At 58.2% G+C, this 51,321-nt stretch carries 51 protein-coding genes and 1 pseudogene; 26 read left to right on the top strand and 26 right to left on the bottom strand.

Annotated features, from left to right (window positions below; all coding sequences use genetic code 11):
• Positions 1-258: 258 nt before the first annotated feature.
• A complete protein-coding gene (locus DW49_RS1000000134000; RefSeq protein WP_080271671.1) occupies positions 259-420 on the top strand; it encodes a DUF2986 domain-containing protein in 162 nt (53 codons plus the stop codon).
• Positions 421-487: 67 nt separating this feature from the next.
• Here DW49_RS1000000134000 and DW49_RS0102635 read toward each other — a convergent pair whose 3' ends face one another.
• From DW49_RS0102635 to DW49_RS0102625, 3 genes are all read right to left on the bottom strand, one after another.
• Positions 488-997 (bottom strand): DUF4274 domain-containing protein, encoded by a 510-nt coding sequence (locus tag DW49_RS0102635; protein WP_005615679.1) that lies wholly within the window; start codon positions 995-997, stop codon positions 488-490.
• A 170-nt stretch (positions 998-1,167) separates the two neighbouring features.
• The gene (locus DW49_RS0102630; RefSeq protein ID WP_005615677.1) at positions 1,168-1,794 is read right to left on the bottom strand and encodes a glutathione S-transferase family protein; all 627 of its coding nucleotides are present in this window, start codon (positions 1,792-1,794) and stop codon (positions 1,168-1,170) included.
• An 89-nt stretch (positions 1,795-1,883) separates the two neighbouring features.
• The gene (locus tag DW49_RS0102625; protein WP_005615675.1) at positions 1,884-2,300 is read right to left on the bottom strand and encodes an ester cyclase; all 417 of its coding nucleotides are present in this window, start codon (positions 2,298-2,300) and stop codon (positions 1,884-1,886) included.
• Between the two features lie 161 nt (positions 2,301-2,461).
• Here DW49_RS0102625 and DW49_RS0102620 point away from each other — a divergent pair, with 161 nt between their 5' ends.
• The 12 genes from DW49_RS0102620 (at position 2,462) to DW49_RS0102565 (ending at position 14,532) form a co-directional block, all read left to right on the top strand.
• Positions 2,462-3,883, top strand: coding sequence for a sugar porter family MFS transporter (locus DW49_RS0102620; RefSeq protein WP_005615672.1), 1,422 nt, complete (start codon positions 2,462-2,464; stop codon positions 3,881-3,883).
• A 41-nt stretch (positions 3,884-3,924) separates the two neighbouring features.
• Positions 3,925-4,320: a glyoxalase superfamily protein gene (locus DW49_RS0102615; RefSeq protein WP_005615668.1), complete on the top strand. Its 396-nt coding sequence runs from the start codon at positions 3,925-3,927 to the stop codon at positions 4,318-4,320.
• A gap of 224 nt (positions 4,321-4,544) precedes the next feature.
• On the top strand, positions 4,545-6,350 hold the full coding sequence (gene atzF, locus DW49_RS0102610) for an allophanate hydrolase (RefSeq protein WP_005615665.1): 1,806 nt from the start codon (positions 4,545-4,547) through the stop codon (positions 6,348-6,350).
• A gap of 14 nt (positions 6,351-6,364) precedes the next feature.
• On the top strand, positions 6,365-7,474 hold the full coding sequence (locus DW49_RS0102605; protein WP_005615661.1) for a BMP family ABC transporter substrate-binding protein: 1,110 nt from the start codon (positions 6,365-6,367) through the stop codon (positions 7,472-7,474).
• A 9-nt stretch (positions 7,475-7,483) separates the two neighbouring features.
• Entirely contained in the window at positions 7,484-8,596 is a 1,113-nt protein-coding gene (locus DW49_RS0102600; protein WP_005615659.1) for an ABC transporter permease, read from the top strand.
• Entirely contained in the window at positions 8,589-9,509 is a 921-nt protein-coding gene (locus tag DW49_RS0102595; RefSeq protein ID WP_005615656.1) for an ABC transporter permease, read from the top strand. Before DW49_RS0102600 ends, DW49_RS0102595 begins: the two co-directional genes overlap by 8 nt.
• Positions 9,510-9,533: 24 nt before the next feature.
• Positions 9,534-10,550: a formamidase gene (locus DW49_RS0102590; protein WP_005615653.1), complete on the top strand. Its 1,017-nt coding sequence runs from the start codon at positions 9,534-9,536 to the stop codon at positions 10,548-10,550.
• 5 nt (positions 10,551-10,555) lie between these two features.
• Positions 10,556-11,242, top strand: coding sequence for a biuret amidohydrolase (gene biuH, locus DW49_RS0102585; RefSeq protein WP_005615650.1), 687 nt, complete (start codon positions 10,556-10,558; stop codon positions 11,240-11,242).
• A gap of 2 nt (positions 11,243-11,244) precedes the next feature.
• Positions 11,245-12,780, top strand: a complete 1,536-nt coding sequence (locus DW49_RS0102580) for an ABC transporter ATP-binding protein (RefSeq protein ID WP_005615647.1) — start codon at positions 11,245-11,247, stop codon at positions 12,778-12,780.
• Positions 12,777-13,454: a cysteine hydrolase family protein gene (locus DW49_RS0102575; protein ID WP_005615644.1), complete on the top strand. Its 678-nt coding sequence runs from the start codon at positions 12,777-12,779 to the stop codon at positions 13,452-13,454. Before DW49_RS0102580 ends, DW49_RS0102575 begins: the two co-directional genes overlap by 4 nt.
• On the top strand, positions 13,454-13,849 hold the full coding sequence (gene hpxZ / locus DW49_RS0102570; RefSeq protein WP_005615642.1) for an oxalurate catabolism protein HpxZ: 396 nt from the start codon (positions 13,454-13,456) through the stop codon (positions 13,847-13,849). Before DW49_RS0102575 ends, hpxZ begins: the two co-directional genes overlap by 1 nt.
• Positions 13,846-14,532: a GntR family transcriptional regulator gene (locus DW49_RS0102565; RefSeq protein ID WP_005615639.1), complete on the top strand. Its 687-nt coding sequence runs from the start codon at positions 13,846-13,848 to the stop codon at positions 14,530-14,532. Before hpxZ ends, DW49_RS0102565 begins: the two co-directional genes overlap by 4 nt.
• A 15-nt stretch (positions 14,533-14,547) precedes the next feature.
• On the opposite strand, the gene DW49_RS0102560 is transcribed toward DW49_RS0102565, so the two are convergent.
• Positions 14,548-15,666, bottom strand: a complete 1,119-nt coding sequence (locus tag DW49_RS0102560; RefSeq protein ID WP_005615636.1) for an HWE histidine kinase domain-containing protein — start codon at positions 15,664-15,666, stop codon at positions 14,548-14,550.
• A gap of 165 nt (positions 15,667-15,831) precedes the next feature.
• Here DW49_RS0102560 and DW49_RS0102555 point away from each other — a divergent pair, with 165 nt between their 5' ends.
• Positions 15,832-16,128, top strand: a complete 297-nt coding sequence (locus DW49_RS0102555) for a hypothetical protein (protein ID WP_003375803.1) — start codon at positions 15,832-15,834, stop codon at positions 16,126-16,128.
• 127 nt (positions 16,129-16,255) lie between these two features.
• Here the strand turns inward: DW49_RS0102555 and DW49_RS0102550 are convergent, their stop codons facing one another.
• Together DW49_RS0102550 and DW49_RS0102545 are read right to left on the bottom strand one after the other, a co-directional pair.
• Positions 16,256-16,519, bottom strand: a complete 264-nt coding sequence (locus tag DW49_RS0102550; RefSeq protein ID WP_003375805.1) for a hypothetical protein — start codon at positions 16,517-16,519, stop codon at positions 16,256-16,258.
• 176 nt (positions 16,520-16,695) lie between these two features.
• On the bottom strand, positions 16,696-18,066 hold the full coding sequence (locus DW49_RS0102545) for a GntT/GntP/DsdX family permease (protein WP_005615633.1): 1,371 nt from the start codon (positions 18,064-18,066) through the stop codon (positions 16,696-16,698).
• Between the two features lie 363 nt (positions 18,067-18,429).
• On the opposite strand from DW49_RS0102545, the gene DW49_RS0102540 reads away from it, so the two are divergent.
• Positions 18,430-19,710: a sensor domain-containing diguanylate cyclase gene (locus DW49_RS0102540; protein ID WP_005615630.1), complete on the top strand. Its 1,281-nt coding sequence runs from the start codon at positions 18,430-18,432 to the stop codon at positions 19,708-19,710.
• 22 nt (positions 19,711-19,732) lie between these two features.
• On the opposite strand, the gene DW49_RS0102535 is transcribed toward DW49_RS0102540, so the two are convergent.
• From DW49_RS0102535 to DW49_RS0102525, 3 genes are all read right to left on the bottom strand, one after another.
• Entirely contained in the window at positions 19,733-20,710 is a 978-nt protein-coding gene (locus tag DW49_RS0102535) for an SMP-30/gluconolactonase/LRE family protein (RefSeq protein ID WP_005615627.1), read from the bottom strand.
• A 56-nt stretch (positions 20,711-20,766) separates the two neighbouring features.
• Entirely contained in the window at positions 20,767-21,339 is a 573-nt protein-coding gene (locus DW49_RS0102530) for a cupin domain-containing protein (RefSeq protein ID WP_024420250.1), read from the bottom strand.
• 104 nt (positions 21,340-21,443) lie between these two features.
• Entirely contained in the window at positions 21,444-23,183 is a 1,740-nt protein-coding gene (locus tag DW49_RS0102525) for a dipeptidase (protein WP_024420249.1), read from the bottom strand.
• A 297-nt stretch (positions 23,184-23,480) separates the two neighbouring features.
• Here DW49_RS0102525 and DW49_RS0102520 point away from each other — a divergent pair, with 297 nt between their 5' ends.
• A complete protein-coding gene (locus tag DW49_RS0102520; RefSeq protein WP_005615619.1) occupies positions 23,481-24,461 on the top strand; it encodes a YiiG family protein in 981 nt (326 codons plus the stop codon).
• A 67-nt stretch (positions 24,462-24,528) separates the two neighbouring features.
• A complete protein-coding gene (locus tag DW49_RS0102515) occupies positions 24,529-25,500 on the top strand; it encodes a DUF6508 domain-containing protein (protein WP_005615616.1) in 972 nt (323 codons plus the stop codon).
• Positions 25,501-25,849: 349 nt separating this feature from the next.
• Here the strand turns inward: DW49_RS0102515 and DW49_RS0102510 are convergent, their stop codons facing one another.
• A complete protein-coding gene (locus tag DW49_RS0102510) occupies positions 25,850-26,287 on the bottom strand; it encodes a GNAT family N-acetyltransferase (RefSeq protein WP_005615613.1) in 438 nt (145 codons plus the stop codon).
• Positions 26,288-26,439: 152 nt separating this feature from the next.
• On the opposite strand from DW49_RS0102510, the gene DW49_RS0102505 reads away from it, so the two are divergent.
• The 3 genes from DW49_RS0102505 (at position 26,440) to DW49_RS0102495 (ending at position 29,076) form a co-directional block, all read left to right on the top strand.
• Positions 26,440-26,649, top strand: a complete 210-nt coding sequence (locus DW49_RS0102505) for a hypervirulence associated TUDOR domain-containing protein (protein WP_005615610.1) — start codon at positions 26,440-26,442, stop codon at positions 26,647-26,649.
• Between the two features lie 321 nt (positions 26,650-26,970).
• Positions 26,971-27,690, top strand: a complete 720-nt coding sequence (locus DW49_RS0102500) for a carbonic anhydrase (RefSeq protein WP_005615606.1) — start codon at positions 26,971-26,973, stop codon at positions 27,688-27,690.
• A gap of 198 nt (positions 27,691-27,888) precedes the next feature.
• Entirely contained in the window at positions 27,889-29,076 is a 1,188-nt protein-coding gene (locus DW49_RS0102495) for an MFS transporter (RefSeq protein ID WP_005615603.1), read from the top strand.
• Between the two features lie 68 nt (positions 29,077-29,144).
• Here DW49_RS0102495 and sodC read toward each other — a convergent pair whose 3' ends face one another.
• The 3 genes from sodC to DW49_RS0102480 all read right to left on the bottom strand — a co-directional run bounded on the left by sodC (position 29,145) and on the right by DW49_RS0102480 (position 31,279).
• Positions 29,145-29,663 (bottom strand): superoxide dismutase family protein, encoded by a 519-nt coding sequence (gene sodC / locus DW49_RS0102490; RefSeq protein WP_017699713.1) that lies wholly within the window; start codon positions 29,661-29,663, stop codon positions 29,145-29,147.
• Positions 29,664-29,903: 240 nt separating this feature from the next.
• Positions 29,904-30,914, bottom strand: a complete 1,011-nt coding sequence (locus tag DW49_RS0102485; protein ID WP_005615599.1) for a zinc-dependent alcohol dehydrogenase family protein — start codon at positions 30,912-30,914, stop codon at positions 29,904-29,906.
• Between the two features lie 56 nt (positions 30,915-30,970).
• Positions 30,971-31,279, bottom strand: a complete 309-nt coding sequence (locus tag DW49_RS0102480) for an ArsR/SmtB family transcription factor (protein ID WP_005736391.1) — start codon at positions 31,277-31,279, stop codon at positions 30,971-30,973.
• A gap of 143 nt (positions 31,280-31,422) precedes the next feature.
• Between DW49_RS0102480 and DW49_RS0102475 the strand changes: the two genes are divergently transcribed.
• The 3 genes from DW49_RS0102475 to DW49_RS0102465 all read left to right on the top strand — a co-directional run bounded on the left by DW49_RS0102475 (position 31,423) and on the right by DW49_RS0102465 (position 35,133).
• Positions 31,423-32,214 carry a transporter substrate-binding domain-containing protein gene (locus DW49_RS0102475; protein WP_005615593.1) on the top strand — a complete coding sequence of 264 codons (792 nt, stop codon included), beginning with the start codon at positions 31,423-31,425 and terminating at the stop codon, positions 32,212-32,214.
• Between the two features lie 121 nt (positions 32,215-32,335).
• Positions 32,336-33,988 (top strand): methyl-accepting chemotaxis protein, encoded by a 1,653-nt coding sequence (locus tag DW49_RS0102470; protein ID WP_005615590.1) that lies wholly within the window; start codon positions 32,336-32,338, stop codon positions 33,986-33,988.
• 149 nt (positions 33,989-34,137) lie between these two features.
• The gene (locus tag DW49_RS0102465; RefSeq protein WP_005615587.1) at positions 34,138-35,133 is read left to right on the top strand and encodes a hypothetical protein; all 996 of its coding nucleotides are present in this window, start codon (positions 34,138-34,140) and stop codon (positions 35,131-35,133) included.
• 63 nt (positions 35,134-35,196) lie between these two features.
• Here DW49_RS0102465 and DW49_RS0102460 read toward each other — a convergent pair whose 3' ends face one another.
• The 9 genes from DW49_RS0102460 to DW49_RS0102420 form a co-directional block, all read right to left on the bottom strand.
• The gene (locus DW49_RS0102460) at positions 35,197-36,216 is read right to left on the bottom strand and encodes a branched-chain amino acid aminotransferase (protein ID WP_003375839.1); all 1,020 of its coding nucleotides are present in this window, start codon (positions 36,214-36,216) and stop codon (positions 35,197-35,199) included.
• Between the two features lie 139 nt (positions 36,217-36,355).
• Positions 36,356-36,997 carry a CatB-related O-acetyltransferase gene (locus DW49_RS0102455; protein ID WP_005615580.1) on the bottom strand — a complete coding sequence of 214 codons (642 nt, stop codon included), beginning with the start codon at positions 36,995-36,997 and terminating at the stop codon, positions 36,356-36,358.
• 43 nt (positions 36,998-37,040) lie between these two features.
• Positions 37,041-37,925, bottom strand: a complete 885-nt coding sequence (locus tag DW49_RS0102450) for a glycosyltransferase family 2 protein (protein WP_005615577.1) — start codon at positions 37,923-37,925, stop codon at positions 37,041-37,043.
• 256 nt (positions 37,926-38,181) lie between these two features.
• Positions 38,182-39,069 (bottom strand): heme o synthase, encoded by an 888-nt coding sequence (gene cyoE / locus DW49_RS0102445; protein ID WP_005615575.1) that lies wholly within the window; start codon positions 39,067-39,069, stop codon positions 38,182-38,184.
• Between the two features lie 10 nt (positions 39,070-39,079).
• The gene (gene cyoD, locus DW49_RS0102440) at positions 39,080-39,412 is read right to left on the bottom strand and encodes a cytochrome o ubiquinol oxidase subunit IV (protein WP_003375849.1); all 333 of its coding nucleotides are present in this window, start codon (positions 39,410-39,412) and stop codon (positions 39,080-39,082) included.
• Entirely contained in the window at positions 39,412-40,044 is a 633-nt protein-coding gene (locus DW49_RS0102435; protein ID WP_005615570.1) for a cytochrome o ubiquinol oxidase subunit III, read from the bottom strand. The genes cyoD and DW49_RS0102435 overlap by 1 nt, the downstream gene beginning before the upstream one ends.
• A gap of 3 nt (positions 40,045-40,047) precedes the next feature.
• Positions 40,048-42,060 (bottom strand): cytochrome o ubiquinol oxidase subunit I, encoded by a 2,013-nt coding sequence (gene cyoB, locus DW49_RS0102430; RefSeq protein WP_005615567.1) that lies wholly within the window; start codon positions 42,058-42,060, stop codon positions 40,048-40,050.
• A gap of 3 nt (positions 42,061-42,063) precedes the next feature.
• Complete coding sequence (gene cyoA / locus DW49_RS0102425; RefSeq protein WP_017682546.1) at positions 42,064-43,005, bottom strand: ubiquinol oxidase subunit II; 942 nt, start codon at positions 43,003-43,005, stop codon at positions 42,064-42,066.
• A gap of 436 nt (positions 43,006-43,441) precedes the next feature.
• Complete coding sequence (locus tag DW49_RS0102420) at positions 43,442-43,951, bottom strand: disulfide bond formation protein B (RefSeq protein WP_005615562.1); 510 nt, start codon at positions 43,949-43,951, stop codon at positions 43,442-43,444.
• A 642-nt stretch (positions 43,952-44,593) separates the two neighbouring features.
• Between DW49_RS0102420 and DW49_RS0102415 the strand changes: the two genes are divergently transcribed.
• From DW49_RS0102415 to DW49_RS0102405, 3 genes are all read left to right on the top strand, one after another.
• On the top strand, positions 44,594-45,490 hold the full coding sequence (locus tag DW49_RS0102415; RefSeq protein ID WP_024421089.1) for a chemotaxis protein: 897 nt from the start codon (positions 44,594-44,596) through the stop codon (positions 45,488-45,490).
• 74 nt (positions 45,491-45,564) lie between these two features.
• Complete coding sequence (locus tag DW49_RS0102410; protein WP_005615558.1) at positions 45,565-46,038, top strand: GNAT family N-acetyltransferase; 474 nt, start codon at positions 45,565-45,567, stop codon at positions 46,036-46,038.
• A 113-nt stretch (positions 46,039-46,151) separates the two neighbouring features.
• Entirely contained in the window at positions 46,152-46,904 is a 753-nt protein-coding gene (locus tag DW49_RS0102405) for a YkgJ family cysteine cluster protein (RefSeq protein WP_024420167.1), read from the top strand.
• A gap of 17 nt (positions 46,905-46,921) precedes the next feature.
• On the opposite strand, the gene DW49_RS0102400 is transcribed toward DW49_RS0102405, so the two are convergent.
• From DW49_RS0102400 to DW49_RS0102385, 4 genes and pseudogenes are all read right to left on the bottom strand, one after another.
• Positions 46,922-47,146, bottom strand: a complete 225-nt coding sequence (locus DW49_RS0102400; RefSeq protein WP_003375863.1) for a hypothetical protein — start codon at positions 47,144-47,146, stop codon at positions 46,922-46,924.
• A gap of 104 nt (positions 47,147-47,250) precedes the next feature.
• Entirely contained in the window at positions 47,251-48,249 is a 999-nt protein-coding gene (locus DW49_RS0102395) for a fimbrial protein (RefSeq protein WP_005615553.1), read from the bottom strand.
• A gap of 1 nt (position 48,250) precedes the next feature.
• Positions 48,251-49,033: a fimbrial biogenesis chaperone gene (locus DW49_RS0102390; RefSeq protein WP_024420166.1), complete on the bottom strand. Its 783-nt coding sequence runs from the start codon at positions 49,031-49,033 to the stop codon at positions 48,251-48,253.
• Positions 49,030-51,249 (bottom strand): annotated as a pseudogene (locus DW49_RS0102385) (fimbria/pilus outer membrane usher protein); the annotation flags it as partial. The gene DW49_RS0102390 and the pseudogene DW49_RS0102385, both read right to left, overlap by 4 nt.
• Between the last annotated feature and the right edge of the window lie 72 nt (positions 51,250-51,321).

Raw genomic sequence — 51,321 nt, 5'->3', positions numbered from 1 at the left:
GTTAACAGTGCAAAACGTCTGATTATCTGATCGGGCGAGGTTTTTTAACCTCAGGCCATGAAGGCATCAAAAATCGATGCTTACTTCAGACCCTCCCTAATGACCTCATCCACAGTGGTCCTGCGCTGGCGAAAACACGAGCAGGTCTGGACAGAATGCATATGCAACAGCAAAGGCTACAACCAGTGCACACCACCAGAACCGGGTTCGACAGTTAAGCTGATATCATTCACGCACCTGCAAGCCGAGTCGAAGCACATGAACCGTCGCAAGAAAATACAACAACTGTTAAAGGCTCATGCCAAGAAAGCCAGCGCCAAACTGGCACCGGCAAACAAGTCCAGCTACGTGAGCAAGGCTGATCGGTTGAAGCTGGCGGCAGAGTCCGATCAGGATCAAACGACTTCTAGCGAGGGCTGATCTCTATAAGGTTAAGGCTATCGGAGTCTTCAGGCCGATCTGAGCTGTTCATTGCAATCCGATGTAATTACAGCGAGTCGAACAGGTCGTGAATTCGCTGGGAAACGTGCAATGGCAAGCCGTCGTCGTATTCTGACTGGACCAGTTCCTGGTCGTAGTATTCCGTGCCGTTGACGACCTGCAGCATTGCCGGGGGCACCGGTCGGTTTACGGGCTGGTCAGGGTAGTCGTCAGGCCTGGCGCTCTCCGATTGCATTGGATCAAACCAGATACTGCGGCCCTGATAGAACCCATTCTGAACGCGTGTCTCGATGAGTCGCAGCATCTCGAAAGTTTCTGCATCGTCTACTTGCTCTACATGTTCGAAAGCTACGTACCAGGCAGCACCGAGGTTCCAGTAAATAGTGAGGGCAGTTGCCACTTCCAGCGACGGTTGATCAAGCAGCCACTTCAGGCCTGGTTGATTGTCCGAGTAGTTCGACCCATCGGCGTAGGCATGCCAATCGGCCGGCGTTGCTGATTCAAGATGTTCGCGGATGACGTCCAGGATCAGCGGAGTGAGGTCCGGTTCTTCCATGTTTGGCAGGTTTCCTCGATTGAAACGCTTAACGTGCTCGCACGTTGGCAATGTCGATATGCAGAAGCTGGCAATGGGAGCAAAGTTATCACTCCCATAGCTGAACTGGCACACATTTCTTGTTTGCCAGCCTGAACGTATAGCTTCAGAAATGGAGGCTTCGACGGGCTTTACTTCGCAAACGAATACTTACCGCCCTGCTCCAGCGCTTGGCGATACGCAGGTCTTTCCTGGCATCGTTGTACCCAGGCCGCAAGGTTCGGATAGGGCGGCAGCATTCCCTGCATTTTGGCGAATTCACCAATGAAGCTCATCTGAATATCCGCGCCACTCAATTCGTCGCCCAGCAGATAGGGCGTCAGCCCCAGGGCTTGGTTCAGATAGCCCAGGTAGTTGGCCAGTTCCGAGTGAATACGTGGATGCAACGGTGCGCCAGCGTCACCCAGGCGACCGACGTACAGGTTAAGCATCAGCGGCAGAATGGCCGAACCTTCGGCGAAGTGCAGCCATTGCACGTACTCATCGTAGGTGGCGCTGGCAGGATCCGGTTGCAGGCGGCCGTCGCCATGACGGCGGATCAGGTAATCGACGATGGCGCCAGACTCGATAACCACGTGGGGACCGTCTTCGATCACCGGGGATTTGCCCAACGGATGAATGGCCTTGAGTTCAGGCGGCGCAAGGTTGGTTTGCGGGTCACGCTGGTAGCGTTTTATCTCGTACGGCAGGCCAAGTTCTTCAAGTAACCACAGAATGCGCTGCGAACGTGAGTTGTTCAGGTGGTGGACAATAATCATGTGGGTCTCCGCTGGATGAGAGAGGGATGTCTAGAAAAAGACTGCTGCGCCGCCGTAGAGTGCCGTGAATCGAATGTCCTCTGGCGACCTCAGACGCTTCTGTCGGCGCAGACCGTTGCCGACTCACCGCGAAGCTGACGCTCCACCGCCGCTTTATCGATTACCGACCAAACGCCGATTATCTTGCCATCGCTGAATGTGTAGAACACATTTTCGGAAAAGCTGATGCGCCGTCCTTGTGTGTCCTGCCCCAGAAATCGACCGTGTGGCGAGCAGTTGAAGACCAGCCGGGCAGCGACCTGTGGTGCTTCAACGACCAGCAAATCGATGTTGAAACGCAGGTCGGGGATGATCCTGACGTCGTTTTCCAGCATCGTTTTATAGCCGGACAGGCTGATCAGCTCACCGTTGTAATGCACATTATCGTCGACGAAGTTGCCCAACTGGTGCCAACTACGGTCATTCAGACAGGCGATGTAAGCCCGATAGTGATCGGTCAGGTTCATGGCGCGCCCTCCTTCAGGTATTAAAAGCAGTCACTGTCAATAACCCAGATGACCCGTACAGTTTTAACAGAGTCATAGGGAACTAGCGCGGCCGACATCGCCCTAAGCCTCACATCCATGTACTGGCGCGACGCTGGTTTCAAGCGAAGGACTACAGATTCATGTCTTCAAGTAGCACTGCAGCAGCGGCTGACACGCAAGGTCGGCAAAACGCCTCGCCGAACCGACTGATTTTCATCTCCGTACTTGTGGCAACCATGGGCGCGCTCGCATTTGGTTATGACACCGGCATTATCGCCGGTGCACTGCCCTTCATGACCCTGCCTGCCGACCAGGGCGGGCTGGGTTTGAATGCCTACAACGAAGGGATGATCACCGCCTCGCTGATCGTCGGCGCAGCGTTCGGCTCACTGGCCAGTGGTTATATTTCCGACCGTTTCGGACGTCGCCTGACCCTGCGCCTCCTGTCGGTGCTGTTCATCGCGGGTGCGCTGGGTACGGCTATTGCGCCGTCTATCCCGTTCATGGTCGCTGCGCGCTTCGTGCTGGGTATCGCGGTGGGTGGCGGCTCGGCGACGGTGCCGGTGTTCATTGCCGAAATCGCCGGCCCCTCGCGTCGTGCGCGGCTGGTCAGCCGCAACGAACTGATGATCGTCAGCGGCCAGTTGCTCGCCTATGTGCTCAGCGCGGTCATGGCCGCGCTGCTGCACACACCGGGTATCTGGCGCTATATGCTGGCGATCGCGATGGTGCCGGGGGTTTTGCTGCTGATCGGCACCTTCTTCGTACCACCTTCGCCACGCTGGCTGGCGTCCAAAGGCCGTTTTGACGAAGCTCAGGATGTGCTGGAGCAATTGCGCAGCAACAAGGACGATGCGCAGCGTGAAGTGGACGAAATGAAAGCTCAGGATGAGCAGGCGCGCAATCGTCCCAAGGCAAAGGAGTTGCTGCGTCAGCGCTGGGTCATCAAGCTGCTGCTGATCGGCATCGGCCTGGGCTTTACCGCCCAGCTCACCGGTGTAAATGCCTTCATGTATTACACACCGATCATTCTCAAGAATACCGGGATGGGCACCAACGCTGCACTGACGGCCACCATCGGCAACGGCGTGGTGTCGGTCATCGCGACCCTGCTGGGCATCTGGGCAATCGGTCGTTATGGTCGTCGCCACTTGCTGATGACCGGCCTGGTGATGGTCATCCTGATGCAGGCAGCACTTGGCTGTGTACTGCAATTCATGCCGCAGAACCTGACCCAAAGCTACACGGCCCTCGCCTGCATTCTAGTGTTTTTGCTGTTCATGCAAATGTGCATTTCGCCGGTGTACTGGCTGTTGATGTCGGAGTTGTTCCCCATGCAGGTGCGGGGTTTGCTGACCGGCACAGCGGTGTCGATGCAATGGCTGTTCAACGCCTCGGTGGCGTTTACCTTCCCCATTGCAGTGGATACCATCGGCAACCCGACGTTCTTCATCTTTGCGGCCATCAACGTTGGCTCGCTGATCTTCGTGTTCCTGTGCCTTCCCGAGACCAAGGGCAAGTCGCTTGAACAGATCGAGAAACACCTGAAGAAAGAGCTGTAACCAGCGCCTTAGCGGCTCGTATCTCAACTAAAGGAATAGCGATGTCCACCACCGAGCAAGCCACTGCCACCGTAGAAAGTGTCACCTTCGACAGTGCCATCCCGATACTGCGCATGTTCGACGAGCACAAGGCGCGCGAGTTCTACCTCGACTTTCTTGGTTTCAGTGTCGAATTCGAACATCGGTTCGAAGCCGATCTGCCGCTGTATCTGGGCATCAGCCGCAACGGACTGCACCTGCACCTTTCCGAACACCACGGCGATGCATGCCCTGGAGCGACCGTGTTCATACCGACCCGCAACATCGAGCAATTACGCGATGAGCTGATTGGCAAGCAGTATGGGTATGCGCGCCCGGACATCGTGCAGCAGGGCTGGGGGAAAGTATTGGAAGTCTGCGACCCGTTCGGCAACCGGATCAGGTTTTGCGAGAGCTGAGATAACATCTGGCGCGATCAACATCCTGATCGCGCCACAACACCCGCCAAACGTGTGACCCATCGTCGGGCAACGGGATGTTTTCGGGCACAACCCTGATGCATGAAAGTACCGTTCACTCTTGCCCGAACGCCTCACACCCCTCTCGATTCAACGCTTTGCCAACCTTGGCCCATTAAGTGCATAGGTGCCTGTTCATCTTGTATACATGAATGAACACCACCATGATCGCACTCGACATTAATGAACTTCAGTCGGCGTTACGCTCGGGTACAACCACCCTGGCGACTCTTGTGCACTCCCTGACGGCGCACATTGATGCCGATGATCGACCCGAAGTCTGGATTTATCGTGTGCCTGCTGCGGACCTGCTTGAAAGAGCGGCCGCGCTGGAAGGTATCGCCGCAGAGCTGGGCGATTCGGTGTATGAGCAACTGCCGCTGTTCGGTGTGCCGTTTGCGGTCAAGGACAATTTCGACGTAGCGGGAATGCTCACCACGGCTGCATGCCCGGCTTTCGCTTATACCGCCAGAGAAAACGCTCATGTGGTGCAGCTATTGCTCGACAGTGGCGCGTTGTTGATCGGCAAAACCAATCTCGATCAGTTCGCCACCGGCCTGGTGGGCGTTCGCTCGCCTTACGGCGCGGTACGCAACGCTCACGACCCGGCCTATGTGAGCGGCGGTTCCAGTTCAGGGTCCGCCGTGGCGGTAGCGCGCGGCTACGTGAGTTTTGCACTGGGCACCGATACGGCAGGCTCGGGGCGAGTGCCCGCAGGGTTCAATGGCATCGTCGGGCTCAAGCCCAGCCTTGGTTTGTTCAGCAGTCGCGGCGTTGTGCCCGCTTGCCGCACGCTGGACTGCCCGTCGATCTTTGCCACCGACGTGATGCAGGCCTGGCAGGTGGCGCAGGTCATCGCCGCCTACGATCCGCTGGATCCGGGCAGTGTGGCCGTGCAGGCCTTGCCGGTGCAGCGCCGGGCCAAGCGTGTGGCGGTTGCCCGCCAGTGCGAGTTCTTCGGAGACACTCAGGCGCAGGCGGCGTATTCAAAGGCGCTGGCGGCGCTGCGTAACGATCCACTGGTGACCCTCAAAGAGATCGAGTTTGACGTGTTCGTCGAAGCGGCGGCGCTGCTCTATCAAGGCCCGTGGGTGGCCGAACGTCGGGCAGCCGTCGGCAGGGTTTTTACCGAAAACGCTGCCGATGTTCACCCGGTGGTGCGGGGGATTCTGCAGAGCGCTGCGTCCTTCGATGCCGTCGACGCGTTCAACGCCCGTTATCGCCTGGCGGACCTGACCCGGGCAGCCGAAAACCTATTGGCTGACGTGGATGTGCTCGTGGTGCCGACCGCGCCGTGCATGCCGACCATCAATGCGGTGCTGGAAAACCCCATCGAGCTCAATTCACGGCTCGGCTACTACACCAACTTCGTCAACCTGATGAACATGTGCGCCATCGCCATCCCGGCAATCGCTCGTGCTGACGGCTTGCCGGCGGGCATCACGCTGATAGGGCCAGCGGGTGCCGATCAGCGGCTCGCAGAGTTCGCCGCTGCCTGGCAACCGCTGTTCGGCAAGGCCGACCAGCGCGAGGCCGTCGCGATGGCCCCCCTGCCCTGTAATGCCCCGACCGTGCAAGTGGCGGTGGTGGGCGCACACTTGCACGGCCAGCCGCTCAACTGGCAGTTGCTGGAAAGCAGCGCGCGCCTGCTGCAACTCACCACCACCAGCGCTGATTATCGGCTGTATGCGCTGGCAAAGACGTCGCCACCCAAACCTGGGCTGGTGCGTGTGCCCCATCAGGGCGCCCGCATCGAGGTCGAGGTCTGGGAAATGCCGCTGAGCCGGTTCGGGGCCTTTGTCGCCGCAATTCCTGCACCGCTGGGCATCGGCTCCCTGCAACTGGCCGACGGGGCGTGGGTCAAGGGTTTCATCTGTGAACCGGGCGGCCTCGACGGGGCGCTGGACATCACCGATTTCAAAGGCTGGCGCGCCTACCGCGCCGCACACACATCTTCCATCGCTCATTGATCAGGGGTAGCACCATGTCAAACGTTGATCGTCGCAGTTTCATCAAGTTGGCGGGCATTATCGGTCTGAGCGCGGCGCTGCCGTTTGGTCGCGCCTACTCCGCCGATGCGCCGCTGGTGGTGGGTTTTATCTACGTCGGGGCGCGCGACGACTTTGGTTACAACCAGGCTCATGCCCAGGCAGCAGCGATTATCAAGACGCTGCCCAACGTCAAAGTGATCGAAGAGGAAAACGTCCCGGAAACCGTGGCCGTGCAGAAGACCATGGAAGCCATGATCCGTCAGGACGGCGCAACGCTGATTTTCCCGACCTCGTTCGGCTACTTCGAACCGCATGTGGTTAAGGTCGCGAAAAAGTACCCGGACGTACGTTTTGCGCATTGCGGCGGCCTCTGGCAGAAAGGTAAGGACCCGATGAACGCGGGCAGCTTTTTCGGTTACATCGACGAAGCGCAATACCTCAATGGCGTGGTTGCCGGGCACATGAGCAAGAGCAAAAAGCTTGGCTTTGTCGCCGCCAAGCCGGTGCCGCAAGTGCTGCGCAACCTCAACGCCTTCGCCATGGGCGCACGCTCGGTAGACCCGAGCATCGTCACCACGGTGATTTTCACCGGCGACTGGTCGTTGCCGGTCAAGGAAGCGGAAGCCGCCAACGGCCTGATCGATCAGGGCTGTGACGTGCTGACCTGCCATGTCGATGGCCCCAAAGTCATTGTCGAAACCGCTGAGAAGCGCGGCGTCATGACCTGCGGCTACCACGCCAGCCAGGCTGCGCTGGCGCCCAAGGGCTACCTGACCGGGGCCGAATGGAATTGGGAAACACCTTATCGTGCTCATGTGGCTGCGGCCCAGAGCGGCGCGCCGATGATCAACTTCCTGCGGGGCGGCCTCAAGGAAGGCTTCGTCAAGACGTCCGCCTACGGTCCTTCCGTCACTGCCGCTGCGAAGCAACAGGCGGATGCCATCAAGGCGCAGATGCTGGCGGGTCAGTTCGTGATATTCAAAGGCCCGCTCAAGAACAACAAAGGCGCTGTGGTGATTACCGATGGCGTGGCACAAACCCAGACCGACATTGCCCTGGAAAGCATGAATTATCTGGTCGAAGGTGTGCTTGGCCAGATCTGAGGAACGTTCATGAGTTCATCCACACGTCTGCGCCGTCTTGCCAGCGCGCTGTTGCCGGGGTTGCCTACGCTGCTGGCGGTGTTTTCCTCGTGCGCACTGTTCGGGCTGTTTCTGGCGGTTCAGGGCAAGCCGGCGTGGCAGGCACTGCAACTGGTCGGCGAAGGCGCGTTTGGCTCCTGGTTCGCGCTGGAGAACACTTTGCAACGCGCAGCGCCGTTGATGCTGACCGCGCTCTGCGTCGCTCTGCCTGCACGGGCCGGGCTGATTATTATCGGCGGCGAAGGCGCTCTGGTGCTTGGTGCACTGGCAGCGGCGGTCACACCCTTGTGGCTGGGACACTTGCCGCCTGCTTTGATGCTGGCATGCATGGCGCTGGCGGCAATGACCGTGGGCGCGCTGTGGATCGGCCTGAGTGGCTTGATGCGCCAGCGCCGTGGGGTCAATGAGACGATCAGCAGCCTGCTGCTTTCCTACATCGCTCTGGCGCTGTTCAGGCAGTTGGTGGAAGGGCCGTTGCGCGATCCGGCAAGCCTGAATAAACCTTCTACCCCACCGCTGGACGATACCTACCTGATCGGCACCATCAGTGACGGTTTTGAAGTGCATTGGGGGCTGGTGGCGGGCGTGGTCGCCTGTTTGCTGGCGTATGTGCTGGTGCGCCACAGCGTCAAGGGCTTTGCCCTCGCGGTGGTCGGCGGCAACGTGCGCACCGCGCTGATGATCGGCTTGCCGGTGGACCGCCTGATTCTGCTCAGTTGCCTGTTGGGCGGCGCGGCGGCGGGTCTGGCCGGCATGTTCGAAGTCACGGCGGTACAAGGCAGCGCGAATGCGGCACTGATCGCAGGCTACGGCACCAGCGGCATTCTGGTCGCCTTCGCCGCCCGCCATCATCCCCTGGCGATTATCGTCTGCGCCATCTTGCTGGGTGGGCTGGAAGCCAGTGGCGGACTGCTGCAAAGACGGCTTGGCCTGCCAGATGCGACCACGCTGATTCTGGAAGGGCTGCTGTTCACCAACCTGCTGCTCTGGGAAGCCTTGGGCGGGCGTATCGCGGCCTGGAAAATCAGGCTGGCAACGACGCACACATGGGTCGATGAGAAAGGAGCTTTGCACCATGGCTGATATCGACCTGAGTACCTTTCTGCTCGCCTTGCTGGCCGGCGCAATCCGCGTTGGCACGCCGTTTCTGTTCGTCAGCCTGGGCGAATGCCTGACCGAGAAAAGCGGCCGGATCAACCTGGGGCTGGAAGGCATTCTGGTTGCCGGCGCGATGTCCGGATACGCCGTGGCATGCCTGAGCGGCTCGGCATGGCTGGGCGTCGGCGCGGCTGCCGGTGTCGGCGTTGTGCTCGGCCTGTTGCACGGCCTGGCTTGTTCGCTGCCGCGGGTCAACGACATCGCGTTCGGCATCGCGCTGATTCTGCTCGGCACCGGGCTGGCGTTTTTTCTTGGCAAAGCGTTTATCCAGCCGCAAGCGCCCATGTTGCCTTCACTGGCCCTGGGTGCCTGGAGCGATGAGGAACGCGTGCGTTCGGCGCTGAACATCAATGTGTTGTTCTTCGTCGGCGCAGCGCTGGCATTCGTACTGCACTGGGGGCTGCGCACCACGCGTTGGGGGCTGATGCTGCGGCTGGTCGGCGACCACGCCGAAACCGCTCAGGCGCTGGGCTATCGCCCGCTCAAGGTGCGCATTCTGGCCACTGCCATCGGCGGCGGGCTGGCCGGGATTGGCGGGGCCTATCTATCGCTTTACTACCCCGGCAGCTGGAACGAAGGGCTGTCCAGCGGACAGGGCCTGATGGCCGTTGCACTGGTAATTTTTGCCCGCTGGCGGCCACTGGCGTGTCTGTGGGCATCGCTGTTGTTCGGTGCAGCCGGTGCGATCGGCCCGGCCTTGCAGGCAGTGGGCATCAGCACCGGTTACTACCTTTTCGCGGCGGCACCTTATGCATTGACGCTGGTGGTGATGTACGCCACCTGTCGCAGTGGGCGCACGCTGAACGGCGCGCCGGGCGAACTCAGCCTGACACGATGAACTGATCTTTCGAGGAGGCATGACATGGCCAGTGGTCTTGGTGGTTTGAACAAGTCGCCCAACGGCGTGGTGATCGGCCTGGCGCAACTGGCGCTGCCCGATCCCCATACCCGCGAGGCGTTGTGGGCACAAACGCAGAAAGTGGTCGGCATGGTGGCCAAGGCGCGACGCAGCAATCCGGGCATGGACCTGATCGTGTTCCCCGAATATTCCCTGCATGGCCTTTCGATGAGCACCGCGCCGCAGATCATGTGCCACCTCGACGGGCCGGAAGTCATCGCGCTGCGCGAGGCGTGCAAGGAACACCACATCTGGGGCTGCTTCTCGATCATGGAAGCCAACCCGCACGGCAACCCGTTCAACAGCGGACTGATCGTCGATGACCTCGGCGAGATTCGCCTGTACTACCGCAAGCTGCACCCGTGGGTGCCGGTCGAGCCCTGGGAGCCGGGTGATCTCGGCATTCCGGTGTGCGATGGCCCGCGCGGCAGCACGCTGGCGCTGATCATCTGTCACGACGGCATGTTCCCGGAGATGGCCCGCGAGTGCGCCTACAAAGGTGCCGACATCATGCTGCGCACCGCCGGTTACACCGCGCCGATCCGCCATTCGTGGAAGATCACCAATCAGAGCAATGCATTTACCAACCTCATGCAAACCGCGAGCGTGTGCATGTGCGGCTCCGATGGCACGTTCGACTCCATGGGCGAAGCCATGTTCGTCGATTTCGACGGCACGATCATGGCCGAAGGTGGCGGCCGGGCCGACGAAATCGTCTGCTGCGAACTGCGACCTGATCTGGTCCGCGAGGCGCGTGTGCATTGGGGTGTCGAGAACAACCTCTATCAGTTCGGCCATCGCGGTTATGTGGCGGTCAAGGGCGGTGCCCGCGATTGCCCCTACACCTACATGCACGACCTGACCGCTGGCCAGTACAGCTTGCCCTGGGAGAACGACGTGGTGCACACCGACGGCCGTTCATGCGGTTTTGCCACACCCGAACGCGAATTCAAGCCCACGCCCAGCAGCTGGAAGGAGTAAACGCCATGAGCGAACGTCACGTTGATTCGGCGCCCTATCCGTGGCCCTGGAACGGCCAGTTGCATGCGCACAACACGGCATTGATCGTAATCGACATGCAGACCGACTTTTGCGGCGTCGGCGGCTATGTGGACAGCATGGGCTACGACCTGGCGCTGACCCGCGCGCCCATCGAACCGATCAGGGCGCTGCTGGCCGTGATGCGCCCGCTCGGCTTCACCATCATTCATACCCGCGAAGGCCACCGCCCGGACCTCAGCGACCTGCCAGCCAACAAACGCTGGCGCTCGCAGCGCATCGGCGCGGGGATCGGCGATCCCGGCCCGTGCGGCAAGATTCTGGTGCGCGGCGAGCCGGGCTGGGAAATCATCGACGAACTGGCCCCGCTGCCCGGCGAAATCATCATCGACAAACCCGGCAAAGGCTCGTTCTGCGCCACTGATCTGGAGCTGATCCTGCGCACGCGCGGGATCGACAACCTGATCCTGACCGGCATCACCACCGACGTTTGCGTGCACACCACGATGCGCGAAGCCAATGACCGTGGCTTTGAATGCCTGCTGCTTGAAGACTGCTGCGGCGCGACCGATCCAGCCAACCATGCCGCTGCACTGAGCATGGTCAAGATGCAGGGCGGCGTGTTCGGCGCAGTCGGCCACTCTTCGCTGCTTCGCACTGTGCTGGAGGCTTGAACATGCGCGCCGCGAGCCTGGAAACGATCGGTGCCAGCAAACATTTCGGGACGTTTCGGGCACTGGACGAGGTGTCGTTCAAGGTCCGCGCCGGCACCGTGCACGCCCTGCTCGGCGAAAACGGTGCGGGTAAAAGCACGCTGGTCAAAGGCATCATCGGCTACAGCCCGCTGCAATCGGGCAGCATTCTGGTCGATAACCGCGAGCATGCAATTGGCACCCCGCGCGATTCGCATCAGTTGCAGATCGGTATGGTCTATCAGCACTTCACCGTGGCGCCGGGCCTGAGCGTTGCGGAAAACCTGGTGCTGTCGCGGGGTGATCTGCCGTGGCGTATCAATTGGGCCGCCGAGCACGAGCGCCTTGAAGCGTTCATGGCGAACATGCCCTTGCGGCTCGACATTCATAGGCCGGTCAGCAGCCTGGCCGCTGGCGAAAAACAGAAACTGGAAATCCTCAAGCAGCTGTATCTGCAGCGACGGCTGGTCATTCTTGACGAGCCCACCTCGGTGCTCACGCCCCAGGAAGCCGATGAAGTGCTCGGCCTGATGCAGGCAATGGCGCACCGTGGCGACCTCACCGTGCTGATGATCACCCACAAGTTTCGCGAGGTCAGCACTTACGCCGACGACGTTACCGTGTTGCGCAAAGGCCGCTGGGTCGGCACGGCAGCCGTGGCCGACACCAGCACTCGGCAGATGGCCGCCTGGATGATGGGCGAAGCACAGGTGCGCAGCGTCAGCACCGAGCGTCCGGTATCGGCACCCAGCGCGCCGCACTTGCAGATCGAGGGGCTGGACGTGCCGGGCGACAAGGGCACGCTCGCGGTGAAAAACCTGTCTCTGGCGGTTCATCCGGGGGAGATTGTCGGGGTTGCGGGTATCTCCGGCAACGGCCAACGCGAACTCACCGAAGCCCTGCTCGGCCAGCGACCGTTCAGCGCAGGAAAAATCTCGGTCGACGGCCAGCCTTACCACGCCCGTCGCGAACAGATGCAGCGCCTGCGCGTGTTCAGCTTGCCCGAAGAACCCCTGCGCAATGCCTGCATCGCCAGCTTCAGCGTCGCTGACAACCTCGCTCTGCGCAACTTCGACAAGCCGCCCTTGTGCCGTCAGGGCTGGCGTCTGGATCGTCGGGCAATCGGTGCTCAAGCAAAAACGCTGATCGAACAGTTTCAGGTTTCACCCAAGGACCCGGACCGGCCGATCGGCACCTTGTCCGGGGGCAACGTGCAGCGCGCTGTGCTGGCCCGTGAACTGACCCGTGACGTCGCCGTGCTGATCGTCGCCAACCCGGTTTTCGGCCTGGATTTCGCCAGCGTGGCGCTCATCCACCAGCGCCTGATCGACGCCCGCAACAATGGCACGGCGGTTTTGCTGCTCAGTGAAGACCTTGACGAATTGCTGAGCCTGGCCGACCGTATCGTGGTCATTCATGACGGCGAGCTGGTCTTTGAGACCCGCGCAGAGACTGCCGACCGCACTGAACTGGGCAGGCACATGGCCGGTGCAGAACAACGTTCGCAGGCGTTGGCATGATCAGCATCAGTGCGCGCCCCGACACTTTTACCTTCGAGCCATCGCGTACCGCTGTGGTGATCATCGACATGCAGCGCGACTTTCTCGAACCCGGCGGCTTTGGTGCCGCGCTGGGTAACGACGTCGCCCCGCTGCAAGCCATCGTGCCCACCGTGCAGCAACTGCTGGCGCTGGCTCGCGAACAGGGTCTTGTAGTAATTCATACCCGAGAATCTCACCGCCCGGACCTGTCCGACTGCCCGCAAGCCAAACTCGATCACGGTTTACCGGGCCTGCGTATCGGCGACCCCGGCCCGATGGGACGTATTCTGGTTCGCGGTGAATACGGCAACCAGATCATCGACGCCCTGACGCCGCTTGCCAGCGAGTGGGTCATCGACAAACCGGGCAAAGGCATGTTTTTCGCCACCGATCTGCACCATCGGCTCACCGCTGCGGGCATCACTCATCTGATCTTCGCCGGCGTCACCACCGAAGTGTGCGTGCAGACCAGCCTGCGCGAAGCCTGCGACAGGGGTTATCGCTGCCTGCTGATCGAAGACGCGACCGAAAGCTACTTTCCGGCCTTCAAACAGGCCACTCTGGACATGATCACCGCGCAAGGTGCGATTGTCGGGCGAGTCGCCTCGCTCGCCAATCTGCAGCACGCCCTGCACACAAGGAGTACGCCGTGATGGACATCAACCTTCCACATGTGGTCGCCGAGGTGAGCCACGCCTTCACCGACTACGAACGCGCCCTGCTGGCCAATGAACTGACCACACTGGATGCGTATTTCTGGAATGCCGAACACACCGTTCGCTACGGCGTCGCGGAGAACCTGCACGGTGCCGATACCATTGCGCGCTATCGACGCCAATGCCAACCGGTCGGCCCCGGCCGAACGCTGTTGCGCACGGTGATCAGCACCTTTGGTGAGGACTTTGCCACGGTGAGCACCGAGTTTCACGATGGCGTCACTCAACGCCTGGGACGGCAAATGCAAACCTGGGCTCGCCTGGAAGGCGGCTGGAAAGTCGTTGCTGCACATGTCAGCATTGACCTCAGCAGTCTGGAGCCACGCCCTTGAATTCCCCGTACATCACCAATGCGCTGGCAGAAGACGTCTATCGTCGGCTCAAGCAAGAGATTTTCGACTTTTACCTGCTGCCCTACGACCGGTTCACTGAAACCCAGTTGGCAGATCGCTATCAAGTTTCGCGAACCCCGGTGCGCGATGCGCTGTATCGCCTGCAACGCGAAGGTTATCTGGATGTCGAGTTCCGTCGCGGCTGGTCAGTCCGGCCGCTGGATTTCGACCAGATCGACCAATTGTACGACCTGCGCATCGTGCTTGAATGCGCGGCTATCGAACGCATCTGCGCATCCACCGACGTACACCCGGAACTCAATATTCTCCGAGAACACTGGCTGGTTGCGCCAGATCGCAGGCAAACCGACATGCAAGTCGTCGCCGACCTCGACGAACAGTTCCACACGCAACTGGTCGCGGCCTCGGGCAATCTGGAAATGGCCCGCGTTCATCAGGAAGTCACCGAACGTATTCGCATTGTGCGCAGGCTGGACTTCTTCAAAAGCGCCCGCATTGAACATACCTACCTTGAACACGCCGCTATTCTCAACGCACTTCAGGCGCGTAAACGGGACGACGCGCTGGTGCTGCTGCGCTCACATGTGGAGATCAGCAAACTGGAAGTGCGCAAACTGACGATATCCATGCTCACTGATGCACGGCGGCGGTATGAGGCGTGAGGCGTGAGGCGCTGATCATCTGCTTCTGCCGAGTTTGCGGGTGAACGGTGCGGATATCTCGCATTTCAGTCCGGCTGGTTCGTAGAAGAATGTTGCCGCACCATCAAACGCATTGCTCAAGCTGCCCTTGATCATCGCCGTGCCGTAACCCTTGCGGCTCGGCTGCTCAACCTGCGGGCCGCCGCACTCAGTCCAGACAAGCCTGAAAGTGGCGTCGGGGTCGTCGATGCCCTGCGCGACGATCGACCGCTGGATGTCCAGCCCTCCCGCACCTTGAGCCAGCGAACCGTACTTGGCGGCGTTCGTACCCAACTCATGTATCACCAGCGCCAAGGCCGATGCAGCCTCTTGAGTCAGCAGAATATCGGGGCCGGAAAAACTGATATCACAGTCTTTTTGATAAGGCGCGAGCATTTCCCGCAGTAAAGTCGCCATGTCGATCTCGCAAGCGCTCAATGCCAGCGAGTGCGCGCGATGCATCATCACCAGCCGCTCACCAAACACCGCCCGGAACTGCTTCGCTTCGGGGTACCGCTTCAAGGTCAGATTGGCGACACCGCCAATGATCAGAAACAGATTGCGAATACGGTGCTCAAGCTCACCGAGCATGAGCGTGTTGGACTCCTGCGACCTGCTGTACGCACATATACGGGCGCACAACGATGATGCAACTTGGAGAAAGTCGCGCTGTTCAGCGGTGAACGACATGCCCAAAGGGTGGATGATTGCGATACTTCCCTGAGCATTATTCTCAGCGCTCAATGCCGGAATCGAAATCATCGCATGCAGATCATGCAGGGCGAAGAGCGCTTTCCACTCTTGCGAAAAGCGCGGATCATTTGCCACATCCGACACTTCGATGGTTTTCCCGGTCAATATGCCGAGCCCGCATGAGCCGTGCTTGCCGGTAATGATGTTGCCCACCAGTGATTGAGAAAACCCGGACGGCAGATTCGGGAAAATAGACTGGCGGAATGTTCGGCCTGCTTTATCCAGCACATTGGTGCCAACAATGACACCCGGCAATCTGGCCTGCAGCGCGATGGCAAAATCTTCAAGAAGCGATTCGGCAGGCAAGGCTGATGACATGACGTCCAGTGCGCGATGACGAAAAACCTCTAGAAACTCACGCATGACAGCCGCATCCTCAGGTGCGAAAAAGTGCTGCCATAATACACCCGTGGCTGGCCTGCAATGATCGAGTTGGACGAAACGCCTTTTTGAAGAAGGGGAAAGCGTGTTCGCCGTCATTCACCTATTAAAGCTATCCTGAACACTTTCCGGGAATGGAAGTCCTTAATGACACGCGCCGTACTGTTGGTACTGTTGATCCTCGCGGTTGCATGGCTTGCGCAAAGTGGTGAAAGCGACGAAATGCACTGCCCTGATAAAGATGCGAACTTTTTTGCCGATTCCATCAACGCTTATTTTGACAAGCACCCACCAAAAGCCGGAAACACCGTGACGGTCGTTGACGGTGCCCGATACGACAATCATACCCATTGGTGGATAGTGCCGGTCGATGTTGGTCAGGACAAACTACAGGCGCTTTTGAGTTGTGACGGACACCTCGAGTTGTCCGGGCGCAACGGGTAAAACCGCTTCCTGAAGGATATCGAACATATACAGCGTTGCACTGGGTCATCTGCCAATAGGACGTTATGAGGTCTGTTGCAGTCTGCGGTGTGTGAGGCAAGTTTCGAGTGATCTGTTGTGGGGTTGATCAATGGGTAGACGCCCCGGAGCCAATCGTAAAGCTAACCCCGGCTGTCACCTTACGACGGGGTTTGGAAGCACAGACGATTTGCTCGGTGCCATCTGCACGCTCGGCCACGATGAATCCGCCCTTGGAAAGCACCACGGTTCTGCCTGCGGCTTTGGCTTTTTCGTAAGCCATACGGGTTGCGAGGGAAGCCTGAGCCGGGATCTGAGCTTCAAGCTTTTGAGTAGCCTCTTCGGACAGCGCTTTGGTGGCGGCTTTGGGCATGGATCCTCCTGGTCAGTCTGCTCTGAGTGAGCGTGAACGATTTCATAGTAGCCCGAAAAACTACGTTTCGACACGGGACAGATTACGCCTTGTTTACCCGATGTGGCGCAGGCACGAGGCCTGCCTGCGCTAAGCCCGTTCGCATAGGCGGCTATTTCACCGATGCAGCCAGCCCTTCACACTAACCAATGCCACAACAGCAACGTGCCTATCAGCCCGACCACCGACACAATCGTCTGCAGCACCGACCAGACCCAAAGAGTCTGTTTCAGCTGCAGGCCGAAGTATTCGCGGACCATCCAGAAGCCTGCGTCGTTTACATGGCAGAAGAACACCGAGCCTGCGCCGATGACCAGCGCGATCAGTGATGCCTGAACCGGTGCGAGCCCTGCCATCATGGGTGCGAGGATGCCTGCGGTGGTGGTGGTCGCAACGGTGGCGGAACCGGTTGCCTGACGCAGCGCCACGGCAATCAGCCAGGCCAGTAGCAGGTACGGCATATGCGCACCTTCTGCCACTTTGCTGATGGTCTGGCTGACTCCGGCGTCCAGCAACGTCTGCTTGAGGCCGCCACCGGCACCGATGGTCAACAACAGCACAGCAATCGGCGCGAGACTTTTGCGCAACGTACCGCCGACATGGTCGCGGGAAAGCCCATTGGCCCAGCCCAGGCAGACCGTTGCAGCCAGCACCGCGATACCCAAAGCCACCAGTGGTTCGCCGAGAAATTTCAGGGTCAGCGCGACAGTGCTTTCAGGCTCCATCGTCACTTTGGCCAAAGTGCTGCCGAGCATGAGAATCACGGGCAGCAGAATGATCAGTAGCGATATACCGAAGCCAGGCTGGCGACCGGGATCGGGCTTGGCACTGAATAACTCGCCCAGTTCGGCAGGCTCCTGGATGTGCATGCGCCCGGACAACCAGTTGCCATACACCGGGCCGGCGAGAATCACCGCTGGCACTGCGATGCACAGCCCCAACAGCATGGTCAGGCCCAGATCAGCGTGCAGGGCACTGACGGCGATCAGCGGCCCGGGGTGTGGCGGCATCAAGGCATGCAGTGTGGTCATGCCCGCCAGTGCCGGAATCGCGATTTTCAGCAGTGGCTGGCCGGACTGACGAGCCATGACGAAGATGATCGGCACCATCAGCACCAGACCCACTTCAAAGAACAGCGGCAGGCCGATGACCATGGCCACCAGTGCCATTATCCAAGGCAGCATCCGGCCTTTGCCCAGTTTGAGCAGGGTTGAAGCAATGCGATCCGCGGCCCCCGACTCGGCCATCAGGGCACCGAGCATCGCCCCCAGTGCGATGATGATGCCTGCCTCGCCAAGAATGGCGCCAGCGCCTTTGCTGAACGCTTTTGCAACGGATTCGGCAGGCAAGCCCGCACCGATACCGGCAATGAAAGTGCCTACAAGAATCGACAGAAAGGGCGGAAGTCTGGTTGCGCTGATCAATACGATGATCGTGGAGATAGCAATCAGGCAGCAGATGATCAGGCGGGTATCGTGAAACACCCAGGCAGCAGACGACAAATCCAACGCGGGCCTCCTATCGTTGAGTCTTTGATTTGGGCGCTTTTCAAGAGCGTGGTCCCGGAGAAAATAGAAACAATTAGTTTCAATTCTTCAGAAGATACCGGAATACGCGATTGCACCGCAGCTAAATATTCGGGTGATGCACGCGGCCTATAGGCTGGCAATAAGCCACTCAAAAAAAACCGACAAAGCCCTGAATATCAATGGCTCCAGCGCGATGCACCCCTCAAATGATGTGGGTATAGTGACGATGCAACAGGTACGTGACACACAGTCAAACCAGCATCAATTATCCGCTCGGCATTGCGTCACACCGTATCTGATAAGCGCCGCGATCAATTACCGGATCACTCGACAGGAAATCAGATGACCTCATCCAGCCAGCGCCTGGCTTTGCTTGAAGCAGTTGTCGAGCAGTCATTCAACGCCGTGTTGATCACCGATGCCAATCTGGCAAACGGCGGCCCGCTCATCGTTTATGTCAACCCGGCGTTCTGCACCATGACGGGCTATACGGCCGAGGAACTGATCGGTCTTTCGCCGCGCATTTTGCAGGGTGCGGATACCGACCCGCAGGTTATCGAGCGTCTGCGGCAATGCCTGAGCGAACGTCTTTTTTTCGAAGGGTCGACGGTCAATTACCGTGCGGACGGCAGCCCGTATGTCGTCGAGTGGAAAATTTCACCGGTGCGCGACGATGCGGGCCAGGTCTGCAACTTTGTGTCAGTGCAGCAAAACATCAGCCCGCGCATCCGCGCCGAGCGTGAACAACACTTGCTGGCGCAGGCGCTGAACGCCGCGTTCGACCCGATCATCATTACTGATCGCAACTCCACCATCGTGTTTGCCAATGAGGCGTTTCAGCTCATAACAGGTTACAGCGCGCCCGAGATCATTGGGCAAAACCCCCCGCGAATGCTGCGCTCGGGCAAACATGACGCGCTGTTTTATGCGCAGTTCAAAGAGTCGCTCGCGAGCGGCGAGCCCTTTCGCACCACCTTTATCAACAAGCGCAAGGACGGCTCGCTTTTCTACGCCGAACACAGTATTTCCCCGCTGCGTAACGTGGAGGGTGTAATGACGCATTACGTCAGCATCAGTCAGGATGTGACAACTCGCCTGGGGCGCGAGCAGAAGTTGCTGGAGATTGCCCACAGCGACCCGCTGACCGGGCTGGATAACCGAAGGGCCGCGGAACACACGCTTGAGCGCATGATCAATACAGCGCGGATATCGGGCAAGCCGTTCAGCTTCATTATCTGCGATATCGACCATTTCAAATCAGTGAATGATCAGTACGGTCATCCTGCTGGCGACAGCGTATTGAAAAACGTTGCAGCCATTCTCAAACACCGGATTCGTGCGTTTGACATTGCCGCCCGCTGGGGAGGCGAAGAATTTCTGATACTGGTGCCCGACAGCTCACTGAAACAGGCCGCCGAGCTGGCAGAACGGGTTCGCAAAGGCGTGGAAAGCCTTGAAATACCTGAAGCAGGCCCGGTAACCATTTCTTTGGGGGTTTCAGAACTCAGCCCCGGAGAAACGGCCGCAAGCCTCATCCAGCGAGCGGACAAGGCGCTGTATCAAGCCAAGCGCCTGGGGCGCAACCGTGTCGAGATTGCTCACGCTGACGACCCGGCTTATTGATGCTGATTTTCGGCTGTCGCTACTACGGTCGAGCGCCCTCGACAAGAACAGGCATTCTCAGAATCTTGTTGGCAGCGGTGATATAAACCCAGTGCTGCGAGCCTGCGGAGCAGAACGCAAGATTGCCGGTGTCCTTGGCCGTTACCAGCAACTTGCCGAGCAACTTCCCGCTGGCCGAAAACACCTGAACGCCCTCTTTGCTGCTGCTCCAGACATTACCTTGAGCATCGACCTTGAGCCCGTCGGGAATACCGGGGGTAATCTCGGCGAACACTCGTCCATTACTCAGCGCCCCGTCGTTGACCTGATACACCATAATCCTGTGGGCCAGCGTCGGTTTTTTGAAGTCATGCGCCAGTTGCGAATCTGCGACGTACAACAAACGCTGATCCGCGGAAAACGCCAGGCCGTTGGGCGAGTGCAGTCCTGGAGTATTCTGTCTCACCAGTTGATCGTGCTCTGGATCGTAGCGGTACACATACTCGCCGCCCTGCTCCGGCTTGCCGCCATAACTTTCTGCCTTGTTCAGTACGCCAAAGGTCGGATCACTGAACCAGATGCCTCCTTGATCATCGACTGTGACGTCGTTTGGACTGTTCAAGCGTTTACCCTGGTACTTGTCGACCACTGTGCGCCATTGACCGTCCGGCTCCTGACGCACAATGGCGCGCTCACCATGGGAGGCAGCAATGACACGCCCCTTGGAATCCCGAGCGTGCCCGTTTTGATAATGGGCAGGGTCCAGCCAGGTACTGACGCCTTCGCCCTCTTTCCAGCGCATGACCTTGTTGGCCTTGACGTCACTCCAGATCAAACCACCCTCGGGCAGACATAACGGCCCTTCTGCCCACTTCGCATCTGCAGTGACAATCTGTGCCTGCGCATCGGGCTGAACAAGTGTGGCGAAGTGGGGGTTGCTGGCAACTACCTTTACAGGCGATGCCGTGTCCGAAGCCATGACTGCACCGCTGGCAAGAAGCGCACTGCCGAACAAAAGCACTGATATGTTCCTGCCCGGATGACGTAAAACCCGATTCATACGCTTCGTCCTGTCGATCAATAGGCGCAAGGGCCAGAGGTACGTTTGGCAGCAGCTTGGGGCTTGAGTTTCACAATGAGCTGAACGTTGGGCTGATCACCCACGGTACGGCTCAAATGCCCTACGCGCTTATCGTCGGGCCGCGCCCTGGCGCTGGCGTCGGCATTGAACTGCATCTCTCCGGGGCCTTGAACAAGCACCGTGCCATCGGTTGTTTCCACCGACCATTGCCCCTGAAGCGTGATGACCCACTGAGGGCCGGGGGCGTGATGCCAACTGCCGACGTAACCCGGCGGCAACACCGCATAGGCGATACTTTCGATTTCATCGGGCGACACACCGATCCACTGAGGCTCGGCGGGTGGTGCGTAACTTTTAAACTCCAGTCCCTCAATGCGACAGTGGTCCACATGAGTGGCGCCCTGCTCATCGGCCCAGACCGTTGCATACTTGACCGGGGGTTGAAGCTTGCCGTTACTGGTGGTGCTTTCTGAAGCGTTACCGGGAACGGACAAAACGGCAGCGAAGGTATTGCTGCCGGTCGCCCATACAGCAGTACAAGCAAGTGCAAGTGCGAAGCGCGTTTTCATGAGTACATCCTTATTCACAATGATGGCGGGGAAAAAACCGCGTGACCCGGCTTTTTCGCATCTTATAAAACGGGCCTGCACTGAGCGCAGGCCCGAGCGCTGTATCAGAGTTTCGGCAGCTGCCCGATACGGCCCATCATCTCGGTCACGATCTGCAGGTCGAGCAGAAACTGCTCGGTGGTCTTGAACTCGTTATCAGTGTGACCGGTGTATTTGACTTCAGGTCTTGCCAGACCGAACTGCACGCCGTTGGGCAACTCATGAACCGATGTAGCGCCCGCCGAAGTGCCGAACGCGTGTTTCATGTCGAGGTTTTCAGTGGCCACAGCGAGCAATGCCTTGACCCACTCGCCTTCCGGGTTGCGATACATCGGCTCGGCAATGGAATAGTCGAACACCGGGTTGATAGCGGTCTTCGTGCTCCATGCCGTGAGTTTGTCGGCAATTTCAGATTTGAGCACTTCTGGAGACTTGCCCTTCGGCACGCGCAGATTGACCGCAAGTTTGAACGCCTTGTCATCCAGCGCAACGTAAGTCAGGGAAGTCGTCAGCGGCCCCATGAACTCATCGGAGAAACCAACACCCAACTTGCCGCCCAGATAGTCCAGGCCCCAGTTGTCGGCCGCATAGCGAGCGGCATCCGTGATGTGGTTGTGCTTGAGCGCAACGTTGCCGTCGAGGCTGTTGATGAAATCCAGCATCCTCGCTACCGGATTGACGCCGGACTCGGGCGCAGATGAGTGCGCGGAAACACCGGTCACTGTCAACTTGACGTCCTTACCTTCCACGTTGGCGGCAATCTCGAAGTTGCCGCCATTGCGTTTCACATAATCTGCGCCGGCCTGTTGCAGGCTGGCTGCCAGTTGCGCAGGCTTGTCGGTCACCAGCGTAACGACTGATTTCGACGGGATCTGATTGGTGGCCATGCCACCGGTCATCGAAACGATCTCGGCACCCTCACCCTGCGCAGCGCGCTTGGCAAAACTGGCCATGACGGTGCCGTAGCCTTTCTCCGCAATCACAACCGGATACCCGCCATCCAGCGCCAGGTTGTAATTGGGTGTCGGATTGCGCTCGAAGTAGTAGGGAATGGCATCGCCGGCAGTCTCTTCAGTGGTGTCTATCAGCAGCTTGAAGTTTCTCGCCAGCGGCAGCTTTTCTTCCTTGATGACTTTCATCGCATACAGCGACACCACGATGCCGTTCTTGTCGTCTTCGGTGCCACGGCCGTACATGCGGTCACCAATCAGGGTGACTTTGAACGGGTCCAGACGAGTGCCGTCAGGTAATACCCAGTTCTCTGGTGTAACGGGGACAACGTCGGCATGCACATGAATACCTACGACTTCATCGCCGCTGCCGTCGAGCGAGACTTCATAGACGCGGTTATCGACGTTGCGAAACTTAAGGTCGAAGCGTTCGGCAAGGCTCTTGATCGTGTCGGCGATTTTGATGAACTCAGGGTTTTCATGCTGGGCAACGCCGTCCACACGCACCGTCGGAATGGCGACCAGCTCACGCAGCGTCTCGGTGGCCGCGCTGCCGTACTTAATCCGCGCGTATAGGCCGAGCAGGCGATGAATTTCGTTTTGCTGCGCTTCAGAAAGCTTCTTGTTGTCGAGAAAGGCCGCGATCGCAGGGCCGATATTTGCGCTCTTGGCGATATCGTTCTTGTTCACGCTCGCCAGAAACTGCCTGAAGTCTGTTAACGATGTACCGCTGAACGTCTTGACGATAACGGCGCTCTGCTGCGCATCAAGGTTGGCATAAGCCGACGTAGTCACGGCTGAAAGGCTGGTCAGTATCAGCGTGGCTGCGGCGAGTTTTTTGAGTGCGAAATTCATTTTTGAAGGCATTCCTTGGCAGGCAGGGGTTTGAAAAAAACCTGATCGTTTGATCAGTAAGCCTTCCAACTTACACCACGAGACAAGACGGCGGGAATCCCCGCTTTGAAAACCTTCGCGAGCGTGGTGCAGCAAACTATCCCGATGGCGAACATCGACATCCGCCCTCACGCGTAAACGACCCTGGTCTTTTTTGTGGTTCAGCAGGCGCTCGTTAATGTGACATCATCCCTGTCTACCTGTGGGCCTGCGCAGACCACAGAACGACATTGCCCTCACTCATGGAAGGAAAATAAAGTGCACTCGAGAAGTACGCTGGCAGCCCTGCTGATTTCGATAAGCCTGCTTATCGGTGGGTGTGACAAGAGCGACGCACCACAAAGCGTTGCGCAACCTGGCAGCCCGCCGCAACAAAAGATGAGTGCCGAGCAGGCCGAGGTCGAAAAGTACAATGTCTATGTAAAAGCGGCCAATTACGGTGCTGACTTTGGCGAGTTGCTGGAGAAACGTCTGAATGAATATCCCAAGAAACTCGCAGCGGGTAAAAAGCTGACGGATTACTACATCTTCAGTACCTACGACATCAGCACATGGCAAAAGAACCTGAAGGAGGCACTGGCCATAGAGTCTCCAATGCCCGAGCTGGATGAGCCCGCAAAAGGCATGCTTGAAACCCTCGCCAAGCTGGCTCCTGTCCAGGCCGAACTTGAAAACTACGCACAGTCCAAAGGCTTCCTCGCCGATGATGGAAAGAAGGCCCGGGAAATGGAGCCTGCTCTGCAAGCAGCGATGAAAGACGTCGCCGTATACCAGGCGGTGTTTTTTGACGGGATCAACAAGCGTGACGACATAAACACCAAAAACGCGTTTGAAAGCGCAGAAAAAGACTCAGTAGCTTATTATCGAGCAGGCATTGTCGTGTACGCGAAAGAGTCCGCGCGGTTAGCCAGCGAGTTCTTTCAGAACGCTGGAAGCGAAGAAACTGCCAAGCCGTTCGAAGCCAGTCTGAGCAAAACGGCACAGATGATCGAAGGCTGGGACAAAAAAACCCGCGAACAAACGCGCTCGCCGGGCTGCACAGTGGTATTGAGCGACCTGAACGGTTTCGTGGGCAAGGGACGCCAGGCGATCAGCGATGCACGAAGCGGCCAGTACAAACGTGAGAATAATAGCGAGTTGAGATGGCGTTCATTCAACCCTGTCGAGCGAGGTGCCAAAGACGTACAGCGCGCTTTCGGCAGCTTGATCAACAGCATGAACCGGGACGAATGCATCTGACGATGATCTTCGCCACTCGCAGGATGCTTGAAGCGCATCCCGCAAGACATCTTATAAGGGGGCGCAAATGATCAAGCTGCTACGCCATCTAAAAGCCCGCTTCGGCCAAAAGCGCACTGCGCCGCCGCCCGCCAGCGCCCCGATTGCCGAGCCGGCCATCGTGTCTCGCGTGCAACAGAACCTGGCCTGGCTGCCGGTGCATCAAGAGCCTGAACCGCTGAATTCACCGCCCCCCCGCCTGCCCGCCTGCCCGCCCTTGGGCAGGGAAAACGAATCACTGCTCATCCGCTACCGGGCTTACATCGCGCAGGTAGAACAGGCTGACCGAACCACACTGGACGAGGCATGCTGTCAAACCGGGCGGCAGCTAGCTCAAGAATTGCTCGACACGGCAATCACCATGGCCAGCTGGAAAGCCGATAGCTCGCCCGATATGTACTGGCTGATACAATCCGCAGCCATTGCTTCAATGTTTGCTGACGGCGTGCAATCAGAAGCCTTTCAGCGTTACAGAGAACATCTGCAGCACTACAGAAAGGGGCGGCTGACCGCGGGACAGGTGTCGGCGTTTGATATCTACGTGGGGTGGCATACGCCAAAGCCGGTCAGGGCCTTTCTGCCACACCCGTCGAGCGATACACGGTCACCCAGCGAACCTTCACCCACGCCTCAAGATATCGACGAGCTGCTGTCATACCTGCCACGGTTGTACCCGGACGGTGTGGCTATCAAAACGTACGTCGTCAAAGAGAACACCTACTGGCCGGAATATTTCAAGGTCGTGGACGATTTCTATCGCGCCTCGGGCAAGGGTTGCTGGACTGACTTTGATTACATAAATCATGGCGCAGGGGACATGCTCGAAAATGATGCCTACATCGCGCAGGCAAACCTTGCAGACATACAAACCATGCTCACCTATTGCAACAGGGGCGAACGCTTTTGCGACGGGCATCATGGCGGGATGATCGAGAAAGGCTACATGCTGAAGATCCTGCGCAGGCTGAATGTGCTGCGCGGCGCGTGCACGGCTCATTGAGCCAGCAATGACGCGGAGTGTTTGGCATCGTGCGCAAATCTCGAAGAGCTCAAGAAACGGGCTTTTGCCCGAAGGGCGCAGGAGCTTCAGGAGGTCACAACGGCTGCGAAGCGACCCCACAACCTGCTGACTCTGCTACATCTGGCAAACCGGGGCGGCCGGTTTTGCTGCCAGTTTCCGGCAGATCGCGGACAAGTCCGCTCCTACAAAAATCGTGTATTTCAAGTCATCCGTTCAACTATTGTGCAACGCTCCGCGTCGGCATCCAGCCCCAAGCAGTGCGGACGAGCGAAGCACCGCACAGATCCGCTCCTATATGTGCACCACAATTCCCGAGGTGCCGTACTCATCACGTACAGCTCTGACTGGCGAATGACTTCAATAATGTATGCCGGCCCCAAGGTCCGCAGTATTCAGGAAGACATGCGATCCGCCTGTAACCACAGCGCGCGTACCACTTGGCCACATCTTCATCCAGCGTCTCGATCAAAGCGTCCACACAGCCTCGCTCGGCGGCCAGCGTTTCAATCCTGTGCAGCGCCTCTGCCCCCAGCCCCTCTCCTCGCGACTGAACATCGACCCAGAGATAACTCACAAAGAGCCGCTGAAACTCGGTGCGACCTGTCGCGCCGCCAATCACCAGACCGTTTTCCATAACCACACAGGCGATCGAGCCAGCCAGCCCTCCTTTCGCCTCGGACAATGCGCGGCCGTGGTGTAAGACACCGGCCCCGATTACCTGGATCTGATCATCGGCAATCTGTGCGCCTGTAAGCCACTCCCTCATCTCATCACTCCTTCGTTATGGGCCGAAAAGTACATGAGCAAGATAAAGGCCAACCGCACGATAAACCCCACTGAATTCTTCCGTCGCTGACGACTCCGACTATTACCGAGCGACACTTCAAGTCATCCGCTCACCTACCCGAGGACACCTGTATGACCACTGCATTCAAAGTTGGCGACGCGGTACGCTGGAACGCCGAAGCGGGCGAGGTGCATGGCAAGGTCACCAACGTGCACACAAAGGACGTCGAGTTCATGGGCAAACACCGGCCTGCTTCCAGGGACGATCCGCAGTACGAGGTGAAGAGTGACAAGACCGGACACTCGGCGATGCATCACGAGGGGGCGCTCAAGCACGCTTGATCTGCCATGCCGCCTACATCAATCGGCCAGCAAAAGCGGTATCAGGGAAACGTGTCGAAATAAATACAATTGGAAATGAAATTCTACTGGCTGTATTAAGTGAACAGATCCTTCGCCCAGCGTGGCTGGGAGCGGGATCCACACCACACTTCGACAGTTAGGTTCTGTACGAAAAGTCGGCGAGCGAAGGTCAGGCAAGGCAAAAACAGGCGAGGAAGCGGAGTCTACGTGTTGTAAATGAGCATTCCGAGCCTGTTTTTAACGCAGCATCACCGAGCGCAGCCACTTTTCGTACAGAGCCTAACAAGCCTGAGGCTTTTTATGACATCGTCCCTGTCCCGCCGCAAGATCCTTCAAGGTGCCTGCTGCCTTCCCGTTGCCGCAGCGCTGATGGAATTACCCTCGATTGCCAACGCTGCAACGCCCACCTCGCCCCGAACCACATTGACGGCTGATCAGGCACTCAAAGCTCTGCGCGACGGCAACGATGCGTTCATGACGGACAAAACCATCAACGTCGAGAGTAACCGTGATCGCCGTCTGGAAATCGCCAAAGGCCAGACTCCGTTCTGTATTCTGATCTCCTGCTCCGACTCGCGCGTACCGCCAGAGCTGCTCTTCGGGCGTGGTCTGGGTGAACTGTTCATCGTCCGTAACGCAGGCAACACCGTGGACACGGCAGCGCTGGGCTCGATCGAATACGGTGTCAGCCAACTGGGTGTGCCGCTGGTGGTGGTGATGGGCCACGAGAAGTGTGGTGCCGTGGCTGCAGCGGTGTCGGTGGTGGAAGACAACACGGTTTATCCAGGTGCCATTGGCCAGATGATCGAACCTATCCTGCCGGCTGTGTTGAGCGCCAAATCGAAGAAAGGCCGCAACCTGCTCGAAGACTCGGTCAAGGCCAACATCCAGCGCACTGTCGCCCGTTTGCGCACGGCTTCCGAACCTGCCCTGATGAACCCGATCAAAACCGGTCAGGTCAAGGTGGTCGGTGCCTATTACAGCCTCGAAAACGGCAAGGTCGATTTCTTCGACGTCTGATGTATTGAAGTCTTGACGCAAAAAAGCCAGCGCACGGACTGCGCTGATTCTTTTCCATGAACGCTGTTTCCCGCCTCGTTGCCGCCCTCCCCGCCATGCTGTAAAAGTTGCCTGAACGCCTGTCACAGGCCATCTGATCAATACGACTCAGGATGCAGTCGGCACTTGGCATCGCCACACGTCAAATAAAGGAAACGCGTGAAAAAGGATTATCTGGCGTTCTTCACATCATTGTTCCTGTCACGATTGGCCGATCAGGTTCTGCTGTTCATCGTGCCACTGGTCGTCTTTCAAACCACCAACAGCGCGTCTTGGGCGGGGCTGGCGTTTTTCGTCGAATCGCTGCCGCGCTATCTGGCATTTCCTGCATGTGGAGCACTGTGCGACAGGTTTTCTCCCGTAAGAATGCTGCACATCAGCCAGGTCTATCGAGCGCTGATCTGTGTAGTGGCGGTGCTGTTGTACGGGGCGTTCGGCGGGATTTTCTGGCTGGTGGTGCTCTCGGCTGTGTGCGGCGTCCTGACCACCCAGGGGATCATGGCCCGCGAAGTGCTGATGCCGCACATTTTTCAGCGCTACAGCTATACCAAGACGCTTGCTTACTCGCAGATTGCCGATCAGACAGGTCTGGTCCTGGGACCGCTCGCCGCGGTGCTTTTACTGGATATCTGGGCCTGGCCGTGGGTTGTGCTGTGCAGTGCCGGGCTGTTTCTACTGGCCGATCTGGCCATGCTGGTATGGCAACGCAGCAGCGCTATCACGCTTGATGCCTGTGACCCGTCAGTAGGCATCGGGTGGCAGCCGCTGAAAATCGCACTGGGGCATATCGCCCGACTGACCGAGCTGAAAAAAGTCATCACCCTGGCAGTCGGGGTCAACCTCATCGTTGGCGTAACGCTGGCCACGTCGGCGGCGATGGTTATCGGCGAGCACACTGCGGGCAATGGCAACTACGCCAGCCTGCAGATGGCCGGTGCGTTGACGACCATCGTGATTCTGCTGTTTCTCGCCCGTGTGGTCGTGCCGATGCGGGTGCTTGGCAGTGTTTCGTACATGATGATCGTAACGGGTGCACTTGTGAGCGCGTTGAGCCCCGGCCTGGGCGGCTATGTGTGCGGCTTTCTGCTGATTGTCGGATTCGACAAGATGTTCAACGTTTACCTGCGCAGCACTCGACAGCGCGTGATACCCAGGCAGGACTTCGGCAAGACGGTAGGCGTGATCACCCTGCTCAACAATCTGTCGCAGCCGTTGGCCGGGTTGCTGGTTGCGCTGCTGGCCGCTCCGCTGGGAACTCGGCAGGTGATCCTCATCCTCGCTGCGCTGAACGCTTTGCTAGGCCTCGCCGCGCTGTGGCTATTCGGGGGATGGCGAACCCGACGCTGATCGAACATCCTCAATGAGGGTGCCTGCACGCTGATCGCACGCAGGCACCCCGGACGAGATCAATATTCTCAGATCACGCCGCAAGCAGCACGATCACCGCCGCCGCCCAAAGGTTTAGGCATGTCGGCGTGGTTATCGCCGCCGGCATGAACCATCAACGCATGGCCTTTGATTTCCGACAGTTTTTTCAGGCGTGGTGCCAGTACCGGATAGGTTGCAGTACCGTCAGCCGTGACATAAAGCGCAGGCAGGTCGCCCAAGTGACCTTGCGCATAAGGCCCCAGGTGTTTGCCGGTCTTGGCCGGATCAAAGTGACCGCCCGCGGCCAACGCCGCAACCTTCACGCCGTCCTTGGTGCCCGCTTCGCAACTGCCGTTTTCATGCACATGAAAACCGTGAACGCCCGCAGGCAAGTCGGTCAGTTTCGGCGTAAACAGCAAGCCGTACTGCGTTTCGCTCACCGTGACGCTGCCGATGGGTTTGGGCGCGCCATCAGCGCTGACCAGATTGATGGGAACGTCCAGCGATGCGGCCTGAACACTGAGGGAGAAGGCGCCAAGCAGGCCCAGCCAAAGATGAGATTTCATAGGTTTCAATGCGTCCCTGATCTGTTGATCGAAGTGAACGTTGCTCTGAGCGGCGTGAGTCAGCACGCAACGCAACGTCCTTGATGTCACAGAGGATGTGACCACAGGCGCGCGCTTTGATGCAAAAAGATGAGCGAGAAGCGCTCGGGGAAGTGATGCAAAACGTCACACTGGCCTGCCAACACAGGTTGGCAGGCCAGTGAATTCAGCATGCGCCGGGGGCCAGCGCTACAACTGGCTTCAGATATCCAGGCAGATCTTGCCGAAATGCTGGTTGGTTTCCTGATACTTGAACGCTTCGACAATGTCGGTCATCGGGAACGAGCGGTCCATGACCGGGCGCATGCCGTTGGCATCGATGGCGCGGATCATGTCTTGCTGCTGAGTGCGGCTGCCCACCAGCACACCTTGCATGCGCAGTTGCTTGACCAGCGCCGGAACGAACTCCAGCTGACCGGCCACACCGCTGAGAATACCGATGACCGAAATATGGCCGGCAACTCGTGCTGCGTTCATGGAATGCTGCAGCGTCGATGGGCCGCCTACGTCAATGATGTGGTCCACACCGCGCCCGCCGGTGAGCTTGCGAGCCGTCTCGCCCCAGTTGCTGTCCTTGCGGTAGTTGATCAGGTGGTCGGCACCCATCGCCTGCAGACGCTCCAGCTTTTCATCACTCGAAGAGGTGGCAATAACCGTAGCGCCCACCATCTTGGCGAATTGCAGGGCGAAGATCGACACGCCGCCAGTGCCTTGGACCAGCACGGTATCACCGGCTTTCAACGAGTCATCGACCATCAGCGCACGCCATGCAGTCAGGCCGGCAGTGGTCAGTGTGGACGCCTCGGCATGGCTGTAACCCAATGGCGCATGGGTGAACGAGGTGGCGCGAGCGGTAACCTGCTCACGGGCATAACCATCAACGCCATCGCCTGGCACCGTGACAAAACCTTCAACCAACGGCTCACCGCTGATCCATTCAGGGAAGAAGGTGCTGACGACCGAGTCGCCCACCTTGAACTCGCTGACACCTTCGCCGACCGCTGTGACCACACCGGCACCGTCGGCCATGGGAATGCGCTTCTCAGTCGGTGCCCACATGCCGGTGACAACAGCGAAATCGTGGTAGTTGAGCGAGTTGGCGTGCAGGCGCACGGTGATTTCACCGCTTTGGGGTGCCAGCACTTCGCTTTCACCAACGCTGACCTGATCGTAGCCGCCGCCAGCCTGCACGTAGATGGTTGTGTTGCTCATGGTCAATCTCCTATCAATTCAACATTACGCAAAATGACGAAATGTATAAATAAAACTTATAACTCTTTCTTGAGCCGATCCGCGAACCGGTCGATGGCTTGCTCGTCACGGCGGAAGTACGTCCACTTGCCGATCCTCGTCGCCTGCACCAGCCCGGCACGCTGCAGAATGGCAAGGTGCGCGGACGCCGTGGAAGCCGACAGATTGGCCTTGGCCTGAATATGTGACACGCACACCCCTATCGCCGGATCACCGTGGTCCTGGGGAGGGAAATGGGCCAGCGGGTCTTTCAGCCACTCCATGATCAACATACGAGTGTCATTGCCGACCGCTTTGATTTGCTCAAGAATCATGGGGAGCAACATTACGCCTTTTTACGAAATGTTCAACCCCCCGCAAAAAATACACATGGCACAGAATGTGATTGCCGCTTCACATCGGCATGGCAAATAAAGCACTCTGTCGACACTTACAAAACCCAGTACGCTATCAAAGCCAGGACCGTCTCATGATCAATCTGAAACACAGCGTATTGACCGCCCTGCTGCTGGGCATGGCCGGTATGGCTCAGGCCCAGGAATCAGCGTCGCACCTGGACAAGATCGTGCAGACAGGCCAGTTGGCGGTCTGCACCACGGGCGACTACAAGCCTTACTCCCTGCTGCGCGAAGACGGCGAACACGAAGGAATCGATATCACCATGGCCCGCTCACTGGCCAAAAGCCTGGGCGTGACCGTGCAATGGGTACCTACCACCTGGAAAACCCTGCTGCCGGACATGGTTGCCGGTAAATGCGACATTGGCATGGGCGGCATTTCGGTCAGCCTGGAGCGCCAGAAGAAAGCCTTTTTCAGCAGTACGCTGGATGTCGATGGCAAGATCCCGCTGGTCCGCTGTGAAGATCAGGCCTTGTATCAGACTGTCGAGCAGATCAACCAGCCGTCAGTACGCCTGATAGAGCCGGCCGGTGGCACCAACGAGGCGTTCGCACGCGCCCATCTACCCAATGCATCTCTGGCGTTTCACGACAACAAGACCATCTTCCAGGAGTTGCTCGACAAAAAGGCTGACGTGATGATCACAGATGCTTCCGAGGCCCTCTATCAACAGAAACGCATGCCGGGTCTGTGCGCGGTCAACCCGACCCATTACATGCAATATGGTGAAAAAGCCTACCTGCTGCCCCGTGATGATGTGACCTGGAAAAGCTACGTGGACCAATGGCTGCACCTGAGCAAGGCCACTGGCGAATACCAACAGGCGCTGGGTGAATGGCTGGCAGTGCCGACCCAATTATAAAAAAAATATCATTTAGCCAGCAGTTAAAGCTTGGGATTGGGGTGCCGATAGTTTTTGAACCTGCGATGTACTTCGCAAGGCTTCTGGCTGTGTAAGCGCAATAACCTACAGGGAAACTCCGATGTCCCAAGCCCAATCGGCTCATTCCGGCTTCACCATAAAGCAACGACTGATGGCCTCGACCTTCGCCATCATCGTCGCGTTTGTAGCTCTATCAGTTTTCATGATCCATACACTCAAGACATCGACCGAGAATGTCGACGCGCTCTACAACCGGGACTTCCTGGCAACCGAGGCGGTGAACAATATCGACGGCGCGCTGACTCGCGTGGACATCAACATTCTGCGCATGATCGCCATCGGCAATCCGGAGCAGACCGCCGGCTGGAAGAATGAGAACGAAGCCGCTTTCGCCAAACTCGATGAACTGACCGTGCAGCTCGGCAAGAACACCGCTGAAACGCTGGATGTGACGCTCACTCAGCAGTTGCAGCGCGATTACACAAAGCTGCGTGCCGGCATGCGCCATCAGACGAGCGTTATCCAGACGGGTGACATCGCCGCCGCCACCACTATCAACCGTACCGAGGTCAAACCATTTGCCGAGCAGGTATTCAAGACCCTGCAGACCCTGCGCGAGCAAGGCAAGCAACACGCTGGCGAACGTTTTGAGGCGCAGGAAGGCAGCGCCAACCAGGCCAGCAAGCTGGCCATCGGCGCCACGCTGGTGATTGCGATACTGGGTGTCATGGTAACGCTGCTGACCATACGCAGTATTCTGGCAGCCATTGGTGGCGAACCCTCTACAGTGGCTACCATCACACGCACCATTGCCAAGGGCGACTTGAGTAGCACCATCAAGGTCAATGCCGATGACAACACCAGCGTCGCTGCTGCCGTGGTTGCCATGCAGACCCAACTGCGCGATACCCTGCAGCAGATTTCAAACTCGGCAACCCAGCTGGCCGCCGCTGCCGAAGAGATGACTGCCATCACCGAAGACGGTGTTCAAGGCATCCAGCGACAGAACAACGAGATTGATCAGGCCGCAACGGCTGTCAATGAAATGACCAGCGCAGTGGAAGAAGTCGCTCGTAACGCCGAACACACCGCACGCTCGTCAAGCAATGCGACCAGCGCGGCGCAGGCCGGTCTGGGGCTGGTCAAGAAAACCGTCAGCGCAATCAACACCATGAGCACAGACGTACAGAAAACGGCCACCTTGATTGGCGAGCTGGCAGGTCAATCGCGCGACATCGGCAAGGTGCTGGATGTGATTCGTGGTCTGGCCGAGCAGACCAACCTGCTGGCCCTCAACGCCGCGATCGAAGCCGCTCGCGCAGGTGAAGCCGGACGCGGGTTTGCCGTGGTAGCGGACGAAGTTCGTGCTCTGGCTCACAGAACCCAGCAATCAACCAGCGAAATCGAACGTCTGGTGACCAACATCCAGAGCGGCACTGAGCGGGCTGTGGGCTCGATGCGTGGCAATACCGAACTGGCCAGCGAAACGCTCGGTATCGCCGAGGGCGCCAATGAATCTCTGACTGCCATCAGCACGGCGGTGAGCGAGATCAACGACCTCAATCTGGTCATCGCCAGCGCTGCGCAACAGCAGGCACACGTGGCACGGGAAGTGGATCGCAACCTGGTCAACATCCGTGACTTGTCTGCGCAATCCTCATCGGGCGCGCAGCAAACCAGCAGTGCAAGCCGTGAACTGTCGACACTGGCGCTGGACCTGAACAATATCGTCGGGCGCTTCCGCCTGTCCTGATTCGACACGCACTCTGCGCGCCGCCACGGCGCGCAGAGTGCAACCCCGCTGGCCTTTTCTGGCCAATCTGCACGCCTGCCTACCTATTTTGTTGCAAGCCCCTCGCGCCTGAAATAGCGTGGTGTCCTGGACGAACAAGGACAGCCCGCATGAAGCCCAGCAAGCCCATCACCCGCGCATTCTGCGTCGAATTACAACAAGAGTTGTCGATTGCCGCCGCTCGCCGCGAGTACTTTTCCCTGGAACCGCCACGCAAGCGCTTCGAGTTTCTTTGCTCGAACGAAGCTTGCAGAGCGCTGGGCGCTAAAGTGACCGGGGTTCGCTATGACGTGAAGCCACAGGATAACCCGACCTTTGTGGCTGCGCATTTTCGCGCCAACCCGCATCACGATCACCATCCGGACTGTGAATGGGTGGATGAGAGCGCCGACGAAAAGCCAGACGTTCCGGTTGAAGAAACCGATGTTCAGACGCGCCTGCGCCAGGCCAAGCGCAAGCTGGATGATTACATCGACATATTCGACCCGACGCTCAAAGCACCGACCAAAGAGAAATCCGGGGAAGAAAAAGCCGCTGCACGCAACCCACAGCCCCCCGTCAGTCAGCCATTGACCGAACCCGCGACACCCAAGGCCGCTCGCTACAGCGAAACCCGCACCAACAACCTGGAGCGCCTGGTGGACAGCTATCGACAGGCCAAGGCCGAGTTGTCACTGGACGACTTCAAGCTGTTGAAGCTGAGAATTCCCGGCCAGGGCGAAGTCGCGTTGCGCTCGTATTTTCGCCATATCAAATTCGCCAAATCGGGCGACAACGGTCGCGTACTGTTTGGCGGCGGGCTGATAGAACAACGCTACGGGCAAGGCTTCAAATTCAAGTTCTTCGACCGCCTCGACGGCAAACTGGTGACCCTCTACGTATCACCTGCGCAGATGCAGGCCTACCGCTCCAGCCGCTACATCAGCGAACTGCTCAGCCATGCGGATGACGTAAAGTTCTTTACGGTGTACGCACTGGGCACCGTGACCCAAAGCCCGTCAGGCAAAAGCTACAGCGTGGAGGTCGATGACCTGCGGCACCTGGCAATTGTGCTGGGGCCAGCGAAAGAGCGGGCTGAGGATGGGAAGTCTGCGGGGGGTGAGTGATGCTCGTGCCCTAGTACAACGCATGCCAATGCAGAACATTGACATGCGAACAGCGGGTTTGTATCAGACCTTGACGATCCAGCCGGCGGGTGGCTCGATGTCGCCGGATTGCACACCGGTCAGTTCCTTGTACAGGCGCTGGGTGACCGGGCCGACTTCGGTCTGGCTGTAGAACACGTGCAGGTTGTCCTGGTAGGAAATGCCGCCTATCGGGGTGATCACAGCAGCCGTGCCGCACGCGCCGGCTTCCTTGAATGTGTCAAGCTGGTCGATGAACACATCGCCCTCTTCGACCGTCAGGCCCAGACGGGATTTTGCCAGTTCGATCAGCGACAGGCGGGTGATGCCTGGCAGCACTGATGGCGATTTAGGCGTCAGGAACACATTGTCGTTGGTGATGGCGAAGAAGTTGGCCGAACCCACTTCCTCGATTTTGGAATGGGTCTGCGGGTCGAGGTAGATGCAGTCCGCGAAGCTGTGTTTCTTGGCTTCCGAACCCGGCATCAGGCTGGCAGCATAGTTGCCACCGACCTTGGCAGCGCCGGTGCCGTTGGGCGCAGCGCGGTCGTAGCCGGAGATCACGAAGTTGTTCGGCTTCAGGCCGCCTTTGAAGTAAGCACCGACCGGAATGCAGAAAATCGAGAAGATAAACTCTGGCGCAGTCCGCACGCCGATGTTGTCACCCACACCGATCACGAACGGGCGCAGGTACAGCGCACCGCCGGAGCCATAAGGCGGGATGAAGCGCTCGTTGGCCTTGACGACCTGCTTGCAGGCCTCGATGAACACGTCGGTGGGTACATGGGGCATCAGCAGACGGGAACAGCTGCGCTGCATACGCTGTGCGTTCTGGTCGGGACGGAACAGGTTGATCGAGCCATCCTTGCAGCGATAGGCCTTCAGGCCCTCAAAGCACTGTTGACCGTAATGCAGCGCGGTCGAACCTTCGCTGATGTGCAGCGTGTTGTCTTCGGTCAGCGAGCCCTGATCCCAGGCACCGTCGCGCCAATGAGACAGATAGCGTTTGTCAGTCTTGATGTAGTCAAAACCCAGAGTGTCCCAGTTGATGCTTTCTTGACTCATAACGCCCTCTATCATTTTAGCGACTGCCTGGACGAGTCAGGCCAATGCCTTATTCTGCCAGATCATTCAGGCTCTGAGGCTTGAAATAAATGCAAACTGACATGGCATTTCTGAAGCAGCGCCATGCACAGGCGCCACGTCAGTTGGCCGGCTGCATCACCGATGCCTGACGCTGGCGAATATAGGAGAGGAAGGCGTCCATGTCGGAACTGCACAACGTTCGCGCGACGGACTTGACCTCTTCCATGGGCCAATCCCACCAGGCGGCCTGCAACAATAGGTCGCGAACATCCTCTTCAAAACGCCAGCGGATGAACTTGCAGGAGTTGCCGCCCACGACTGAATAAGGGGCCACATCACGCACAACCATCGCACCGGCACCGACAATGGCGCCATGACCAATCGTGACACCCGACACAATCACAGCGTTGGCGCAGATCCAGCAGTCGCTGCCAATGGTTACATCGCCTTTGCTGGGCGAGTAGTCCTTGATATCCGACAATTGTTCGACCATTGCAGGGAATGGGTAAGTCGTGATCCAGTCAGTGCGGTGCTCGCCACCCAGCAGAATCCGCACGCCTTCAGCAATCGAGGTGTATGAGCCCACGCGCAGTACCGAGTCATCGCCAAACTCAACGATATCCGGCGTGCCATACGTACCTGTGCCCACTTGCGCCCGAGGGTATTGCAGCCTGATTTTCTCGGCAAGCCTCTCCAGCTTGTCCATCGTGCGCAGTTGACGGCGTATTTTTCTGGTTTTAAGCAGCTCGATGAATTTCATGGCGACCTTGAATCAGATTGAATTCCGAACTGCCCTGCCGTACTCACCTATAGCTGAGGAGCAAGCGCTTGCAGCGCCGAAGGGTCGTTAGATTGGCGTATCTCAACGGGATGGAGCGCAGCAGGCTCCATGCGTAGCGTTTATCGGCAACCGTCGCGTATTTCAGCGCCTTATTGACGAGTAAAGTACGCCCACGCTGATATTCGCGATGATTGCGGTAGGGCTCGATGCTTTTCAGGTCGGCGTCCAGCAAGACCTTGTACTTACGTGAAAGGTTGTTCGGGTGACGGCGATAGCGCGTCACGACCTCGGGAATGACATGAATCTGATAGCCCAGACAGGCAATTCTCAATGTCGCCTGGAAGTCCTGAACCTTGATTGTCGGGTCGTAGCCGTTGGCATCCCGCATGGCCTGCATCCGGTACAGCGCCACCGGCGCTCCGACCACCACCGCGCCACGCAACACCTCGTCGAATGTCAGCCGCTCTATGTAATCACGCGACTGGCATTTGATCCTCTTGCCGTCACAGTCCATGTAACTGATCAGCGCGCCGACGCAGCCGACCTCGGGATGCCCGTCCAGATACTCCGCACGGATGCGCACTGAAGACGGGAGCATGATGTCGTCGAGATCCGGCGTGGAGAGATAAACGCCTTTGGCATACTGAAGACCATGATTGAGAGCAGCGCTGACCCCCTGGTTGGCCTGGCGATAAAGCTGGAACGGGTAACGCTCCTGCAAGGACTCAAGCATGGCAATGCTGTTGTCGGTCGAGCCATCGTCAACGATGATCACCTCGAAATTCTCGTAGTCCTGAGCAAAGATGCTCTGAATCGCAGCGTCGAGGAAGCGCTCGGCGTTGTAGCAAGGGGCCACGATCGAAACCATGGGTTTGGGCGTGAGGCTCTGACTTTCTGAAGGCATCATGGGTGACAGCCATAATCATAATCGGCCCTGGAGGGCTCGGAGACCGGGATGTCCATAAAAGGTCGTTCGAAAAACCGGCACATCATGCGATAAACAGTCCGGATTTTCTACGGCAGGTCACAAACGCCTTGTAACGAGGCGTATCCGGCCGCTAAAAACCCGCCGCTATTGACGATTAGTTATTCAGTGTAGATGTGCACACGAAAAAAAGCCCCGTCCTTCACAGAACGGGGCTTTTGATTTGTATCAGGTGAAGTCAGAAGGCGTACGTCACCAACAACTCTTTTGTCACCTGAAAGTCCACCGACATCATCACGCTCAGGGCAGTGATGGTGAAGATGGAGAACACGAACAGCTTGCGAGCCCAGACCGTATCGTCAACGGCCTTGTAGCCCTTCCAGGCCATGTACAACCAGTACATGCCCATGCCTGCTGCAACAGCCAGGTAGTTGAGGCCCGCATAACCACCTACGGTCAACATCAGGGTCGCCACGAGGAACGCCAGGATGTAGAGCAGGATGTGGCGCTTGGTGACCAGAATGCCGCGCTGAACCGGTAGAACCGGAATCTTCGCCGCACGATAGTCATTGAAGCGGAAGATGGCGATCGCATACGAATGCGGCATCTGCCACAGGCTGAACATCACCAGTAGCGTCAGGGCCGCAAAGTCGAAGCTGTTGCTGACTGCGCAGTAGCCGATAACCGGAGGCATTGCCCCCGACAGGCTACCGACGAGCGTGCCATGAACGGATCTGCGCTTGAGGTACAGGCTGTAGAAGCCGACGTAGATCACAACCCCGATCACTGCAAACAGTGCAGCCAGTGGATTGGCCTCGGTGTACAGCAGGGCGACGCCTGCAATACCCAATAAGGTGGCGTAGAGCAGAGCCAGTTTCAGAGAAACCAGACCCTGCACCAGGACCCGGTTACGGGTCCTTTCCATTCGCTGATCGATATCGCGATCGATGCAGTTGTTGAACACGCAACCGGACGCAACGACCAGGGAAGTACCGATTACCGCAGCGAGGAACACGCCGAAGTCGATATTTCCCTTGGAAGCCAGAAAAAAGCCACCTGCCACCGAAAGCACGTTACCGAAAATGATCCCCGGCTTGGTGATTTGGATAAAGTGCTTCAGTGACATCTGGGATTCCTCAATGCGCCATCATTTCGCGGTGGACACTGAAAATGATCCACAGCGACAGGCCGACCAGCAGGACAATAACCATCGTGGTAAAGGCGAAGGCCATCACGTTGTTGCGCTGCACACTTGTGAAATCCAGGTGCAGGAAGTAATGCAGATGCACGAGGATCTGGATGATCGCGAAGACCAGGACGATCGCAATCGTCATGTCTTTGGGCAGCATAGGCGACATCACCAGGGCAAACGGAATGGCGGTCAGGATGACCGACAGTACGAAACCGATGATGTACGACTTTACGGAGCCATGACTATTGTCTTCAGCGGAGTGATGCGAATTTGACATTACAAAGCTCCCATCAGATAGACAACGGTGAACACGCCGATCCAGACAACGTCCAGGAAGTGCCAGAACAGGCTCAGGCAGCTCAGGCGCGTCTTGTTGGTGTTGGTCAGGCCCTTCTTCTGGACCTGGAACATCATGATCGCCATCCAGATCAGACCGCTGGTCACGTGGACGCCGTGGAGACCGACCAGCGCAAAGAACGCTGAAAGGAAACCGCTGCGGCTCGGACCGTAGCCTTCGTGGATCAGGTGATGGAATTCATAGATTTCCATACCGATAAACGCAGCACCACACAGGAAGGTCAGTGCCAGCCAGCCCAGTACCTGACTCTTCTTGCCTTTGTACAGCGCCAGCATGGCGAAGCCGTACGTGATACTACTGACCAGCAGGAACGCGGTTTCCACAGCCACGAATGGCAGCAGGAAGATGTCCTGGCCCGACGGGCCACCCGCGACGCTGTTGACCATCACGGCGTAGACCGCGAAGAACGAGGCGAACAACACGCAGTCGGTCATCAGGTACAGCCAGAAGCCGTAGACCGTCATGCCACCGCTGTCGTGGTGATCGTCGTGCCCGTGATCATGGTCGTGACCGTGATCGTGGGCTCCGGAGTTGATTGCAGTATTTGACATTGTTTAAACCTGTTCCAGCGAGGACTTGACAGGAGTGTATGCACCATTGGCCGCCAGGACCTTGTGATGCTCACCTTCAATACGCGCTACATCTTCAGCAGGCACCATGTAGCCCTGGTCGTCACGTACAGCGTGAGCAACGAAGACCGCGATGGTTGCGATCAGGCTCACGCCCACCAGCCACCAGATGTGCCAGATGAATGCGAAGCCAAAGACCGTCAGCAACATACCCATGTACAGGCCGGTCGCCGTGTTGTTAGGCATGTGGATCGCCGAGTAGCGAGCCGGTACGTTGTACGCGGTGCCAGCACGCTTGGCATCGGTGAACGGGTCGATGTCGTCAGCTTTTGGCAGTTCGGCAAAGTTGTAGAACGGTGGAGGCGAAGAAGTGGACCATTCCAGGGTATGGCCATTCCACGGGTCACCGGTCAGGTCGCGATTGCTGTCGCGGTCACGGATGCTGACGAACAACTGGATCAGCTGCGAAGCGATACCCATGGCAATCAGCACCGCACCGAACAGCGCGACGTCCAGGTAGATGTTCCACTCTGGCATGTCGGTAGCGTTCAGACGACGGGTCATACCCAGGAAGCCCAGCGCGTACAACGGCATGAATGCGACGAAGAAGCCGACGATCCAGAACCAGAACGCTGCCTTGCCCCACTTCTCGTTCAGAGTGAAACCGAACGCTTTAGGGAACCAGAACGCGAAGCCGGCGATGTAACCGAAGACCGCACCGCCAATGATGACGTTGTGGAAGTGAGCGATTACGAACAGGCTGTTGTGCAGGACGAAGTCAGCACCTGGAATCGCCAACAGAACGCCGGTCATGCCGCCGATCGAGAAGGTGACCATGAAGCCCAGGGTCCAGAGCACCGGCGCTGTGAAGCGCAGACGACCCTGATACATGGTGAACAGCCAGTTGAATAGCTTCACACCCGTCGGGATGGCAATCAGCATCGTCGCCAGACCGAAGAAGGCGTTGACGTTGGCACCCGCACCCATCGTGAAGAAGTGGTGCAGCCAGACCATGAAGCCAAGGATACAGATCGCACCGGAGGCGAAGATCATCGACTTGTGGCCGAACAGACGCTTGCCGGAGAACGTGGAGATGACTTCCGAGAACACGCCGAATGCCGGCAGGATCAGGATATACACCTCAGGGTGGCCCCACGCCCAGAACAGGTTCACGTACATCATGGGGTTACCACCCATTTCGTTCGTGAAGATGTGGAAGTCCATGTAGCGGTCGAGGGTCAGCAGCGCCAGGGTAGCGGTCAGGATCGGGAACGAAGCCACGATCAGGATGTTTGCCCAGGTGCAGGTCCAGGTGAAGATCGGCATGTCCATCAGTTTCATGCCAGGTGTACGCATCTTCAGTACGGTCACGAGGAAGTTGACCCCGGTCAATGTCGTACCTAACCCGGATAACTGTAGCGCCCAGATGTAGTAGTCGACCCCGACACCAGGACTGTATTGCAGCCCGGAAAGAGGCGGATACGCTACCCAGCCGGTCTTGGCGAATTCACCGACACCCAGCGACAGGTTGATCAGCAGCATGCCTGCAACCAGCAGCCAGAAGCTCAGGGAGTTCAAGAACGGGAACGCCACGTCGCGGGCACCGATCTGCAGAGGCAGAACGATGTTCATCAGGCCCGTGAAGAACGGCATCGCCATGAAGATGATCATGATCACACCGTGCGCGGTGAAGATCTGGTCATAGTGCTCAGGCGGAAGGAACCCTTCGGAACCGTTCTGGGCCATCGCCAGTTGGGTACGCATCATGATTGCGTCGGCAAAGCCGCGCAGCAGCATGACCATGGCAACGATGATGTACATCACGCCGATTTTCTTGTGGTCGACAGACGTCAGCCATTCAGACCACAAGTACGTCCACTTGCGGAAATAGGTGATCAACCCGACAACCGCAATGCCGCCGAGCGCAATCATGGCGAGTGTCACCATGACTATCGGCTCGTGGAACGGCACCGCTTCCAGACTTAATTTGCCAAACATCGTTTACTCCTCTGCCCCAGCAGCTGAATTTTTGCCTTTTTCCGCAGCGTCACCGGCCACTTCCTTTTCTTCACCAGCGACGATCTTCTTGCCTGGATTCATACCTTCATACTTGTCGATGACGATCTGGAACAGGTTCGGAGTGACCGAGGAGAAGAGTTCGACAGGGTTACGTTCGCTCGGCTTGATCAGCTCGGCGTACTCGGCGGTGCCAAGCTTTTTAGGTGAATTCTTGACTTCGCTGACCCAGGCGTCGAAATCTTCCTGGCTGGTAGCGATGGCCTTGAACTTCATACCGGTAAAGCCCGCGCCACTGTAGTTGGCCGAAATACCGTTGAACTCGTGATTCTCGTTGGCAATGAGATGCAGCTTGGTGTGCATGCCAGCCATTGCGTAGATCTGACCACCCAGACCCGGGATGAAGAAGGAGTTCATCACGCTGTCGGAGGTCACCTGGAAATTGATCGGAGTCTTGGCCGGGAACACGATTTTGTTGACCGTGGCGATGCCGTAGTCCGGGTAGACGAATACCCACTTCCAGTCGACCGAGATCGCCTGAATGGTGATCGGCTTGACGTTCGAATCAAGCGGACGGTAAGGGTCCAGCGAGTGAGTCGAGATGTAAGTGATGTACCCTAGAAAGACCAGCAGCAGCATGGGTACGCCCCAGACTGCGATTTCGATCTTGGTAGAGTGCGACCAGTCCGGCGTGTACTTGGCGGCCTTGTTCGACGCGCGATACTTCCAGGCGAAGATCAGGGTCATCAGGATGACCGGGATCACCACGATAAGCATCAGCAGCGTAGCGATTATAATCAGGTTCCGCTGCTCGATACCCACCTGCCCTTTTGGATCGAGCAGAGGTACGCCTTCGCATCCACTGAGCAAAAGCATACAGAAAAGGGCCAAGAAGCCAAAAAACCTGGGGTACCTTTTTTTACTCATTTCACGACCTCTAAAAAGCAGCTTGCGCGGTGCAGTTGGGTTTCGACCGCCAACACTTCGCCCTGCCAGTGCCGGCTAATTTTTTTAGATTGAACAAGGACCTGCCCCTACACGCAACGGCGTATCGACAAGTCCGGGTTTAGCTATGGATTCTTGTTTTTTGAGTTGCTGGAACTGCTCATGGTTCAGAGCAGACGCTTTCGACGCGGCCATCATACGCCCGAGTGCACAGGGGACGCTCCAAGCCTCAAAATGCTGATCGTTCAGCCAGGCTGGACGACAAGTGATGGGGATTATAGATACGTAAATTTTTAATGACTATGCCTAATTTTGTAACAGCTAATCTCCCGATACGTAACAATAGACCTTCAAACGGGTGATCGTGACGAAAAAAAGCCCCGTAATCACGGGGCTATCTGATCGAAAGCCCCTGTTTTTAGTAAGGTTTGCGGCGGTTGCGAATGATGCACGCCGGTACCAGAATTGCCGTCAGGACAAACGCTGTCAGTGCCCACTGCGCGAGCGACAGCCCAAGCACCGGCGGATACGGCGTGGTGCAGAAACCGCTGACCTGAAACCCTGTAGGAAATAGTGTAGCCAATGGCAGGCCGTCAACAATGGGTTGCAGGATGTCGATTCCACAGCTATCTGACGGATGGGCAAGAATCCAGACATGCCGGCCAGCGGCAGCGATACCGCCCAGGGCGCTGAGAGTTACCAGCGCTTCGAACACCGTGACGCCACGGCGTCCGTTCATGGCTGCGCCGATGAAGGCGAAGATTGCGATGAACAGTAATGCGTAGCGCTGCAGGATGCACAGCGGGCAAGGTGCTTCGCCCAGCGCGATCTGCATGTACAGCGCGCCGCCGATCAGGGACAGGCAGATGATACCCAGCAAAACCAGAAAGCGCTTTTCGCGTCTCAGGTAAAACGTGTCGTTGCTCATTCACATACCTTACTGAACTGATGAGGTGGTTCGCCAAAGGCGTTACTGCATGCTGGCGAGGCTTGAAAGGCAGTGTACTGCCCGGCTGCACAGAATCGTGCGCGATGATCATCTGACTGGACAGGCAACTCAAGCGTTCGCCAGCCATACGGACGCATTTGCCAGCCGGATGGTCTGCTGCGCAGAGCGCGCACGATCAACAGCGCTTCACGCCAGCGGCCAAAATCAAAAACCCTCTATATATAGAGGTGCGTCACTTTGTCGCACCATCTCTTCTATATATAGCTGCGGTATTTTGCCGCAGGCTGCATTCTGATCAAAGCGCAGCCGCGTGCGAACACGCGACACAACGTGTGGGAAACTGGCGAGCGACAATACGTCGCCCCCTGAGCGGTTTGACGCGCCCGAAGCCAGACTGCCACTATGGCGACTGCGCCAGCCCGCTGGTCCAAGCGACAGGCTTGAAGCAACAGGGCGCCCTGAAACGATTTCGATGACCCCTCTGGTGAGCCCCGCGTTTTCAGCGCCGCAGCCGACGGTCGGTGAAAAATTCTCAAGCCTGCCCGCCGCAGGTCGATAACCTGTCATAGAAAGTTGTTTGCCGCCTCCAGGCGACGAAACACCTACAGCCAGAAGGTCAATATGTCCAATAACGTCCGAGCAGATTCACTTTCGCTGCTCCTTTTCACGTTGCGCAGCGGCAAGCTGATGGCGATCAACCTGCTCAAGGTCAGCGAGATCATTCCCTGCCCTGCCCTTACCCATCTTCCAGAATCACACCCGCACGTCAAAGGCATCGCGACGTTGCGCGGTTCATCGCTTGCAGTGATCGACCTCAGCCGTGCAATCGGCGAGCGTCCGCTGGCCGATCCCGATGGCGGCTGCCTAATCGTTACCGACGTGAGCCGCTCCAAACAGGGCCTGCATGTTCAGGCGGTCAGCAAGATCGTGCACTGCCTGACCACTGATATTCGTCCGCCGCCTTATGGCTCCAGCAGCAAATCGTTCATCACCGGCGTCACTCAGGTTGACGGCGTGCTGGTGCAGGTGCTGGATATTGAAAAAGTGATTCACGGTATTGCTCCGGCGCAAATCGTCGTGCAATCGACAGAGCTGGCCAAAGAAGACGCCGAGGTGCTGAGCAAGGCGCGGATTCTGGTCGTCGATGATAGCCAGGTTGCTTTGCAACAATCGATCATCACTCTGCGCAATCTGGGCATCGAATGCCACACGGCGCGCAGTGCCCGAGAAGCGATTGACGTGCTGCTTGACCTGCAGGGTACTGCGAGGCAGATCAACGTGGTGGTTTCCGACATCGAGATGTCGGAGATGGACGGCTACGCGCTGACCCGCACATTGCGTGATACACCTGATTTCAGCGACCTGTACATCCTGCTGCACACCTCGCTGGACAGCGCGATGAACAGTGAAAAGTCCCAGATTGCCGGGGCCAACGCTGTACTGACCAAGTTTTCGTCCCCCGAGTTGACCAAATTCCTGATCGAGGCCGCGCGCACGGTAGTCGCCCAAGGGCTCTGACCCTTGAGCACATTCTTGAGCACACCCACAAGCGCCCAAACCCGGGCGATGCATCTGCCGAACATTACTGGTTGATGCGTCGCAGCTTGGCCGAGCCATTGCCCGCTGTGCAATGGCCTGCCGGGGTCAATCCGCACCCTCTTACCCTCGCCCGTGCGGCCGAAGCCCACGCCCTGCTGACACTGGGCTATTGCGACGGTGCCGGCAGCGTGCCGGACTATCCGACCTGGCTGAGCGCATTCGAGCGCGACCCCGAATTCGACTTGTCATTGTGTTTCCTGGCCTTGCGTGACGACGCTGTTGTAGGCGTGATCACTTGCTGGACCAGCGCGTTCATCAAGGATCTGGTCGTGCACCCCGATGCGCGAGCTGCCGGAATTGGCTTCGCGCTGCTCAATCATCTGTTCAGCCAGTTGCTTGGCCCCGTGACCCGACCAAGCGAAGCAGCGGTCGACCTGCATGTCATGGAAAACAATCTCACGGCGCGGCGGCTGTACGAGAAATCAGCAATGTCCTACATCAAGCGCTTCAACGCCCCGGTACGCTGACCCCGTCTGCTGCCCAAGCTGGCTGGCGCACAACTTGCTTTCTGACCTGCATCAGGCCGTAGATGACCAATTTCTGTCACTCGGCGCGCACTTCTGGACGGGTCATCGAACCAATGGACACCAAGTTTTCCTGTGTGGGTTGCGGCGGTTGCTGCACGGATCATCACGTCCCGCTTACCCTTCTGGAAGCCAGGCAGTGGGCAGCAGACGGCGGCAACGTGATTGTCTTGACCGAGGCATTTCTGAGCAATGGCTATGGGGTTGCGCAAAACCAGCTCACCCACGCCACACGACGCTCGACTCAAGTAAACAGCGGCAGCACAACGGCCTTTGTGGCAATCACTTTCGCAGCTTATAACGTCGGGCGTTGCCGGAATCTTGACGAAGAAAACCTCTGCCGCATTTACGAGCGACGCCCGCTCGTGTGCCGGATCTATCCGATGGAGATCAACCCGCACATCCCGTTGCGCCCGGAAACCAAAGGCTGCCCGCCGGAATCCTGGGAACAGGGTCCCGACCTGATCGTTGGCGACACGCTGGTTGATACACAATTGATGAGCCTGATCGAGCAGTCTCGCCAGGCTGATCGCGACGAGATAGCGGCCAAACAGTTGATCTGTCAGCAACTGGGCATTCGCACCACAGCCCTCAAGGGCAACGGTTTCGTCGCGTATTTACCGGACATGAGTGCCTTCGCTGCCGCCATCGACGACGTCACGAACCTTGCCGGCGCAGCGCCCGAGAGCTCAGGCTGGGAGTTTCATGTGGCCGGGCAACACGTTGTCGACACCCTGCAACAGGAGGGTGCCGACGTCACCGACCGAGAGCCGGTGTCTTATCTGTTCATTCCGTTGCAGGCTGCCTGAGCGGATCGGTCAGGCGATCAGCGCTTGCCCATCGACCGACGCGTACCGGCCGGGGCAACACCTGGCGTCTTGTGATGGCCATGTTTGTTGCCTTTCTGGTGCCAGGCCTGATCCTTTTTGGCCTGAGCAAACTCCGATGGCTTGAACGGAAAGCTGAAAGGCGCGATGACGGCCTTCTTTTCAGTGTCTGCGACGGAGTCGGTTGCGGCGTCTTGAACAGGAGGTTGTTCAGGAGTGGTCATGGTGTCGCCAGAAAGTCGAATTGGCCGGGCCAGTGCCCGCGGTCGTGCAGCATACATCAATCGTCGCGCGACTGCCCGAGCCTCCTGTCGAGTGTGTGCGCAGATCATTTATAAAACAGATCCACCGTGATCTCCGCATCGAATGGCCCGGGCCTTGGCTTGTCGGTGTTCCAGTGCAGTTCGGCATTGAAGTCCGCACTGGCAGCATTGGTTTCGCCCAACAGCTCCGCCAAGTGGAAAGGCTCGTTGTAGCGCAATGGCTCACCATTGACCGCACTGGTGATGAGTATGCCCAGCGAATCGTTGGCCGCGGGAACGAGCAACTCGCCATGCAGCGTACCGGTTATCGGCCTGAAACGCGCATCGATGCTGAAGGGTGAATCGCACGAGCGGCTGGTCTGCAGGGAAAAGGTCTGCGTGGCGATCAGTTTGCCGACCACCACCTGGTGGATGGCCACGTCGCCGAATTCCACGGTTTCCGGGCTTACCTGCAGGTCGGCATCGCAGGCCACAAAGCGCAGCCCTCTGAGGTTGTTGATCACATAACTGAGGCTGCGCCCTGGCACTCGGTTCGCGTCTGTCGCGCCGCCCAGCTGAAAAAACCGGTAATCGAGCAGATCACTGGCAACGCCCGATGGTGGAGTGGCGCCGAACTTCTGAATGAACACGGAAAACGCCAGAGTGAAGCGTACCTTCGGGCAATTACCGATGTTGTCCTCGCTTTCATGGCAGATGGGCAGAAAGTTGCCGGTACTGATGCGCCCGCTGCCTTGCAGGTAATCGGCGCCGCGCAGGGTCAGACCGGCACGAATACCCTGGCCAATCACCCGACTGTCCGGGTTCAGGTAGATGAAAATCTCTTCTTCGACCGACTGCAAGCCATCCTTGGCGCACTCGACCTGTACATTCAATGGCTCGGAACGCCAGACGACCTCGCCACTGGGAATCGATTCGGGGATCGCCACAGTGCTGTTCAAATCATCGTGGATCTCGCTTTCGCCAGAACCCTGAGTGGTACAGACCAATGCGAAAACGGCAGTCGGACTCAGCATCAGCAGCACGAAAATGGACAGTAGCCAGTGTTTGGCAGACAGAAGTTTCATATCAGCATTCTTCCTGAAAGGCGTTGTTCTCCAGCAGGCGCGCCGTCAAGGTCGCCTGCCCGTTAAACCGAGCGCAATAGCGTCGCTGACCGCCATAGTCGGTCAGCGCCCGGTAAGAAAAACGAGGGTGCAAAGAGGGCATTACGTTCTTGGGCAAAACCCGTTCAACCTGTTCGCCCGGCGCCAGCAACAGCGACTCTGCGACCTGAACACCATCGATGTGCAGTGCTTGCAGCGAAGCGTGATAAGGCGTGGGATTGCGGACTTTCAGCACCACGCTGGCCGACTGGTCCGAGGTTAGCGCCCATATCAACGCACTGGCAGTGTCGGCCGGATCGCCGTCAAGTCCGGGGGGGCGATAGAACACATTGATGCGCTGACGCACGGCAATATTCAATTGTCGAACGCCGTTCTGGCGGCGGGGCACCTCGAGCACGTACAGATGCAACAACGATTCACGCTCCTGTGGCATGCCTGCGCCCTGATACAGCACACGCAGCACCTGCCGGTCGCCAGCCGCCAGGCGCGTCAGAGGTGGAGTGACAACAAAGGGCAGCGACCGGCGTTCAGCCGGCAACCTGTCGCCGTCATCACGCGCATCGCTCAGCCAGGTCTGCAGGAGTGCCTCGGCCTTGCCGCGATTGCGCACCTCGATGCTCGCCTCGTGATACCGGCCGTCGAAGATCAGCCGCGTCCCACTGAGCGCTATCGCCCCTTGCGCCGCGACGCTGCTTGTCAGAAGCAACACCACCAGCAGCCTGCGCACCTGAACAATTATGCTCATCGGCAGACCACCCTGATTCGCTCGTAGGCACGGGCAGGGTCTCTGGGCGGCAGTACGAATGCAGCCTGACACCGTTGGTCGGACCAGCGCACGCTCAGGCTGCCGCTGTCCTGGTCGCTGAGCACCAGCGCTTGACTGCCAGGATCGACCACCGCCAGCGCCCTGCCCTGTTCGTCCTCGACACTGGCACCCAGCGGCACTTTGCTGCCATCGGCGCGCACCAGTTCAAACTGGACGCGCCGACCCACAGCTGCCTTGAAGCGCACCACCGGCATCGCGCCCCTGCGCGGCACAACCTGGGTAATGGCGTTATCCAGATCGACATCAGCGCCCAACTGTCGGGTGTCCAGGCTGACCCAGTTGGTCCGGTAGGCTTGCGCATACGGCAAAACCGCATAGCCATTGGCTGCGGTTGCAACGTTGGTGTAGGACTTCAAGCGGGCACCGCTGACGTCTGGCACCTGGACCAGGGCGAAGGTTTCACCCAGCGTTTGCCCCAGGTTCACGCCACCGGCATGCGCCACCAGCGAACCCGCTGCGGACAGGGTGAACGCGTCGTAGTCCTGACCCTGACTGTAACCCGCCTCGAAACGACCGAAGCCGGTGGTGGTGTTGATTTTTCCTGCGCCGAAACTGCCCGAGTTGCTGTCGTTGCCGGCCTGAACCGAATAGAACGTATCGCGATTCCCCAGCACCTGACCGTTGAGCCCGGCCTGAGCGTTGTAATCGCCGGAACTGTCGCGCACCACATTGAACGACAGGCGCGACGAGCCGGGGCTTGATCCGAGCGGCACGGTCACACTCAAGGCAATGCGATGGTCGGTGCTGGCGTCACTGTCACGCCCGAAATCCTCGTTGCGCTCGATGGACAGGCTGTAATTGACGGTATGCCAGGCGGCGTTATAGGACAGGTAAAGTTGCCGCGTCTTGCCTGGCAGGTTCCAGTAACGCTGCTCGGAAGCGGTCAGGCTCAATGACGCGGCCTGCGCGGGCAGTATCTGAGTGACGCTAAGTTCCAGTCGATCGCGAGCCAGGCCGGTGCTCGTCACTCGCCTCTGCGGGTCGGTGTCGCTGACATGCTGGCTGAGGGTGCGATATTGCTCGGTCGAATAGCGATAACCGGCCACTGCCAGCGTGGTGTCGGTCACGTCCAGCGTATTGGCATAACGCACCCGCAGGCTTTGCCCGCTGCGCGATTGTTGGTCCGGTTGGCTGACGGAACGGGTGACGTCCAGCGACACCGCGCCCAGCCCGGTATTGACCCCTGCGCCCAGGTTCGCCGCCTGATAATCCTCGGCCAGCTGTACGCCGCCGAACCCGGTGATCAGCTCGGAAAGGCCGTAGATCAAGGCTGCGCTGGTAAAGCCCGGAGAGGCCTGAAGCTCATCGTTGCTGTCCACCTGGCCAATCGCCAGACTGTAGCGCAGGGATCCTGACGGGACCATGATCGGCAACGAGGCGTAGGCCTGAGTGAAGGAACGAACGCGTCCATCCGCTTCGATGACCGACACCGACAAGTCGCCATTGGAACCACTGGGGTAGATATCGGTGATTTCAAAAGGCCCGGGGGACACACTGCCGCTGTACAGCAGAAAGCCGTTCTGACGGACTTCCACCGTCGCGTTGGTTTCAGCGATACCACGGATGACCGGGGCGTAAGCGCGCTCGCTGTCAGACAGCATGCCGTCGTCAGACGCCAGCGCCGCCCCCTGAAAACGCACGCTGTCGAATACCTGCGAGTCGGTAAATGTCTCGCCCACGGTGAACTGGCTTTTAAGGGCCGTGATGTCGCGCTGCGCAAAAGTACGATTACTGCGATAACGCAAAGGCCGATCACTGCTTCGCACCACTGAAGACTCATTGCGCAGTCGCCATGCACCGAGGTTCAGGCCATTACGCAGCCCGAGGTAATACTGATCGGTTTCCAGCCCTTTGTTGCGTCGTCTGCTGCCATTGAAGTTGTAATTGATAAAGCCCGCCGTCTCGCCTTGCTCCCAGAGCTCCGGCGAAACATAACCGCGGGTGCCGCGTGACATGAAAGCCTGCGGAACACTGATAGTGAGTCGCAACGCAGCCGGCTGGTAATCGACGCGTGCAAACTCGACACGCCCCGGCAGATCAAAACAGGCCTGATCAGGCTGTGTTGTATCCACCGGCAAGCGACTCAGGTCCAGACCAAAGCCCTGGAGCATTTCTTGCGACAGGCAGGGTTCTATTGTACTGTTTTCGAAAAAATCAGCCACCAACTAACGGAAAATTCAAATCTTATCAATAGCTTAGCTTGCAGG

The sequence above is a fragment of the Pseudomonas avellanae BPIC 631 genome, assembly GCF_000444135.1.
In the GTDB taxonomy this organism is placed as follows: Bacteria; Pseudomonadota; Gammaproteobacteria; order Pseudomonadales; family Pseudomonadaceae; genus Aquipseudomonas; species Aquipseudomonas avellanae.
The sequence above is the reverse complement of the archived record's forward strand: the minus strand, read 5'-3'. Positions and strand labels throughout refer to the sequence as shown.

Bases quoted from the DNA above. Each gene is read 5' to 3' on its own strand.
- DW49_RS1000000134000 (WP_080271671.1), top strand. From the start codon at position 259: ATGAACCGTCGCAAGAAAATACAACAACTGTTAAAGGCTCATGCCAAG.
- DW49_RS0102635 (WP_005615679.1), bottom strand. From the start codon at position 997: ATGGAAGAACCGGACCTCACTCCGCTGATCCTGGACGTCATCCGCGAA.
- DW49_RS0102630 (WP_005615677.1), bottom strand. From the start codon at position 1,794: ATGATTATTGTCCACCACCTGAACAACTCACGTTCGCAGCGCATTCTG.
- DW49_RS0102625 (WP_005615675.1), bottom strand. From the start codon at position 2,300: ATGAACCTGACCGATCACTATCGGGCTTACATCGCCTGTCTGAATGAC.
- DW49_RS0102620 (WP_005615672.1), top strand. From the start codon at position 2,462: ATGTCTTCAAGTAGCACTGCAGCAGCGGCTGACACGCAAGGTCGGCAA.
- DW49_RS0102615 (WP_005615668.1), top strand. From the start codon at position 3,925: ATGTCCACCACCGAGCAAGCCACTGCCACCGTAGAAAGTGTCACCTTC.
- atzF (WP_005615665.1), top strand. From the start codon at position 4,545: ATGATCGCACTCGACATTAATGAACTTCAGTCGGCGTTACGCTCGGGT.
- DW49_RS0102605 (WP_005615661.1), top strand. From the start codon at position 6,365: ATGTCAAACGTTGATCGTCGCAGTTTCATCAAGTTGGCGGGCATTATC.
- DW49_RS0102600 (WP_005615659.1), top strand. From the start codon at position 7,484: ATGAGTTCATCCACACGTCTGCGCCGTCTTGCCAGCGCGCTGTTGCCG.
- DW49_RS0102595 (WP_005615656.1), top strand. From the start codon at position 8,589: ATGGCTGATATCGACCTGAGTACCTTTCTGCTCGCCTTGCTGGCCGGC.
- DW49_RS0102590 (WP_005615653.1), top strand. From the start codon at position 9,534: ATGGCCAGTGGTCTTGGTGGTTTGAACAAGTCGCCCAACGGCGTGGTG.
- biuH (WP_005615650.1), top strand. From the start codon at position 10,556: ATGAGCGAACGTCACGTTGATTCGGCGCCCTATCCGTGGCCCTGGAAC.
- DW49_RS0102580 (WP_005615647.1), top strand. From the start codon at position 11,245: ATGCGCGCCGCGAGCCTGGAAACGATCGGTGCCAGCAAACATTTCGGG.
- DW49_RS0102575 (WP_005615644.1), top strand. From the start codon at position 12,777: ATGATCAGCATCAGTGCGCGCCCCGACACTTTTACCTTCGAGCCATCG.
- hpxZ (WP_005615642.1), top strand. From the start codon at position 13,454: ATGGACATCAACCTTCCACATGTGGTCGCCGAGGTGAGCCACGCCTTC.
- DW49_RS0102560 (WP_005615636.1), bottom strand. From the start codon at position 15,666: ATGCGTGAGTTTCTAGAGGTTTTTCGTCATCGCGCACTGGACGTCATG.
- DW49_RS0102555 (WP_003375803.1), top strand. From the start codon at position 15,832: ATGACACGCGCCGTACTGTTGGTACTGTTGATCCTCGCGGTTGCATGG.
- DW49_RS0102550 (WP_003375805.1), bottom strand. From the start codon at position 16,519: ATGCCCAAAGCCGCCACCAAAGCGCTGTCCGAAGAGGCTACTCAAAAG.
- DW49_RS0102540 (WP_005615630.1), top strand. From the start codon at position 18,430: ATGACCTCATCCAGCCAGCGCCTGGCTTTGCTTGAAGCAGTTGTCGAG.
- DW49_RS0102530 (WP_024420250.1), bottom strand. From the start codon at position 21,339: ATGAAAACGCGCTTCGCACTTGCACTTGCTTGTACTGCTGTATGGGCG.
- DW49_RS0102525 (WP_024420249.1), bottom strand. From the start codon at position 23,183: ATGAATTTCGCACTCAAAAAACTCGCCGCAGCCACGCTGATACTGACC.
- DW49_RS0102515 (WP_005615616.1), top strand. From the start codon at position 24,529: ATGATCAAGCTGCTACGCCATCTAAAAGCCCGCTTCGGCCAAAAGCGC.
- DW49_RS0102510 (WP_005615613.1), bottom strand. From the start codon at position 26,287: ATGAGGGAGTGGCTTACAGGCGCACAGATTGCCGATGATCAGATCCAG.
- DW49_RS0102505 (WP_005615610.1), top strand. From the start codon at position 26,440: ATGACCACTGCATTCAAAGTTGGCGACGCGGTACGCTGGAACGCCGAA.
- DW49_RS0102500 (WP_005615606.1), top strand. From the start codon at position 26,971: ATGACATCGTCCCTGTCCCGCCGCAAGATCCTTCAAGGTGCCTGCTGC.
- sodC (WP_017699713.1), bottom strand. From the start codon at position 29,663: ATGAAATCTCATCTTTGGCTGGGCCTGCTTGGCGCCTTCTCCCTCAGT.
- DW49_RS0102485 (WP_005615599.1), bottom strand. From the start codon at position 30,914: ATGAGCAACACAACCATCTACGTGCAGGCTGGCGGCGGCTACGATCAG.
- DW49_RS0102480 (WP_005736391.1), bottom strand. From the start codon at position 31,279: ATGTTGCTCCCCATGATTCTTGAGCAAATCAAAGCGGTCGGCAATGAC.
- DW49_RS0102475 (WP_005615593.1), top strand. From the start codon at position 31,423: ATGATCAATCTGAAACACAGCGTATTGACCGCCCTGCTGCTGGGCATG.
- DW49_RS0102470 (WP_005615590.1), top strand. From the start codon at position 32,336: ATGTCCCAAGCCCAATCGGCTCATTCCGGCTTCACCATAAAGCAACGA.
- DW49_RS0102465 (WP_005615587.1), top strand. From the start codon at position 34,138: ATGAAGCCCAGCAAGCCCATCACCCGCGCATTCTGCGTCGAATTACAA.
- DW49_RS0102460 (WP_003375839.1), bottom strand. From the start codon at position 36,216: ATGAGTCAAGAAAGCATCAACTGGGACACTCTGGGTTTTGACTACATC.
- DW49_RS0102455 (WP_005615580.1), bottom strand. From the start codon at position 36,997: ATGAAATTCATCGAGCTGCTTAAAACCAGAAAAATACGCCGTCAACTG.
- DW49_RS0102450 (WP_005615577.1), bottom strand. From the start codon at position 37,925: ATGATGCCTTCAGAAAGTCAGAGCCTCACGCCCAAACCCATGGTTTCG.
- cyoE (WP_005615575.1), bottom strand. From the start codon at position 39,069: ATGTCACTGAAGCACTTTATCCAAATCACCAAGCCGGGGATCATTTTC.
- cyoD (WP_003375849.1), bottom strand. From the start codon at position 39,412: ATGTCAAATTCGCATCACTCCGCTGAAGACAATAGTCATGGCTCCGTA.
- DW49_RS0102435 (WP_005615570.1), bottom strand. From the start codon at position 40,044: ATGTCAAATACTGCAATCAACTCCGGAGCCCACGATCACGGTCACGAC.
- cyoB (WP_005615567.1), bottom strand. From the start codon at position 42,060: ATGTTTGGCAAATTAAGTCTGGAAGCGGTGCCGTTCCACGAGCCGATA.
- cyoA (WP_017682546.1), bottom strand. From the start codon at position 43,005: ATGAGTAAAAAAAGGTACCCCAGGTTTTTTGGCTTCTTGGCCCTTTTC.
- DW49_RS0102420 (WP_005615562.1), bottom strand. From the start codon at position 43,951: ATGAGCAACGACACGTTTTACCTGAGACGCGAAAAGCGCTTTCTGGTT.
- DW49_RS0102415 (WP_024421089.1), top strand. From the start codon at position 44,594: ATGTCCAATAACGTCCGAGCAGATTCACTTTCGCTGCTCCTTTTCACG.
- DW49_RS0102410 (WP_005615558.1), top strand. From the start codon at position 45,565: ATGCGTCGCAGCTTGGCCGAGCCATTGCCCGCTGTGCAATGGCCTGCC.
- DW49_RS0102405 (WP_024420167.1), top strand. From the start codon at position 46,152: ATGGACACCAAGTTTTCCTGTGTGGGTTGCGGCGGTTGCTGCACGGAT.
- DW49_RS0102400 (WP_003375863.1), bottom strand. From the start codon at position 47,146: ATGACCACTCCTGAACAACCTCCTGTTCAAGACGCCGCAACCGACTCC.
- DW49_RS0102395 (WP_005615553.1), bottom strand. From the start codon at position 48,249: ATGAAACTTCTGTCTGCCAAACACTGGCTACTGTCCATTTTCGTGCTG.
- DW49_RS0102390 (WP_024420166.1), bottom strand. From the start codon at position 49,033: ATGAGCATAATTGTTCAGGTGCGCAGGCTGCTGGTGGTGTTGCTTCTG.